The organism is Curtobacterium sp. VKM Ac-2852 (genome assembly GCF_013205045.1).
Taxonomy (GTDB): Bacteria; Actinomycetota; Actinomycetes; order Actinomycetales; family Microbacteriaceae; genus Curtobacterium; species Curtobacterium flaccumfaciens.
The window spans coordinates 57,672-102,684 of sequence record NZ_JABMLI010000005.1 but is presented as its reverse complement, the minus strand read 5'-3'; the positions used below and the strand labels follow the sequence as shown (position 1 = coordinate 102,684).

Genomic DNA, 45,013 nt, shown 5'->3' with positions numbered 1-45,013 from the left:
CGCCGGCGCTGCTGCAAGAGTCACGACGGCAGTGCTGGAGCTCGAGGCGACTGCTGAGCCGGACGGAGCGGTCCCATTCGCGGTCACGGTGTTGCTCACGCTGCCAGCGTTGATGTCTGCCTGGGTCAGGGTGTAAGTGGCGGTGCAGTCAGTGTTCGCTCCGACAGCGAGCGTGGTTGTTGGGCAGCTGATGTCGGACAGGGTGCCGGTGCCGGTGAAGTTGCTGGACGCGACAGCGAGATCCGTGATCGTGACATTGCCGGAGTTGGTGACCGTGAACGTGTAGTCAACCTTCTGCCCTGCTGACGCGGTGGGCTTCGACGCCGTGGCATCGATCGTCAACGCCGGCGCCGGCGCAGTTATCACTGTCGTCGCTCGAGACTGCGGGGTAGTGACGGTGCTGCCGTCTGACGCTGTTCCCGAAGCTGTTGCGGTGTTCACCACGCTGCCGGCGACTTCGTCCGCATTAGTAATTACATAAGGTTTGTCGCTCGTGCAGGTCGTGGTGGAGCCCGCACTCAGCGAACCCGCTGGGCAAGATACCGAGCTCAAGAGCTTGTCGTCAACGCTAATTTCCGACACCGGGACGGAACCAATATTGGTGACTGTGAAAGTGTAAGGTATTGTGTCACCTGCGTCGATCAGGCCATCGTCATTGACATCCGTTGCTGCACCAGCTTTTTTCACTAGGTCCAAGCCTACCGGCGAAGCGGATTGGGACGCCGTATTGTTGGTGGTGTCGGGGTCATCTTCATTGGCGAGAACAGTCGCGGAATTGGTCAACAAGGTTGTATCTGGGGAAGATGTAGTCGCGCTTATAGTGAACGTTTCCGAGTCTCCGGATGCCGTTTGGCCGCCCGTGCAAGTGACTATTTGCTCATTCACAGAGCATGCTGCGGAGGTGCTCTGAATATTGGTGAGTGAAGATGGTAAGTCATCCTTGACCGTGTAGCCACTCGAAGGGGAGGGGCCGTTGTTCAAAACGGATATGTTGTAGGTAATTCGATCGCCGGGTCGGAATTTTGAAGGTCCAGATTTCGAAATTGCCAGGTCGGTGAACTGACCGGGGGAGGCAGCGCCGTCGTTCCGTGCACTCGAGGGCCCCTTGCTCGTGGAGACCAATGTGAAAACGGGCTGGGCAGAAGCGGGGTTCTGCACTGCAACCTGGCTTACTTCGCCATTACTATTTCGCGAAAAGCCGAGGTTGCCGTTACCGTATGTCCATGCAGCACCTTCCAGGCCTGCATTGAGACTCACTGGGGAATCGAAAACCGAAACGTTGCCGGTGGCTGGATCGATGCGCTGTATCTGCGACTGACCTCCGGAAGCAGTCTGCCCCCAGAAGAACCCCTGCGCGAAGGCGAAGTCCCCTGCGCGCAACGCCTGGTTCAATGTGACTGTCTTGACGACAGAGCCCGTTGTAACGTCAATCGCTTCGAGGGTTGTATTATCGCTTGAACCGGTACTGCCGATATAGAAGTATCCGTCACCGCCGAAAGCGGCGGCATCCCAAGTGTCTGGCGTGGGGTATGTGTTATTTCCGACTCGTGTTAATGCTCCACCCTGGCCGATGCGGACCAAGGAATTTGCGGGGAGATCGCTTGTGCCGGAGGTTGTATATACAATAGCATAGAGATAGTTGTCTGCAGTATTGTAGGCGAGGGCATTGTATTCGACAGGCGCGGCCGGCCCCTCGGGTGTGAAATTGACGTTACCTGATGAATCTGTGATTGCTTTATATAGCCTGGTGGGGACGGCTTGAGCGACAAAAACTGTGGGATCGGATGCGGGAAAAGGATCGCCAGTGGCCGCATAGGCGGGGTCTGCGGATGTGGGCCAGAGCCCCGAGGAGAAAGTCGCTGCGACGAGCACGCCCGCGACCGCGAGTGCTCGATAAAATGCTTTTGATCGCAAGGAGTCTCCGTATGCTCTGCGTCGCCTCGCCTATTATGAGGTCTGGCTCAGTGGACTCAAGTCTCCCCGATCGAGGTGGGAAGCCGCAAGTGGCAGGGGCATGCACCACTCAGCTGCGCATCAGTGCAAGACCGATGCCGCGGCCCCGCGCGGCTCTCACGACCCCCACGGCCTGGATGAACACCGGATCCGATGCCGCGGTGCCGGTCGTCGACTCGCAAAACCCGACCTGTGTCGCGCCGATCATCGCGAAGAACACCAACTGTCCGGCGATCGTTTTGTCGTTTTCGGACTCTGATTGGGTGATGATCGGTTCGCATTCGACCTGCATGTACTGCAGCCGGCGAGCGTCCAACGAATCTGCTGTCGCGCGCCGGATCGTGAACTCCGCAGAGGGGAGGTCCTCAATCGATGTGCGCCACGCTGCGAGTTCAGGGTCGAAGGCTGGGTGTAACGGGTAACTGTCAGATTGGATCTCGTCCACGGGTTCACGCTACGGCTGACGTGCTTGAACGTGGTCGCTTCGGTTCTTGCAGGTTTTTCGATGATCCCAGGGGCGGCCACGCGGCGCTGCTCGGCCCTTGGCCGCCAGCTCGACGGGCTACTTCGGCTCTGCAGCGAAGCCCAAGGTGCGGTTGAGGATGCTGTCGTGCCTGATGACCTGGTCGACCATGCTCGCTGAGTCTCGCGTAGCGCTCCACAGCCGGGCACCTCACCGGGCGGGTCAGCTGCGACACCTGCGGCCGCGGACTTCCAAGGTCATGGACACTGGCGCCGGGCCGTGCGGCAGCCAAACGGCTACCGGACTCTCACCTGACCCCAGCGATCGAGCACGGGGCCGGTATCCGCGTAGAAGTTTCGTCGCGCGACCCTCTCGAACGGACTATTCTTCAATTTGTGGTCAATATAACCGAGGGGACGTAGGTCGATGCCCACGGGACCGGCACATCAGAAGGTCAACGAGGACGACGACACGTCTGAACAGTGTCGATGCATGATCGGCAACGATCATCTCGTTGGCGATGACACGCCTTTGTCCGAGGCGCTCAGTCCCTCGGATGCGGAGGACATCTGGCTCTCGAGCGGCATGGACGAGGACTACGACTTTCGCTGAACGCTCTGCAACTGCGTGAATTCGTGTGCCGCGCCTTGTCGGTTGCCGATTCTTCAACTGGCGGTGTCCCGCTACGCTGCAGCGGTGGGGGAGATGACACACGATACGTTCCGATCCGAATTCGCCACAGCCGCGGGCCGGCGACGTCTTGGGTGCCGGGAGGGCGACCCGTGGCAGGGCCGGGTAGACAGGCTGCTCGGCGACGACGCGGAGCTTCAGGGTGAGTACCTCCAGTGGCAGCACCGGCGGAAACGAAGGGTTGAGCGAGCCCAGAGGCAGTTGATGGACACTCGTCGGCGCAACGGAGCGATGACTGATGTGCTGCTCATCGTCGCCCGGCGTTGTCCTCGTACTCGTCGGAGTGAACACTGCCGCACACCACCAGCAGCAAGTCAGCGGCGGACCCTGCTACCAGCGGCCGCACCTGTACAGCCACGCGACAACCACCGTCTGCCCCGCGCACATGGAGCCGCTCCACGACGGCACTTGGCTGGCGGCGACCACGCTGGGTTGGTTGGGTGTCGCGGTACTTGTCACCGGCGGTGTGCTCATCGTCCGGCACCCCAACTTTTGAGCTTGACCCGTCTCGGTGGCCGATCGGCTATCGAGACGCCGGCGGGCGCCAAGTGTCCTTTGCAGCTCGTCTCGCTGGCGTTTCACATGTAGGTGTCGGTGGCGCGGGTTAGAGTCAACGCGACAAAGGAGGTGACATGAGTAGCAACAGGAACGTGGTGCCCAACCCGAATGGTGGTTGGGACGTGCGAGGCGGCGGAAGTCGAGCCTCGGCACACGCTGACACTCAGGCTGAGGCGATCGACCGTGCACGGACGATCATCAACCACCAGGGTGGTGGTGAACTCTCCATCCATAACCGAGAGGGTCAGGTGCGCGCGAAGGACACGATCGCGCCCGGCAACGACCCGAAGAACGTGAAGGGCTGACCCGAGCATCCCTTCGCAACGAGGCCCGGTCACCTAGCGGTGATCGGGCCTCTCTTATGCAGCAGCGCTGCGGCTACTTCGACTTCGGCGGCTTCGGTGGCTTGATCTGAGACGTCGACGGGCGGACCGCTGGTGGACGTTGCACGTTCGCCGGCTGAATCCCGAACTGTCCGTCCGGCTTCCGAGGCTTGTTGGTCACTGCCCTTGCCGCTTCGCTTGCACCGAGCTCGCCGGCGGCTTGATCTGAGAGTTGGCGGACCGTGGTGCTGGGCGGTACTGCACGTGTGCCGCCTGCATGCCACGCTCAGTCGTGCGGGACGAACCGCCACCCGACTTCGCGTACGTGCCGGTCACGAACTTGCCCGTGACCGAGTTTCGTGACTGACCACCCGCTGACTTCGCCATCGCTCTGCCTCCTCCTAGCATTATGACCGGGAAAGGGGTTCGATGCCTACGAGTGCGCTGGGGGTTGCCTTCTACGTCTTCGCCCTGTTCCCGGGAGTGGCGTTCATCTTCGCGCGGGAGGGCCACCAGCCTGCAGTCAAACGCACCGCCCTGCGAGAGACTGCTGCGCTGGTCTTCGTGAGCGCTGTTTGCGACGCCATCGTTGCCGCGATCGTCGCGGTCGCATCCATCTGGTGGACCGATCTTCGCACCCGGCTCAGCGAACTCGCCGCAGGCGACCTTCGATGGGTACACGACCACCTAGCAGTCTCGATCTTCGCCGCGATCGGTACGGCCGCCCTCGCCACTCTCCTCGGCTACCTTCTCGGTTCGGAGTGGGCCGACAGGCGCGGCCTCAACCGGATCTGGCGATCCGCAATCCCGCGAGACACGTCCGCCTGGACTCGTCTGTTCGGCGATGCCCCAGAAGACGAGGTGGTCCAGGTCGCCATGGTGCTCAAGTCAGGCGGATGGGTCAGCGGCGTCCTGTGGGAGTTCGACAATGACCCTGACCCCCACCCACACCGCGCCATCGTCCTGACGCAGCCTCAATACCGCCCAAGCGGAAGCGACGATGTCGAACCGCTCGAGGGGGTGGACTACGTCGTCATCGAAGCCGGCGAGATCGAACAGCTCCATGCTGCCTTCGTTCCCGTCGACGAACCGGAAGTCGGCGGCACGATCGAGGAGTAGATCGTCGCGGCCCCAGCAATGCTGATGGCCCGTCTCCTGCAGGAGACGGGCCATCAGTCGTGAGGTGCGTGTTACTTGAAGACGTCCTTGACGTCCTCGCCGACCTTCTTCGTCGACGCAGCAGCCTGATCCTTCTGCCCCTCGGCCTTCAGACTGTCATCGCCCTTGTGGTCGCCGAGGGCTTCCTTTGCCTTCCCCGCGATGTCCTGCGCGGCGTTCTTGATCTTGTCGTCCAGACCCATGTTCATCTCCTCTGTGATTGACGCACCGTTGCGTGTGTCTCGAAAGTACCGACGCTGTACGTGGCTACTTGCAGCGGCTTTCCAGCCATCGAAGCCTGCAGCTCGAGCGCTTTCAGTGGGTGTGGCGGTGGTGGCTGTCGGGGTAGTGCTCGTGGGTGTGGGTGATCGGCTCGTGGGTGTGGACGTGCCGGTGCCAGGTGCCGGCGGCGACTGGTTCTTCGTGTTCGTGCTGGTGGTGCTCGTCGTGGTGGTGCCAGTGGTCGTGGGTGACGGCCTCGTGGGTGTGTTCGTGTTCGTGGCGTTCGGTGAGGTGGAGCCAGATGCCGATGGCCATGAGGATGCCGGCGACGACGAGGGGCACGGTGACGGGTTCGCCGAGGATGATCGCGAGGACAGCGCCGAAGAAGGGGGCCACCGAGTAGTAGGCGCCGGCGCGGGCGGTGCCGACGTGGCGGAGCGCAACGATGAAGAGCACCAGGCTCACGCCGTATGCGAAGAAGCCGACCACCATCGCGGCGGCGACGTTGCCGACGGCGGGCAGCTGCGCGCCGAGGAGGAACGCGAGGACCAGGTTGACGGGGCCGGCGACGCCGCCCTTGATGGCGGCGAGCCAGGACGCGTCGTGGATGGCGACCTTTCGGGTGAGGTTGTTGTCGATGCCCCACGACAGACATGCACCGAGGATCGCGAGCGACGGCCAGGCGCTGCCGAACTCGATCCCTGCCGGGACGGTCAGCACGACGGCTCCGGCGACGATCGCGAGCATGCCGAGTGCGATGCGGCGGTCGAAGTTCTCCCGGAACACGAACCAGGCCAGCAGTGCTGTCGCGACACCCTCAGCGTTGAGGAGCAGTGACGCTCCCGACGCTGGCATGTTCACCAGGCCGATCAGCAGGAGGACCGGGCCGAGGATCCCGCCGAACAGGATCGCTCCGGCGAGGGGCAGCCGCTCGCCCCGAGTGAGGTGCACGCGGGGTGAGCGGCGGATGAGTCGGATGAGGCCGAGCCCGAGCCCTGACCCGGTGTAGAGCAGCCCGGCGAGCATGAACGGGCTGACCGCGTCGAGGAGCATCTTCGCGGCCGGTGTTCCCGCGCCGAAGAGCACCGCGGACAGCAGTGCTGCCCGGACGCCGCGGCTACGCAGAGCGCTCAGCACGCGCAGCTCCCTCGTGGTGGTGGGCGGGGGTGCCGTCGAGCTGGTGCTCGGCCTGGAAGATCGCATCCGACACGAGCTGTCGAGCGTGCTCGTTGGTCAGCCGGTAGAAGACGCGTGTGCCTTCCTGTCGGGTGGCGACCACGCGGGCCAGGCGCAGCTTGGCGAGGTGTTGCGAGACCGCGGCCGGTGACTTACCGACCTGCGCAGCGAGGTCGTTCACGGGGAGCTCGCCGTCGGAGAGCGCCAGCACGATCCGCACTCGTGTGGCGTCGGCGAGCATGCTGAACACCTCGACCGCCAGCTCCACGTAGTCGCTGTCGACGTGGCGGCCGCACCTGCTATCTGCATCCATACGCAGATTGTTGCATACACGTGTCCGGCTAGAGATCGTCTACGGACGGACAGAGCACTAGCGGGGACCCGGTTGCCCGGACCCCCGCTAGCGAGTCACCGCTGTGCGGCGCTTCTTACTTGCTCTTCTTGTGCGAGGTCTGCGTCGTGTTCGGGTGCGACTTCGCGTAGCTGCTCTTCACGAACTTGCCCGTGACCGAGCTCCGCGACTGGCCTTTGCCCGTGCTTCCCTTCGTCAAGATTCTGCGCTCCTTCCCGGCTCCGCTGGCGCATCTTGTCTGCGCGGTCGGCCACAACAAGCGTGACACAAACCGCTTATGTAGTGTCGCGACACGCCAGGGACCACTACATGTAGTGCTGCGCGGCAGGACGGGATAACGTTGGCTGGGTCGCAACGATGCGGCACGTACGGAGAGGATGAACATGCAACGCGGGCAGCAGTCTCCACCACCGAAACCGCCATCGAAGCCAGGACCGGGGCAACCGAACCCACTCATCAAGCCACATTGAAACGGGCGGGTGTCACCTCAGCTGAGGCGGCACCCGCTCGCTCGTGACGGGCCACTATCTCGCGAGCCTGCACAGCCGACGTGATATCCGGGATATGGTCCCGGCATGCCTGTACCGAAGTCTCCGACCAGCCAGGGTCCCCGCCGTCTTCTCCGTGACGTCGTCTACGAGCAGATGCTCGAGGCGATCGAGAACGGCACGCTCGAGGCGGGGGAGCGCCTGAACGATGACGAGCTCACGAGCTGGCTCGGTGTCTCTCGTACCCCGGTGCGGGAAGCGATCGCCCGGCTCGAGTCCGAAGGTCTCGTGGAGATGGCCGCGAACCGGTACACCCGGGTCGCAAGCCTCTCCGGCCCGGCGCACGACCAGGCGGCCATGCTCCTGGCCGCGCTGCACGTGTGGGCGATCGACCACGCCGCCGCCGCGACCGCGGATGCGCGGAAGACCGCGGCTGCTGCTGCGAGCAAGGTCACTGCCGGCGTCGACGCGCACGACGTCGACGCGTACCGGGGGCTGCAGGACGCTGTCGCGGCGCTGATCGGCGGGTTCGACAACCCGCTCTACACGGCGACCGAAGCGGCGGTGCGTGGACGAGTGAAGTTCCATGCCCCTGCGCCGGACGCGACCATCGACTGGGACGCGGCGGCCGCGACGGCTGGCGCACTCGCGAAGATCTGACGGCCGGCACTCGGCACGGGGTGCGACGTATCGCGGACTGTTGCCTGCGCCGTCGTGTTCCCAGGGCTACGGTCACGCGCAGGGGTCTCACCAGCTCCTGCGCGGACCGGAGTCGAGATCACCTCCTCCGGTCCGTGTACACAGCCAGCGGGCTCGTGGAGATCGTGCGGTGAACGATGGGCTATCGCACGCTCTAGAGATCGCCGCTGAGCTCGAGTCCACCCGTATCAACTTCGCTTCCAGACGTCGAATCCTGCCCGGGAACCGACGGTGGGGCGTAAACGGACCGCTTCAAGGACCCGATGTCGGGCGGTGGGTCCGGGCCACCCGAGCTGGCCTGCTCTGCCGAGAGGGGCGTGATGGTTCAGAGCCGGGCGTGATGGGTAGGGTCCGTTGCGTGCACATCTCGCAGAAGACCGTCGGCTATCTCATCTAACGCGTGGCTGCGAAGAACTCGCAAGCCACCCTCGGCAGCTTCCTGATGCAACACAGTCTGGGGGGATGCAGACCCGGGATCCGAGAATCGTAAATCCTTGTCGGTGAGCGTGGCCAAGCGCTCGAGCCTTGCTCTCGAGGCGGCTTTCGCGAACGGGAAGGAAGGTGAACTCGTCGACCTCGCTGCTACCGTCTTGCGCAATCACGAAGACGGGCCTAGCTCGCCTGAGTGGGTGCGACAACTACTGGAGTCGCTGCGTACCGATGGGTTCACCTGCACCCCAGAGTCGACGCTGGTTGCTGCCACGGGTTGGGGTACCCCAACCACCGAGGTTCGGTGGACAGTAACCCCTCTGGGCTACACCGCGCTGCCGGTCACCACGCTCTCGTCTGACCTCGCAGCCCAGCTCAACACGAAGGGCTTCACGACAGCTGCCGGACACTACGACCAGGCGTTGAACGCTTTCCGCGCGCGGAACTGGGCAGCATCCAACGGTCAGCTGCGCACAACATTCGAGTCTGTGTTGGTGGAGCTCGCCACAGCTCATACCGGAACCACCCCAACCCGCGGCGGTGGCGAAGCGATCGATGCGCTGGCAGGAAAGGGCTTGCTGCCTTTCGGGCCGAATGAGTACGTTCGCGGGCTCTGGAAGCTGAGCCACAAGGCAGGTTCGCACCCGGACTCAGTGACGAGGAAGATGCCCACCATCGGATGTACGCGGTCAGTGCGATCGTCGGCTGGCTGATTCGCTCCTACACATGAGCGTGTGCGCTTTGAACCGTGCCTGCCTGAAGGTGCTGGTGTCCGGCTAGCGATCGGTCAGCGGGCCGTGGTGTCAGTGTCCAGCGTGGTACGCGTCACGAACGACCTGGCTGATTCGGCCGCGAGAGGACACTTCGTAGCCGTTGGCGGCCGCCCACTCGCGGATCTTGCCAAGCTCCTCGGAGTTCCCGCGCTTCGGGGCGCCGCTGGAGGAGTTTCGACTGGTGCGAGCGCCCGTCTTGCGTGCGGCAGCGATGTAGTCCGAGAACGCGTCGCGGAGCTTGTCCACGTTGTCGTCGGTCAGATCGATCTCGTAGTTGGTGCTGTCGAAGCCGAACGTGATTGTGCGGCCCTTGCCGTCTTCGATGGTCTCACCGGTGAGGTCATCGACAAGGTGTGTGGTGACTTTCTGAGCCATGGCGGAGACTGCCTTTCGCTAGAGAACGCCTCCACCTTGGCACATCTGACGGCTCCTACGAGGATTTCCACTTCGGATAGCTGGTCGCTATCGGAAGGGATACCGTATTCCGGTCTGTAATCACACCCCCGCGGGCAGGCCACCTGCGTAAGTTGAGCGCGGAGATGGTGATGCGGTGTGCCGTCACCAAGCCGCATCACGCTCGCATCCCGCCGGCTTACGTCCGGCGCGACCGTGCCAGTGCGTCGAGCAGGTTGTCAGCGTCATTTGCCTGTGCGGGCCCCAAACCGAGAAGGTCACGTGCGTGGTTCAACACGTTGAAAGCCTCCTCGTCTCCCTGTGCTTGGGCTTCGAGGATCAGGTCAGAAAGAGCCGCGTGAGCCTCATCGCGGGCCTGCTGCCTGCCAGCCATGTTGTAGCCGCGAAGCGATCGGCTGGCGCGCGTGAGGGTCGCGCTATCGAGAGTCATGGTTACTTCACGAGGTCGGTACGGCGCACCCAAGCGGGAAATTCGCCGTTGAGCTCGACAGCGAGCCGTTCGAGCTGATCGCTCTCAGCATCGGGAGCGATCTCTGACAGAGCGTCTTCGGTTTCAACGCGATCGTACGAGCCCCAGTTGTAACCGTCCAGTCCGGTCGATTCGAGAAACAACCCGGCGTTGTTCGGGTCTACGAACGTTTCGCGAAACTCGGTCTTGATCTTGTCGTCCGTCATGGCTTCTCCCTGTGGTGAAGCAGAACCATTCTGCTTGCTGCTCCTATCTTGTCGGCTATTTACTGAGGGCGCTATCAAGTCGGTTCGGCGATGTGCGCGCTTACGACGGCGGCTCATCCGGATGCGCGCTGTAGGTCAACGCAAGCCCCGCGCCTACCAAGACGGGCCCCAGCTTGACTACCGGTCGCGGTCTGGACGGCGAGCCTCGCTGGCCGTGACCGTCTGTGTCAGGCGTCGACTGTGATGCCGAGGCTGATCCACCCGTCGGGGATCGACTGCCGGTCCGCCGCGAGGGCGGCGGCGTAGTTCGGTCTGGACGCTTCGTGCGGCTGGATCTCGGTCGACCTGGCGACGGCGCGGACGGTGATGTTCCCGGCCGCGGTTGAGCTCATCGTGTTCGTCTGCACGACGTCGTACCCGGTCAGGTTCAGGCCGTCGATGGCGCGGGCATGGGCGGTGCTCTGGTCGTCTGCGTGGCCGTCGGCGGTGATGGTGTTCGTGGAGCGGATGGTGCCGCGGACGGTGGTCATGGATCCATCGTCGCAGCGGGATCCGACACCGCTGGTGTCGGCGGGCGCGGTCATCATCGGTGGCATGCCCGGACACCGGTGGGCGCCGCCCATTCACCCCGATCCGCCCGAGGACCAGCCCCTCGGTGTCGACGCCCCGCTGGCGCCGGAGCGAGTGTCCGGGTACCCAGCGGTGTGGGCGCGGGTCGAGTTCACCCGGTCGGACCCGCAGACCTGCCCCGGGTTCGTTGAGCAGGCGGACGCCGACACCGTCTACGTGCAGCTGGTCCACATGTGCTTCGTGCACCACGTGTGGCTACCCCTCGAGCGGATCAAGAAGCGGGCTCTGAAGCCTCACGGGCGCCGCTGATGGGCGTGCGCCGGCGTGGCCGCTGGGTGCCCGAGGAAGCCGTGTCGCTGCCCGCAGACGCCCGCGGAGGCCCCGCGGGCGACGTCGTCCCGGCAGCGTCCGTGCACGCGTGGATCCGCACCTACCGCGGTGTCGATCGCCGCGTGGAAGCGAAGGCGATCGCCGCGACCGCGGCGTGGGTGTGGAGGGCCGCTGTGAAGCACCGCGTGGAGCTCTCAGCGACGTCATAGCCGCCGCGGTTGCCGACGTCGGGGCTCGTGCGTACCGTGATGGTCTGCGCCCGGACCATTCCCCCCAGTGGCTTCGGGCGCCGCGGCTCGAGCAGCCCCCCAACTTCGCTCGAGCTGCAGCCGGCCCCGGTCTGTTCCCCCTAACAGGCCGGGGCCGCTTAGCTTTCGCCAGGAGAGTCGAGAACACCGCCGGCAGCGAGCCGTGCGCCGTCGCGCGGGTTCATCACCAGCACGGTGCCTGGCTTCGGTTCGAACTTCGCCGAGCCGGGTTTGAAGCCATCGAAGGCCGACGGCTTCGCTTTGTCCCACTGCACACTGATTGGCACACGGATGTCGAGCGCGATTCGACGCTTCGCCCACTCCGCCTCGACGACTGCGCCTACACCCTGGACAAGGAAGCTCGTGGCCCGGATGCACTCTTCCATCGTCACGAGTGCGTCTTCCTCGAGGAGCATCGCTGCAGGCGAATCCGAGGATCGGACGGACTGCAGGTTGCTCATCTGCGGGTGACGGTGGAGTTTCCGGTGAATGGTCCAGCCAGTCCTCTTGTCTCCCTCGAAGAAGATGTAATTCGTCGACTGCTCGCGATGCACGGCGGTGTTCCGAGCGTCGAGCATCCAACGCAGCCAGCCGGAGGGCCCGGCTGCCATGTAGGAGCCGCTGATCCCGCGCAGAATCTGGTGCTGCAGCTCGGCCAAGTGTTCGGGTGCAGGCCGCATGGCCTTTTTCAGGCTGTCACTTCGACCTTCGGTCGGGAAGTTCGCGTCGTCGGACGTGGGTAGCAGCGCGGGCATGTCTGCACGCCGTACGTTCATCCTCAACCCACTGACGGCGACACAGACGGCAGCTGTGCAGTCGAGTGCGGCACCCAGCGCTGTGAAGAGGGCTTGTTGATGAGCGTTGAGGCGCGTGCTGAGCTCCTCGATGTGCTGCCCCGCCGGCATATAGTTCGTGCTTTGCGACGCGGAACCCTGACTGGAGATCCAGAGGATGAGCGCGTTGTCCGACTTGTAGCGCGCCTCGCGGTATGACTCGAGCTGCACGAGCGCACTATGCAAGTTCGAGCGGACGCTCCTGGCAGCTCCGAGAACGTAGTCGCGGAGATCCGCACCACCCGGATCGTGTGGGTCGTGACGCCAGATGATCGCGTGCAGATCGCCGGCAAGCATGGACTCCATCTGCTCTGACGCGTCGACGCCCGGTTGGATGAGCGCTGTCTCGAGCACGTGTGACTCCTCGTCGTTGGAAAGCTTCGCCCGGCCTGCGCCTGCGCACCCATCCCAGGACCGCCTTCGGCGGGCTGTTCTGACTGAGGGGAGCCGGCAAGCCGGCCAGTGCTTGTCGAACCCCCAGGGGGTTCGTTGTTTGCCCGGGAAGCCTTCGGCGATTGTACGGACGAGGTTCCGGGCCGCAAGCCGTCGCCACCGCCGCACGCGAGAACTTTCGACCGGCACCGTCGTGTGGAGCTCCTTCGTCGGTGGACGGCGCCGGTCGAAACTTCTCGGAGCGTCGCCGCTTTGGGCTTGCACCCCGGCTCCTCGTCCTATCGGCACTTCGTGCCTTCCCGGGCAAACAACGAAAGGGAGAGGAAGAGGAAATGAAGTTGATGGGTATTCGAGCGACCGCAGATGGTGCGGTTGAAGGCGTCGTTGTGAACGCGGCGCAGTCCACTCTGCAGGGCACGCGGGAGCAGATCGGGTGCCGCCTGGTGGACGTGGTCCGCCTTGAAGATCGGATCGATGCGTGGATCGATGACGAGGGCATGTACGCGGGGGAGCGCAACGACCTCGCCACCGTGGCGGCGGTTGCTCTCGGGCGTTCCCGGGCGGCGTCGCCGCTGTTCGGGACGGTCCTGTTCCTGACCTACGACGAGGCCGGGGACACCCGGTCGCTGTCGCCAGATCAGTACACGGCCGTCATGCGCGCCTTCCAGCACGCACGGACGGCGCTCACCCGGGCGGAAGCACTGTCCGCAGTGTTCCGCCAGCAGTAACACCCAGCAGTCCCACCCATAGAAAAGACCGGGTGCGGAGTTCCCGACAATCACTACTTGCCAGGACCCGCACCCGGTCACTACCGGAAAGCGTAGCAAACGAAATGACCATGACTGAGAACATCACCGTCACCCACCTGACGGACCAGCCCCAGACCGACGCACCGACCATTGAGGCTGCACCGGCCGCGGCCGGGGTGGCCCTGGTGGAGGTCACCGCAGCCGATGTGGTGATCGAGGACAACGTCCGCACCGCGGCCGACCTCGACCCCGCGTTCCTGGCCTCCGTGAAGCAGCACGGGGTGCTCCTGCCGACCATCGGCTACCGGAACGCCGACGGGGCCGTGGTGGTCCGCGACGGCCAGATGCGCGTCCTCGCCGCCCGCGAGGCCGGGACCACCGTCCCGGTGTTCGTCACGGCCCGTGGGGACAGCACCGCCAAGCGGATCGCGGAGCAGTTGGTCGCCAACGAGCGCCGCACCGCCCTGACGGACGGTGACCGGCTCGCCGCGTACCGCCAGTTGGAAATCGAGGGCCTGTCGGTCACCGCGATCGCCCGCGAGACTGGCACGAAGCGTGACGCTGTGAAGCGGACCCTCACCGTCGCGAAGTCGGACGCCGCGGCCACGGCCGTTGCGTCCGGGCAGGCGACGTTCACCCAGGCGCTGCTCCTGGCCGAATTCGACGGCGACGACGAAGCAGTCACCGAACTGACGGAGTGGATTGCGGAGGGCTACGACGACGACGAACTGGCCCACGTCGCTGCGCGCCTCCGCCGTGACCGGGAGCGTGCCGCCGCGGTGGACGCGCTCACCGCGGAACTGACCGCAGCGGGCAAGCGGGTGGTAACCGATGACGACGACTACGCGCCCCTGTCCCGGTTCACCAACGCCAGTGACGACGTGATCGCCTACGACGATCGAACCCCGATCACCGAGGACGAGCACGCCGAGTGCCCCGGCGCGGCGTACGAGGTGCGACAGTACGGCGAGGTCGTCGCCGTCCCCGTGTGCGCGACGCCGAACGTCCACACGCTCCGCGTCGGGCGCATCGGCGTCGGCGTCCCGGCGTCGGCCCCGGCCGAGCCGAAGTCCGACGCGGACGCCGAAACCGAGGCAGAGGAACGGAAGGCTGCACGTCGGCTCCTGGTCGCCAACAACAAGGCGTGGGACGCCGCCGACGACGTGCGCCGCGAGTTCGTTGCGACGCTCCTGCAGCGCAAGAACGCGCCGAAGGACGCCGCCCGGTTCCTGGCGATCGCGCTCACGCGCCACGCCAACACCCGGTACGCCTCCGGCATGGTGAGCGCCAGCGGTCTGCTCGGCATCGAGTCGAGCGGATGGGACGGCGACACGCTCTCCCAGTGGGTCGAGCAGCACCCCGCGAAGGGGCTGCACGTGTCCCTCGCCGTCGTGCTCGCCGGATTCGAGAACACGGCGAACCGCGAATGGTGGCGCACCCCGGACGCCGACTCCCGCGGCTACCTGGGCCAGTTGGCCGCGTGGGGCTACCCGCTCAGCCAGGTCGAGAAGATCGCCGCAGGCATCCAGCCCGACGCAGAGCCGGAGGACGGCGAGGCCACGCCCGCCGAGTAGGTGAACCAGCGTGGGGGTCGCAACGAGTGGCCCCCACGCCCACCCGGCACCGGTTCGTGTCCCATCCCGGCCCGCAGGTGTCCCATCGGGCCGTCCTGGTGTCCGTGGGCCGCGCGACGGCTCCGCCGCCGCGGCAAGGGGCTCCGCCCCCTCCCCGACCCCGGCGCTGCTCGACGGAGCTCGCAGCGCCACGGCACCGCAGAGCGGTGCCGCGATCAAGAGCGCTCAGGGGGAGACGAGATCCTCGGTCGTCGACGTCGTCGTCGACGTCGACGTCGACGTCGACTCACGCGGGCGTGTGATCCAGGCGAGCTGATGCTCGTCGCAGAACCGGCCCGGCAGCTCGGCCCCGGTGTCGAGGTCGACCGGCTCCCATGCCTCCGGTTCCGCCGGATCGGTGCACCCGTCGACGTCGCACGCCACCAGGTCCGCCGGCTGCACCCAGAACGAGTGCAGCACCTCGATCCTCAGACCAACGCCCGCGTCAACGTCGACGTCGGCCGGGGGAGCGGCGTCGTCCTGCGCGCGCAGGACGACGCTCGGGTTGCCCTGGTTCCTGGGCCGGCCCTTCCGGGCACCGCGGCGAGATCTCATGCCCCGGATGCTGCCAGCAGCGTCTGTCCAGCCCCGACCGACATGCCGAACAACGAGGGCCCTCCACGGCTCATCTCCGGCGGGCGTACTGACTTCGAATGGTGCGCGGCGGCCCACTGATTGAACGGATCAAGCTGCCTGAAACGAGCCGTCCCGGTAGGCGTACCCGTTTGGACCAGGCTCCCGCATCGAGTTGATCGCCTCATCGAGGTGGACGGAGAGGAGACTGAAAGCGCCGAGCTCTGAGAGATCGCGGTTCCGATTGAGTTCGAGCAGGCGCGCCCCCTGCGTCAACTCGGGCCACGCGTCCTGCAGCTCCGCTTCGGCTATGCGAACCGTGACCGTCCGCGGCCAGTCAGACCCCTGTTCCGTCATACGGTGCTTCGGCGCGACGGTGATCGTGCTGTCACTGTACTGGACGGCGACTACGTCGCTACGTGCTGCGAACCAGATGAACAGTTCGCGGTGGATGCTGCGGAAGGACGGCTCTGCCATGGTGAGGTGATCATCTCAGCAGTGCGGGTCGCTCGCACGTCCATTGAGGAAGTACGAGGTGATGATGTTGTCGTTTCCTTGCCCGACGGGAATGATCGTGTCGTAGGCGCGAACCACCTCACCATCGTTGTTCTGACGCACACAGAGATATCCGTGGTAGGTATCTTTGTTGTCAGCCGGAGTGATCTTGGTGGATGGTGAGATGAGGTTTTCAGCAGTGATGGTCTCCATGAAAGAGTCCCACGTTCCGGGCTGAGCGTACTTCGCCCGAACGTTCTCCCAATCCTGGCCATGACCCTTGTTGATGTGACGAAGACCGAACGTGGCCTGCGTGCCGCACCGGAGATGTGCCACAGAGCTGGTGCCAGGTTTCCGGTCCCAATTCTTCAGCGGAGTGTCTGCCTTGGCACCGGTGCCGCAGTTGGGCGACACAAGGAAGCTTGAACCGATGGTGCTCGTGTTCGCATCGACCCCGGGGACATAGACGGTGTAGCCGCCAGCGTTGGCATCGACGTCCGCGGCGTTTGCAGGAAGCGCGATGCCTGCCACCGCAACTGCGGCGGCAAGGGCACCGAGAAGAGCGAGACGGCGTGAACGACGGATCATGACCTCCCCTTTCAGTACTGATGAGTCGGGAACAGCGTGCACCCGTATTCGCCTTCCATGGGTAAACGATCGGTGATGATCACGTGATGTTCCACTCAGGTCCAGTCGTTCGAGTCGGTGCTGAACCACCACCGCTTCGCGGCGAGCCGGGATGACATGGCGCGGTAGATGCGCAGCCCTGCATTCACGTTGACTCCCCGCGCGTAGCAAAGCAGCCTCAATGCTCCCGGGGATTCCCAGCCCTTCCGCCGTTATCGATACCCCAGCCGCACGTTCGGCAATGCCATGCCTTGGTGCCAAACAATGCAGATGCATCTGTTGAAAACTGGTGTGCCGCCGGGCGGAAAAATGGTATAGAAATGTGCGACAAAAGGGTGCCGATTTGGCTCGAGAGTTGTAGAATAGAAGCATGCAACGGGGGAGGGGCCCCCAGTGCGTCACAATCTTTCGGAAGGTGATTTCGATGAGCATCACGGTTTACACCAAGTCTGGTTTCTGCGGCATGTGCCTGGCCACCGAGCGTGCCCTCGACTCTGCCGGTATCGAGTACACCGAGGCGATCCTCGACGACGTCGACCAGGCACAGATCGACGAGTGGAAGACCACCCTTGGAATGCACGCCCCGATCGTCGTCACCGACACGGAGACCGGCTCATGGAGCGGGTTCCGCCCCGACAAGATCGGCGAGCTCGCCACCGTCTGCACCTCGATCACGGCCGCGTGATGACGATGACACTCGAACGGGCTGATCAGCGCCGATTCACTTTTGCGCGCGACATCGCGGCCCCAACGACCAGCGCCGAGCCGGTAGCTGATGTGTTCGCGTCACCCGCAAACCTCGATGAACTCGCTGCACCACCGGCCGACCACCGCGAGGTCGAGATCCCGATGGGAGAGTTCACCGAGCGAGAGTGGGCGATCTTCCGGCAAGGGCAGCGGTGGGGGTACGAGTCCCGCCAAGCGGAGGTCGACGCGGCTTGGAATGCCTTCAATGCCGCTGACTTCGACGCCGACCGGTACTACCGTGCCGCCTACGACCACGACAACCACGACTGCGCCATCCACGCGAACAAGGGCCGATACCAAGGCGCCGCAACTAGGCTCCTGCACTGGGTCGACGACACCGATTGCGATCCCCACGAGCCTTGACCAGGGCTTCATGATCGGAACCGGACTATGCCACGACCGAGCTCGCCGCATCCGGCGCTCGGCAAGAACGAGCGTGAAGTTGAGCGCGGCCCGCAGCGTGCTCACGCAGCCCCGACACCAGGTGCCAAAACCGAGATACTGACATAATCTATATTATCGGCTAGCCCTAGCCGGGGCTCATATCCGGGCTAAGCCCGCGGCTAAGTTACGAGCCGTAGCCACGGCAGCCGCGCCCACCCGTTCGACGCGCTGCGACTCAGCGGGCTCTAACGCGCAGAGTCGGTTAACCACAGCGAGATCTCCGGGAGCGCGGTTACACCTCGTGCGTGATCATGGCATCAGAGACCGGATGCCTCGACTCTCTAGTAGCGCATTGCGCAGGTGGGATGTGCCGCCCGGCGGACGACATACCCCACCTGCGTGGCGTTCCGAGCGCGCTATCTCGCCGCCCGTGCGACGATGCGATCGTGCTGCTTGTCGGTGGGCACGCTCTCTGCAACCCAGCCGTCGATCTGGTCCTTGATCCACTGCGACAAGATCGCTGATTCCAGCTTCTTCACGCAGTGCACGTCGACCAAGTTCTCGCCCGGCTCCAGACCGTCTTGCGGGTCCGTCGGATGCGCCGGAATGTTCGGGCACAACCAGACGCCGGCGACGCGCAGCGCCATGATCGTTTGCGGGTTAGCGATCGCGGCGACTGCGGCGCTGGCGGCTGCACGAAGTGCCGAGCGAATTGCAGCGCGGACAACGGCGGGCACCTCATCGCCGAGCAGAGGGATCGCGGCTTCGAGGACGAGGTCCCCGATTCGGTCGCCGACGACTTCGGTCACTTTCTCCGTGCCGATGTCGTGGATCTGCAGCACACCCGCGATCAGTGCACAGAACACATGCTCCTCGGCGAACCAGTCCGACACGCGCCGCTTAGTGTCTTCCGGCCATTCGTCCTCGTCGTCGGCGCCGAGGTTCATTATGTGGTCCGCGATGGACTCTGCGAGCGAACTCGTTGAAGCGCTCACAACCGACCGCAGCACTTTGACCGCGCCGAGCGGGTCGTCGCCAGTCCACGCGTCAATGAGCCCTTCAGTGACACGTGCGCCGACGAAGTCGCTTATTGCGATTTGCCATGGCTCCTGGTTCGCGTCCGGCTCGCCCGCCGCCGGGGCGAGCCGGTTCGCCTTCTGGCGCGCCTTCACGGCGAGGCTCGAAGCGCGCCGGGCACGTTCTACAGGTTCCGTTTCGTTCAAAGCGGCGAGGCGGGTGGAGTGCGGCACGCCGTGGAGCTCCCGACGGCAGCCCACGGAATTCTTCATCCCGCACTGACACTTGTCCTTCGGGGTGAGTACCGAGCGTGCACAGTGCGCGTCGTGTGTCACGAGTTCACCGCCTCCGGCTGCGCCGCGCGTGCGAGCTCCGGGTGCAGGTCCCCCGGTGTCCCGTGCTCGGTCTCCTGCTCACCTGCGCCCTGCGAGCTGGTCAGCCGCGCATGTTCCGAATGGGTGTCGACGACCTCGCGGTTGGTGTCGAGGGGCTTCGCCCGCGGTACCTGACGTACGGCAACGCCGATCCGCGCCGCCACTTCATGACGGGTGACGCCGGTGGCGAGCATCCGTGCGATCACCGACGTAGCCTTCTCCCGTTCGCCTACGACGCGCTCAGCTGCGCGCGCACGAATCTTTGCGACTTCCTGCTCCGCGGCCACCTCGATGGCATCTACCGCGTCGCTGGCGACGAAGTACTCGACGGCGAGCTCTTCGAGCTGGTCCTGTCGCCGGCGGAACTCGGCCGCACGCTTGGCGGCACGCTCACGCGCGGCCTTCCGGGCCGCGGCCTGCGTCGTTGACTTCCGGTTCTCTGCCATATCGATCCCTCCCGATCGTGCTTGGCCGCTCACGCGACCTAACGGCTACTGCACCGGCCGCGAGCGGCCGGAAGCGGGCCGGCGTGCGCCGGGCCGTGTTCATCCGAGCCACAGCCGTACCCGGCTCTGGCTCGGATGCTGCCTTCGACGCACTCCCAACCAGATGTAACGACTTCCCTCGTTCCTCAGTCGTCGAAGCATCAGGTCTTCGTGGTCTCAACCAGCATCCGCGCTCACTATAGCTCGCGTGCTAGTTCCCCTCATCCTTCGGTCCACTAGCTGTCACACCATTGGCATTATGAATGACTTGGGTACCCTTGCCGTATGTTCGCCACCGCAGACCGTCCCGCTCTGGGGGTCCGCTGATGACGATGAGCCTGCACGTGCTGTCCACGGGGGACGGCTACACGTACTACACGTCCGAGGTTGCGACCGGCGACGTCCGCCGGGCGCAGGGCCGCGAGATCGGCGACTACTACACCGTCGAGGGGAATCCTCCGGGGCAGTGGATCGGCGGCGGCATTGGCCTCCTCGGCATGTCCGGTGAGGTCACCGAGGAGCAGATGAAGGCCCTCTTCGGCGAGGGCCTCCACCCCAACGCGGAGGCCATGATCGCCGCGTCGATGGAGGCCGGGAAGAGCTACGAGGACGCGGAGAAGGACGCCCGGCTCGGTCGGGCCCCGCACCGCATGTCGGCGTCGTCGACGAAGCTCGCCGCCGCGATCAAGGAGGCCGAGGACCGCTTCGAGCGCACCCGCCACCGTGAGCCGGACGCGTCGGAACGCTCGCAGCTGCGCACCGCTGTCGGTGCCCAGGCGTTCCGCGACGCGAACGGCCGGCCGCCTGCGGACGGTGAGGAACTGGGGAAGTTCATCACCGCCGCGACCCGGTCGGACCGGAACACCGTCTCCGGGATCGACCTGACGTTCTCCCCGCCGAAGTCCGTATCGATCGCGTGGGCCGCGGCGATCGCCCAGGACGACCACGTGACCGCGCGGCTGATTGAGCAGGCGCAGGAGCGCGCCATTGCGGACTCGATCGCGTGGCTGGAGGAGAACGCGATCGCCACCCGCGCCGGCGTGAACGGTGTCCGCCAGCTCGACGTCGACGGCGGCCTGATCGCGACGAAGTTCCGCCACCACGACTCCCGCTCCGGGGACCCGCAACTCCACGACCACGTGGTCGTCGCGAACCGGGTCCTTGGCTCGGACGGGAAGTGGCGGACGCTGGATTCGAAGCTGCTGCACCGGCAGGCGATGGCCGCCGCAGCGATCCACAACCGTGCCGTCATGGACTACGTCTGCGAGCTCACCGGCGCCACCACCCGCGCCCGTGTCCTCCGCGCCGGCGACCCGCCCGTGGTCGAGCTTGCCGGTGTCAGCGACGACCTCATCGCCGAATCGTCCACCCGTTCCCGTGACTCACGGAAGGTCGCCGCGGACCTCGAGCGGGACTACCGACGCGACCACGGACGCTCCCCGGACCGCGCCACCCGACGGAAGATCGCCCAACAGGCGGTCCTCGCGACCCGGCCGAAGAAGGAGCACATCCGCCCCGTCGCTGAGGTGGCAAAGACCTGGTTCACCGCCGCCCGCAAGAGCACCCGACGTCAAGAGCTCGAGGTCGGCGCGCTCCTCGGACGAGGGCTCAGCTCCGATCCGGACACTCCGTTCGACCCGGAGGACGCCGCACGGACGATCCTCGCGAAGGTGTCCGAGGATCGATCCACGTGGGGCGTCAACAACGTCCAGATCGCCGCCGAGCAGTGGGTGAACGAGCATCGCGGGATGCCGGGCTTGGACAGTAAGACCGGCGCCGCGGTCATCACGAAGACCGTCATCGACGGCCACTCCATCCGCCTCACCCCGCCGCCGGCGCACGGCACGTTCCAGCCGGTCGCGATGCGCGACGGATCCTCCCCGTACGTGTCCAAGGGCGCCGTGGTGTTCTCATCGCAGGCCGTGTTCGACGCCGAGCGGATCATCCTCGACGCCGCGAAGGACCACACCCTCGGCCCCGTCCGCGCCGACACGTTCGCCGCTGCGAAGGCGGAGCACGGTGCCCACCTCGACGCCGGACAGGCCGCTCTCGCCGCCGCGTTCGCGTGCGACCCGGTGCGGGTCATGGTCGGTGTCGGCCCCGCCGGCACCGGGAAGACGACCGCACTGAAGGTCGCCGCCCGTGCGATCGAAGCCGAGGGCGGCCGCATTATCGGGCTGACTCCATCCGCCGCGGCAGCCGCGGTCATGTCCGACGCCGTCGGCATCAAGGCCGTCACCCTCGACAAGTTCCTCGTCGGCACCACCCTTGAGCAGCTGCTCGAGGCGAAGTCGATCACCGGCGACATCGACCTCCGCCGCGGCGACGTGATCGTGGTCGACGAAGCCGGCATGGCCGGCACCGTGAACCTCGCCAAGGTGGTGCGCATCGCGGAACTCACCGGCGCGCACGTGCGGTTCATCGGCGACGACAAGCAGCTCGACGCCGTCGCCTCAGGCGGGATGCTCCGCCTCCTCGAGCACGAAGTCGGCGCAACCTACCTCGACGAGCTCCACCGGTTCAGCAACCCCGATGAAGCGGCCGCGACCCTCCTCCTGCGTGACCCGACGGTCAAGGACCCGTGGGCGTGGCACCTCGCCAACCAACGGGTCGTCGGTGGCGACGCGGACAAGATGGCCGACCACGTCTTCAACGGCTGGCAGCAGGACATCGACCAGGGGCTCGACGCACTCATGGCCGCCCCCACCCGTGCGCAGATCGCCGAGCTCAACGCCCGCGCGCAGGCGTACCGGTTCACCACCGGCGAGGTCCACGGTCGCCGCAGCGCAGCCCTCATGGACGGCTTCGACGCGCACGTCGGCGACCGGATCGTGACTCGGAAGAACGACTACAAGCAGCGCATGCACCGCGGCCGGGAGTTCGTGAAGAACGGCGACCGGTGGACCGTGAAGCGTGTCCACGACGACGGCTCCCTCGACGTCGTGCACGCCGGCCACGGCGGCAAGCTCCGCCTGCCCGCCGACTACGTCAATCAGCACACCCAGCTCGGCTACGCCCGCACCACCCACGGTGAGCAGGGCAACACCGGCGACACCATGTGGCAGATGGTCGACGCCTCCACGTCCCGGAACGCCGCCTACGTCGGCGGCACCCGCGGCCGCCACCGCAACACCTTTGCCGTCATCACCGAACCCGGCCAGGACATGCGCGACGTCCTGACGAAGATCGCCGGGAACGTCGACCCGAACCTCACCGCCCACGAAAGCTTGCGCATCGCCCAGCGCGACGCGGACCGCATCGTCACGCTCGCCGACCAGTACGCGGACCTCACCCAGCAGGCCGACCGGATCCGGTTCACCGCGGCCGCGGAACAGGCCCTCGGCGTCGACGTCACCAACAGGCTCGGCGGTGAGGACACCTGGGGTGTCACCGTCGCCGCGATGCGCCGCGCCGAGCGGGCAGGCCTCGACCCCGCCGACGTGTTCTACCGGGCATGGGCCGAACGTCCCGTCGACGACGTCGACAACGTCCCAGCCGCACTCGGCGCGCGCATCACCGCGCTCACGAAGCAGTGGGAGCACGAACACCCACAGCCTGATGTCGAACCCACCGTCCCGACATGGATCGCCGACACGGCACCCATCCGCTCGCCCCACCTCCCGCAGGCATGGCGGGACGAGCTCCAGGAACGCCACGACCACCTCCGCGCCCGTCTCACGGAGCGCGGTGAAGCGATCGCCGCCGAGCAGCCCGCATGGGCAGCGCAGCTCGGCTCCGTGCCCGCCGAGCCCGATCGGCGAGCGGCGTGGGTGCGGCTCGCCGCGGAAGTCGACACCTTCCGCGACCGCCACAACGTCCTTCTCGAGGAGCACAACGCAATCCCCGCCGTCCGCCGCGGCGAGGGCGTCGGGAAGGACCTGCAGGAGCGAATCGTGGCAGCCCACAAGTCGCAGGTCCTCCGCGAACAAGCCGCGGACCGGAAGGATCGCCTCGCCGCGATCCGTGGCCGCGACTCCGACGCTGCCCGCCGCCGTCGCGAGGCGTGGGAGCAGGCCCACGGCCGCCAGGTGTCGACCGGACGTCCGAAGGACGCCGGCAGCGGACGAGACCTGCCGTCGGTGCCGACGCGCGACAACGAGCGCGAACGCTGAGTCGACATACCTGGACCCAGCACTTGAGGCAGACTGCTCAGATGAACGCGTCGCGCTCGAAGCCGAAGGGGACTGGGCTCCACGGGCGGGGTCGGTGGCGTCGAGCCTTTCCAGGAACGCCGGCTCACGTGCACGCGAACCTTCGGGATTTTGAGAAGCGCCTTGCGGCATACCGAGGCGCAAGCGAGCCGGCCCGGGCCGAAGCCCGGGCCGTCCTGCGGAGACGCGCTGCGGAGTACGGCAGCTCCTTGCCGGGGGCGGTCCTCGGCGCGGGGCTCGCAGCGCTTGTGGCCCTCATCAGTCTCATCGGCACGTACACGATCTTCCTCATGCAATCCGGCGTTGGTGCTGCGCGCGATGCCCAAGTGCGAGCCGACGCCCTGAACGACGCTGGCAAGCTCGACGAAGCAAAAACATCGCTCAGTGCAACACTGCGAGGCATGGAGGGCCTGCTGAACACCGGCGGTGAACTTCTTGTTCAGATCGGCGTAGCCGTCCTCGCTGGGGTCTTCACCGCCTGGATCATCGCTCGCGATCACGCCGCGTCCCAAGCCATCGCGACTGCTTGGCTCGAGGCGTACCTAGAAGTCGAGAAGGCCCCTACTGAACCCCCTTCTCAGCGGCGATGGCTGCGCGGATAATCGCCGTTATGTCAGAGTCCACATACGCGCACCCCAAGCGGCTTGGATCGGCCTACTTTCCCTCGGCGGGGTCCGTCGAACCGCATCCGCAGTGCCGGTAGCTCGCGTGAAGACGAATGGCTGCAGCACGTACGTCGGCCGACGGATGGGTTGATTGGAAGAACAGCGCCGACGGTGACAGCTCGGTGCTCGGGTCCAGCCCCTCCAGCGCCAACCAGGCATCACCAGCGCGATGCGCAGCCTCGATGTCGCAGCGAAGCTCCAAACGTTGAAGAAGTTGACGGTGCACCAGCCCAGAAGTCGGAAGGAACGCGCCCGCCCCAAACGACGCGCACACCACGTGCACGAGCAGGACGTTCGTCTGTGGGGCGGCTGCGATCGCCAGGAAAAGACTGCCCAGCAGCAAACCGCCCGCCGCCCCCAGCGCTGCAGCAAGAACCCCGAACGCACCGACGTACCGCTGCCACCGCGGCACACCGAGCCGGATATGCGCAAGCTCGTGAGCAAGGGTGCCCCGAAGCACGCGCGGATCGGGGTACTCGACCGTGCTGATCGCAACCTCGATCAGGCGGACCTCTGGCGCCGTGTGCGCCGATCCCGGGGGATCATCCGAAGCCGACACGACCACTTGGAAACCTTCCACACCCATCTCCCCCGCGACGAGCAAGGCCACTTCCTCCGCGCGGCGCTGTGCACGTCCGAGCCTCGTTGACCGATCGGTCGCTCTGCCCGACTTCATCACGTCATCCACACCCACGGCCGGCACTGTAGCCGGGCAACAGACGACGCCACCTCGGTCTTTCGGCCTTGCCGGCGGCAGCGCCGAGAAACCCGAGATGCGCTTAACCTGCATGTTGACTCGGAGGCGGCGCGCCCTACGATGCTGAGATCACTTCAGCAAAGGACCAGCATGCGTCTCGCTCAGGCTCAGCTCACGAACTATCGATCGATCCGCGACAGCACGCTGTTCCAGATCGAGCGTGACAAGACGATCCTCGTCGGCGTCAACGAAGCGGGAAAGACGGCAGTCCTGCGTGCGCTGCAGTCGATCAACCCATCGCCAGATACCCCGAAGCTCGACTACTTGCGTGACTACCCGCGCGCTGAGCTGAACGAGATTCAGACCGGCAGACTTGCGCCCAGCGCGCTGCCTGTGGCGGAAGTACGCTTCGACCTCGAGGATGCAGACCGGCGTGCGGCGGCCGAGTTCGCACCGGTAGCCGACGACGCGTTCATCACTGTTTACCGGTATCTCGATGGCTCCCGCACTTGGACGGTCCACGGCCTCGGGCAAAAGCTTTCGATGAAGGCGGTCGCGAAGGACCTCGTTCGTATGCGCGCGTACTTGGCTACGCAAAGCGCCCCGCAGACGCTTCTGGACGAGATCGACGTACTCACTGCAGTGGACTCCGGTGCGGATCTGAACGCGCACGCCGCCGCGGTGACGGCCATGCTGAACACCGCGCTACCGCTCATCCCCGAAGGCTCGCCAGAGAGCGAGCGCTGGGACCGCCTCGAAGCTGCCGCGGAGGAGGCGAGAGGGTGGCAAAAGGCCACCGGTGCGATCTGGTCGCGGCTGCCACTGCTGGTCTACTACTCCACCTACTTCACTGTGCGTCCGCGAATCGATCTGGAGTCCCTTGCCGCCCGGCAGGAAAGAGGCGACATCGATTCCGAGTACGACTTCGGGAACCTGAGCCTGTTGAAGTTCCTTGGGTTCACAGCGCGCGAGCTCTCGGAGCTCGGCTCGGGTGCCCCGGTAAAGCCTTCCAGTTACGAAACCAACGCCGATGTTCGGAAGCAGCACGACGAGGCACTGACCGAGCACCAGCGCGAGCTCGATGACCGGCAGTACCGACTCAACGCGGCCGGTGTGAAGCTCACGCAGGACATTCGCCGCGTGTGGGGCGACGACAACGTGCAGCTGCGCATCGTTGCTGACGGCCAGTACCTCAAGGTCATGGTCGTCGACGACCTTGGCGTCGAGGTTGAACTCGACCAGCGCAGTGAGGGCTTCCGGTGGATTGTCTCCTTCTTCGTCGTCTTCAGAGCCCAGGCCGCCGACGATCTCGCGGGAGCGATTTTGCTCCTCGATGAGCCAGGGCTGAGCCTGCACGCCCTGAAGCAACAGGAGTTTCGGAAGACCGTCTCCCTCCTTGGCGTCGATAACCAGATCATCTACACGACCCACTCCCCCTTCATGGTCGGTTCAGACGAACTCGATCTGGTTCGGATCGTTGAGATGTCCAGCCGCGAAGCCGGTACGAAGGTCCACACGCGCCTCCAGGTCGATGACCCCCGGTCGATCTACCCGCTACAAGCAGCGCTCGGCTACGAGCTCGCGCAGCACATGTTCGCGCAGAAGAAGAATCTTGTATGCGAGGGCGTTACGGACATGTTCTACCTCAACGCCCTCAACGAGGCTGCCGGAGAAGCAGGAAAGCCGACTTTCCGCAACAGTCCCGCCATCATCCCCGCGGGCACGGCGAGCAAGGTGGCGTATTTCTGCACCATCTACGCCGGCCAGAACCTCAGCGTCGCTGCACTGCTCGACTCCGACACTGCTGGCGATCAGGCCGCCACCCAGGACGCCCTCGTTGCACTGCTACCCAAGAGAGCCGTGCTCCGCGCAGGTGACTTCATCGATGGTGTCAGTCACGGCGCAGAAACTGAGGACCTCCTCCGCGAGACCCTCCTCTCCCTGGCGAAGGAGCTTGGCTGGGACAGCATCAGCACGGCAGCTGCACAGCCACATCGGCCCGTCATGGACATCCTCACCTCCGAGCACAAGAACGTGTCGAAATGGAAGCTCGCCAAAGCGCTCACACTCCACCTCCGCGACGACGGCTTTGACGCGCTCACGGCCGCCGAGCAAGGTGCGTGGGAGAAGCTCGTCGCCGCCGTCAACAAGGCGCTGTGAGATCGAAGCCCACGGCCCTGCACACTGAATTCGGACGCGCGGTCCCGCACAGCTACCGGAACCTAGCGATCTGTCTTCCCGCGCGGGACAATAGAACTCTCGGAAGGAGGAACCGATGGAATCACGCGTCCTGTACCAGGACATCAAGCCCTACGACGTCCCCGCATCCCTCGGTGCCCTTCAGGGACCCTCCACAGGCGTGCTGACGCTCCCGCTGGACGTGTACTGGGGTCCCGACCCGGATGCCGACCTCGACACGCTCTCGGGCGTGACGAAGGCGTACCAGGCGATCCTTCGCGAGGGGGCTTCGGCCGTGCAGGAGACGCTGCTGAACCGCGACGTGTTGCTGCGCACGTGGGATGAGCTGCTCCTGCCCGTTCGCGTTCGGTCCCTCTGGGAGTCCCGGTTCCCGGAGCTCACCGCGTGAGCGACGACCGCGATCTCCAGTTCGAAGTAGCGCAGACGATCCTCCGCGGCGCCGATCAGCACGGGTTCGTGCTCGCCGGGTCGGGAGCGATCCGTGAGCACGGCATCGTGGACCGGCTCACCCGCGACGTCGATCTGTTCACCAACCGCTACGACGCAGCCGAGTTCGACCGTGCCGTCACCGAGGCCAGCACCGTCCTCGCGGACGCCGGCTACGTCGTGGAAGAGCGTCGACGGGCGGAGTACTTCGCACATCTGAACGTCACCGCGACGGATGGCCGCCAGGTCGACGTCGACTTCGCCTACGACTGGCGCGGCGCCGAACCCGCCCGGCTGCAGGTGGGCCCGGTGCTATCGGTGGACGACGCCGTGGCGTCCAAGACCAACGCTGTGTACACGCGCCTCGAGGCGCGTGACTTCATCGACCTCGACGCGATCCGGTCCTCCGGTCGGTACACCGACGAGGAGCTGCTGCGACTCGTCGCGGACCGTGACGACGGATTCGACCGGGCGATGTTCGCCCAGCAGCTGCAGCAGGTCGACCGGATCCGTGATGACCGGTTTGCCGCATACGGGCTCGACAGCGACGCCGCGGCGGCCATGCGGGCACGCACCACGCGGTGGGCGGCGGAGCTTGCCGCGGGTGGCGAGTCGTCAGCGCCGACGTCGCTGCCGGCCGCAACGCGGACAACGACGCTCGCTGCGATCCGTGGCCACCGTGAGCCCGAGGTGCAGGCACGCCGGGACTCGTGGGAGCAGGCCCACGGACGACCGATGCGATCCGGCACCGGATCGTCGACGCCGCCGCGTGATGTGCCCCCGTCGCCACCCCCAAGTCGTGAGGTCGATCGAGACCGCTGACTCAGGGTGGCGCTACTGTGCTGGCGGCCTTGCCGGCGTGATCGCGTTGATGCGGTCGCGGTCCTCGTCGTAGAGGTGGCCGCGCTGCATGCTGCAGTCCCGGAACGGTCCGGTCGCTGCGTCGAACAGCACTGCGCGGTGCGGGTCCCAGTGCCGGATCCACCAATCGGACAGCGCGGCCATGTTGCCGTTCTCGTCTTCCTGTTCTGCCTCCGCGGCGATGTGCGCGGTCCAGAGCGCCTGCAGCCGGTCGACGACCTCGGGGTGTTTCCACCATTCCGGGCACCAGGTCGCCCGCTGCGCGGATCCGGTGACCTCCACCCGTGCGAACCGTTCCTGCACCCAGTCGTAGAACATCGACTGGAACGGGCTCCCGCTTTCCGTCGGCGCCTCGGTATCGACCTCGTCCGCCTGGTCGACGTCGGTGTGCGCGGTCTCGATGTCAGACATTCAGGGCCTTCTTCCCGGCGTTGATGCGTCGGCGGAGGCGGAGGTTTCGGAACCACGGTTTCGTGCGGATCAGGATCGGGTCGACGCCGCTGGCGAAGACGACTGCTCGCCACTTCCGGAGGGATCCCAGTGCCCCGGCGGTGAGGATGGGCCGGAACCGGGTGGCACCGGTGGTGCTGTCGGTGACCTCTTCGTACTCACCGATGAGTGCGGAGAGCTCCTGCAGGCGCGGCTGGTCGACCACTCCCCCGCCGAAGACGCGGATCGGGGCGGCGGACCAGATCGCTTCCCACCCCTCCTTCCCGTATGCGGCGATCGCCTGTGCCGGGGACTGGAAGTACGTGTTCATCACGATCCCGAGGGAGCCGTAGTACGAGTAGACCTCCGGCAGCTCGGGCCACTTCACGACGTTTGCGCACTCGTCGAGCTCGTTCACGAGCGGCACTCGCAGCCGTCCGCCGTTGGCGTGCGCCTGCTGCTCGGCGGCCTTGCAGACCGCACGGACGAGTGCGGTCACGAACGCGGCCGCGGATCCGCCTTTCTTCGACAGCAGCACCAGGGTGTCCTTGCCTTGCGCCAGGGTGGCCGGGTCGAACTGTCGGATGCCTGGCGTTGGCACCGTCCACGCCATCATCGCTTCGTTCGACAGGGCACCTGCCATGCGCTGCGCGGTGGCGTACATGCCGGAACGGGTCTTCTCCGTCCACTCGGCGAACCCGTCGAGTGTCGCTGCGAGCCCGACGACGTCGTGCTTGCGGAGGATGTCGGCGACCGTGGTCACCTTCTCCCGGGTCAACCACTCGTACACGTCCCGCAGCTGCCGCCGCTCCAGGGCCGCAGCGAGGAAGCAGCCGGCGAGCATCTTCCGGCCCGACTCGTCGAACTGCGCGTCCCCGCCCCGGTCGGATGCTCTCCGCGTCGATGCCTCGAAGATCTCGGCGAGCTCGTACGCGTCATCGTCGGTGTGGATGTCAGCGAGCAGGTCGAAGGTGAAGTCCGGGGTCGACGAGCGGCGCACGACCTGGTTCGGGTCGAGGACGTAGCACTCGCCGGCGCCGTGGCGGGCGGCGAGGATCTCGCGGATACCGTCCGGCTTGTTCGAGGTCACCATGACGCCGCCGGGGGCGACGGCGCAGTGCGGGACGACCTCGGAGGTGGTCTTCCCGCGTCGGGTGCCGTGCAGGTGCACGCCGGCGTCCTCCCACGACTGGAACACCTTGTGCCGGCCGCGCGTCGCGACCGAACCGATCGGCAGGCCGGGGCCGATGTCTGGTTCGTCCTCGTGCAGGTCGTTGCGGGCCTGCTCGAGGCGGGCCTTCTCCAGCAGGGCCTTGTACTCGGACGGCGGCGCCATCCGCTGGACGGTCTGCCGCTCCTCGCGGCGGATTCGGCCGACCCGTCCCACGACGATCGCCGCCGTTACGACGGCGGCGACGACGACAATCAGGATCGGGACCGCGGCTCCGGGCACGCGCGCACCGTCGAAGAGCTGCCCGACGAGCTGCACGGAGTTCCAGGAGTAGTCCGTCCCTGTCGGGGTGATCACGGCGCCGACGTGGATGCTGAGGTACGCCGCGACCAGCACGACGATGAATAGCAGCGCCGTTTCGAACGTCGACCGAATCTCGCTCATCGACCGAGCCCTCGTTCTGGCGTCGGCGCCGACACCACATCCGCAGTCGCCGCGGCCGACGGCGTCCCCGCCACACGCATGCTGCGACCGTTCCCGCGCTCCCACGCCTCTCGGCGCCGCTGTGCGTCATCGCCGGTGCGCTCGCCTTCCTCGCGGCGGGCGTCCCGCCACCCCTGGATCCGTTCGCGCACGCCGCCGCGTTCCGCTCCCGACTCTGCCGCGATGGCGCTCTGCGCCCGTGCGGCGCGGACTGTGTTGTCCCGTTCGATCTGTGGCAGCGCCTGCTTCGCGCGCTGCAGGTCCGGGTCGAGATACCGCATCTCCGCCTCGGCGGGGTCGCCAGCGTGCACGGAGGGTGCACGAGTCACTTCCTTGGCCCGGCTGTCGATGACCTCGAGCTGCTGGTCGACCGCGGGATCGAGCTCGGACCACCGACCCGCGATCCCCGCTGCTTCCACCAGTGCCCGCTCCATGTTCTGCGACAGCGGTTCGTTCAGGAGTTCCTCGTAGAAGAACGTCACGTCCGGCAGCTCCCGCAGCACGGTCGTCGTGATCCTGTCGAGGTCGTCGTAGGTCGAGACCTTGTCCGCGAGGACACTCACGCCGATTTCGGCGCGTGTGGCGTCGTCCGCGGCGGCGTAGGCGAGGCCGGTCTGGAGTCGGTCGCCGTATCCCTTGAGGTACGCCTGCTCCATCCGCTCCATCCGCTCCTGCAGCGCCAGCTGGTCAGCGGTGGCCTCCGCCTGCAGGGCGTCAGGATCGAGCGAGCCCATCTCAGCGAGGGCCGAGCGGATGCGCGTCGCTTCCGCGGCCGACTGGCCGATCTCCTCGGCGGTCGGTTCGGTGGATTCCCACCGGGCGCCGTCTTCGTCGTTGACGTACTCGGTCCCGTACCCGAGGCCCATCTGCTGCTGCAGCGTGGCCGCGAACATCGGGTCGCCGAGCACTGCGTTGAGATCTCCGCCGTGCTGCAGCACGAGCGTCGTCCCGAACGGTGCGGGAACGTCCGGTTCCGCGCCGGCCGCCCCACGGTAGGCGGCGTCGACGCGGCGCGACTGCTCCGCGAGGACAGCTCGTGCAGCTTCCGCGCGACGTGCGAGCGACTCGGCATCGATGCCGCGCACCCCGAGGGTGAGGGCATCTGCGTAGGAGGCGCGAAGCGCCTGGTCCAGGTTCATCGGTTCTTCGGCCACGATCTGTGTCCTTCGTCGTCGGTTCAGTGGGTGGCGGCCGCGGTGGCGCCGTCGTCGGTGTCGGTCCAGCTCCGGTAGTCGGGGTAGCCGTCCGCTTCGGGGCCGTACCAGTGGTGCTCGAGGTCCCCGGTCCGGGTGTCTGGGTGCCGGTAGAGGGTGGCCACGCACTGCACAGTGCTGGTTGTGCCGGCGCCATCGAGGGGGGTGGCGAGTGTCGCTGTGCAGGGCACGTCGACGTTGTCCTCATCCGTCCAGGTCAGCGGGCCGTCCGGACCTGTCGCCGTGTGGTGTGGGTCGGATCGGGGTGGGGTGTGCACGTCGCAGCGGTACAGCGCCCCGTCGTGCTCGTACCGGGACTGGCAGCGTGCGCCGCCGGCACCGTGCAGGGCGGGCCGTTCCGGGCCGAGGACGATGTCCTCTTCGACCATGACGAGGCCGCTGGTGGCGTCTTCGTACGCGTCGACGAGACGGTCCAGGGTCGGGGTGAGGTCCGCGGTACTGCCGTCATGCCGTTCGGCCATGAGTTCGGGGGCGTACTGCGTGATCCGATATGCCCACTCCCCCATCCGGGACGTCCGGAAGTCCAGGTACGCGTCCCGCGCGCGATCCCAGAAGGGGTGACCGGCGACGGCCCGGTGGACGGCTTCCACCCCGCTCGAGCCGCTGTCGGCTTTGGCCTGAAGGCGGTCGAAGAAGTCACTGTGGAGCCGGCGGTAGATCTGTTCGAGCGTGCCGGTACCGGTGATGCGCTGGGTGAGGCGTTCGGCAGTGATCTTCGGGAGGCCGTCGACGCGGTCGGCGTCGTAGCCGGCGGCGCGGAGCAGCGTCGGGGTTGCGGTGTGGATGAGCCAGTTCGCGGCTGCAGCGCGGTCGCTCTGCCACCACCACAGCTTCACCGGCAGGCCGGTGGTCGTGCTGATCCATCCGCGGCCGCGGCAGGTGTCGCAGCCAGCCTGGTGGGAAGAGTCACCTTCGATGACCGTGCAGTACTCGCACGGAATGATCCACGGGTCCGCGTCGAACATGTCGAGGATGAACACCCACCGGACGGTGTCGCTGGGCTCCTCCTTCCCGGTGGCGATCGGGAGCGTCACATCGGGCGTCGACGCGGTGAAGATGCTCATGCGACGTTCTCCGTCGATGCGCCGGCGTCCATGGTGCCGGGGTCAGCGAGGAGTTCGGGGAGGTCAGCAGCGTCGGCGTCCTTGTTGTCGATCCACCAGCGGGCACGGTCGATCGGCCGGGCGGGGACGAGGACCTGATCCTCGAAGTCGGCGTCGCTGAGTTCGCCCTCTTGGACGAGCGCTTCGTAGGCGCCGCGGATCAGCTCCGCGCGGATCCGGAGCGCCCACGGCACCTGCTTCTCCGTGCCGACCAGGTCGATCGGCAGGCCGTCGCGTTCGGCGTCCTCGCGGATCTGCTCGGCTTCCTTCGCGTGCCGGGCGTCGCGCTCAGCGTCGGACTCGTCGGACCCGTTCTGCTTCTTGAAGCAGCGACTGCACATCAGGTGCTCGCCGAACCACTTCGCGGACGAGGCGCGCTTGCCGGCGGGCTTGTCGGACAGGTCACGGTTCTCGGTGTGCCCGCACGTGTACTGCACGGGCCAGATCGTCTTGACAGCCATGATGGGTTCTCCTTCGGTTCAGCGGATGGACGTCGACGTCGTCTGACGCCGGGTCCGGTTTCGGTCTGCGACGAGCTGCTGGATGCGGGATAGGGACAGGCCGGACGCTTCGGCGGCGGCTTCTCGGCCGACCGCGATCGCGGCGGCCGCGATGGCGTCGTCGCGGGCTTGCCGGGCCTGCTGGTACGCCTCGACCGCGCGGCGCACCTGGTCGATCGGGTCGGTGGTCCGGTCGGTGGTGGAGGTCATCGGGTTACTTCTTCCCGGCCGGGAGGGTCAACGCCTCCGTGGTGGCGCCGAGGTCGACGTGCTGGTGCGAGCACGGGTCCTCGAACTGGCGCAGGTTCGACAGCGGCGTGTTCGGCCGGCACTGCACCTGCCCGACTTGGGAGCCCTTCGGCATGACCGTGTTGAGCCAGGTGAGGAACTCGATGTCCTGCGGGCCTGAGCCGAGGAGCGGTTTCCCGCCGACGGCGTTGAAGTCGACCGCGACGGCCGGGTTCTTGCAGTGCAGCGACCCGGACTCACAGTGCGTCGTGATGCCGACGCAGGGGCGGTTCATGTCGCTGATCTGCACGGAGCCGTACTTGTTGAGCGCGGCGACGAGGATCTGCAGGATGCGGGTGTCGACCTGGCAGCCGGGCTTGGTGGTGCCGTCGACGATCGGGAGGATCTCCTGCTCCACCATCCGCGGGTGGTACGTGTCGGTGAAGGTGCCCTTCTTCCACGCCGCGGCGAGGACCGAGGCGAGCTCCTTCTGGTCCCCGGACACGTCACAGCCGGACGTGATGGTCGTGCCGGTGAGGGCCTTGATGACCTCCTGCGCCTGCGTGAAGAACTTCGCGTAGTGGTACGGGTCGGCGTTGCCCTGCACGGCGTGCGCGGCAAGGGTCGGCTCCATCGACTCCCACCCGTCGACCTGCAGCAGCTTCGTGAGGAACGCCTTCGCAGCGGTGGGGATGTCGAGGCGCTGGTCGCGGGTGCCGTAGGCGGCGTTCTGCTGCAGCACCCCGATCGTGGTGTTGTCGACCGCGTCACCGTGGTTCGGGTTCGACAGCGACGACTCACCCATCGCGGTCATCACGACGATCGTCGTGGCCTGCTGATTGACCTTCATCTCCTTGGCTGCGGCGATCAGCTTGGCGGCGACCTGCAGCTGGTCCCGGTCCCACTGGCCGACCTTCGCCGGCAGCTTCGTGCTGACCGACCCGGTTGACCCCGACGCGGTCCCACACGCGGCCGCGGCAGCGGCAGGCGGGTTCGAGGAGGCGGCGATCGCGAAGTAGATCCCGCCGAGCAGCAGGAGAATCGGGGCGAGGATGACTGCGATCACCGCCAGGATGCCGCCCTTCACTGCCCGCTCCCGGGCAGCTGCGCGGAGACCACCAGCCACCGACCGTCCTGCTGCTGCAGGTTCACGGTGTACCGGCCTGCGTCGGTGGGAACGGCGACGATAGCGGGCACCGGGTCGGTGTCGCCGTCGTCGTCCGCACTGCCGGGCACGGGCGCAGCGGAGGCGCCCGCGGTGACGATCGCCTTCCCGGTGACCCGGGTTCCGGGAACCTGCCCGCGGTCGGTGCCGGCGTAGGCGGTCTTCGCCTGCTCCGTGAGGTACCCGCTGTAGGTCTTCTGCCACACGTCGACGGGGACCTGATGGTTCGTGAACGCCGCGACGAACCCAGCAGCAGCGCTCTCCGGCGTGTCCGACGGCGTCGGAGCCGACCCCGACGATCCCGACGCGGTCGGCACCACTGCGGCGCGTTCCTGTGCCGCTGGCGAGGTCTGCCGCGCCAGCCCGAGGGCGAGCCCTGCGCCGAGGATGACCACGACGGCGCCGGCCGTGGCCGCGAAGACCGCCCACGGAGGGAGGCCCCGGTCCTGTCGGGCGCTCATGCCGCCACCAGCCCGGGCTGCTGGGTGTCTTCGTGCTCGAGCATGCCCATCGCGTAGTTCGTCTCGGTGATCTTCTTCTCCAAGCTCGAGCGGATGTGCGCGACGCGGGTCTCGGCGTCGATGCCGACCTTCTTGAAGTGGTGCCCCTGCGGCAGCGTCATCAGGTAGTCCGACGCCCCCGTCCGCAGGCCCGCGATCGCGGCCGCCTGCTGGGCGTCGTCCTGCCGGGCCTGCCGGAACAGGTGCAGCGTGCCGGCTTCCTTGATGAAGGAGATCGCCGGGTCGTCGGTGGGGATGTCGGCGACGTGGTGGATGTTGACCACGTTCGACAGGCCCAGCGCGCGGGACAGCTTCGAGTTCGACCGGATCACGGCGCCCATCGGCCCGCCGACGAGGAACCAGCCCTCGTCGACGCAGAAGTTCGTCTGCTGCTGCTCCTTCGAGGTGCGGATCGCGCCGATCGTCCACGCGTTGGCGAGCATCATCCCGATCGACCGGGCGGGCCCGTCCTCGGGCAGCTGGCTGAAGTCGAAGAACGTCGCCTTCTTATCCAGCTCCACGGACGAGGAGGTGTCGCCGTCGAACAGGCCGGGCATCTCTTCCGGGATCCGCTCGAGCAGGATCCGGGCGCCGTAGCCGGCGAGCTCCTGGTGGTCCTTCACGAACGAACTCAGGCCGGCGTACTCGGGGACGTCCATGTCCCCGAGGTGTTCGAGCACGTCGAGGATGTTCGCCGCGCGGCCCTTGTCCTCCGCCCGGCGGAGCGCGTGCAGGACCGCGACGCGGACCGCCTTCTTCTCGAACCGGTTCAGCTCGACGTTGTCGTTCAGGACCGCGGCAGCCTGCTGCACCATCTGCACCATCCCGGTGGGGCCGGGCACGAGCTGCGTCTGCAGCAGCCGCGGGTCGAGGAGGTTCAGCGTCACGCCCTCACGCACGGCCGTGGTGGACGTGTCGGCGATGATGAACCGGATGGGCTCGACCCCGATCGCGGCAGCGACGGGGGTGTACTCGCCGAACTTCGAGTCGCCGGTGAACGGCTTGATGTCGATGACCACGACACGGCGGCCCTTCAACACCAGCGGGCGGAGCACGTAGTCGCACTTCATCAGCGTCGACTTCCCCACCCCGACGTCGCCGATGGTGCACACGTTCGCACTGGTGACCTTCCCCGCACGGAACGCAGCGAACTGATCGTTCGTCGCCGGCGTCGACGACAGCGTCTCGATGCCCGACAGCAGCCCCTGGAACTCCATCGGGGACGCGATCGGTGCAGGGTTCAGGATCTCCACCTGCCGCGTCGTCGACGGGGCACCCGTGACCAGCGGACCGTAGTAGCCGATCCGGGTCAACAGCTTCCGCCGCTTCGGCTGGTAACCGCCCTCCGCCGGCACGGGGAAGCCGTTCGCGTCTCGGCCGGGTGCGAGCTCGTCAGTGACGTCGTCGGCGATCTCCGGCGATGACCGGATGGTGCGCTTGATGCGCTGCTTCGCCGACAGGGCGCCCGCCCGGCGAGCCCGACGGGTCGGCTCGTACGCCTCGTCCGTGGTGTCGGGGTCGGTGTTCGTGGTGGTGCTCATCGGGTGGGTCCTGTTCGTTCGAGAGTGTTCTGCGCATTGAGCTGCTGGAGTCGGCGGCGAACCAGGTAGATCGCGACCAGAGCGGCGCCGATCAGCACCAGCCCCGCGGCCGGCGCGATGACGGCGCTGAGGGCGACGCTGGCGATCGCGACGACGGCGAAGACACACCCCCGCCTGAACCGGCTGCGGTTTCTGGTGGCGAAGCCGGCGACGACGGTCCCCAGGCCGACAAGGAGCAGTCCTTGCGCGGCGATGAAGGCGGTCCAGTCGAGGCCGGTCACAGCGCTTCCTTCGCTTCCTTGCCCGCGGCGAGCTTCTCGACGCGGGTCCCGATCGAGCCGTTCGACGGGGCGATCCCACGCCCAACAGGCCACGTGTACGCGGCGGCGGTCTGCTGGTGGGGGTCGAGCCAGGTCAGTTTGCTGATCCCGGCGTTCGAGGCTGCGGCGGTGATCTCCTCGACGGCGTCGGAGAGCTCTTGACGGCTTCCGGCGGTGACGGTGATGTAGCCGACCCAGTTCGCGCCGGTGTACCCGGTCCCGGGGGTGAGGTCAGCGATGCGCCGTTTCGCGGCTTCCTGCTCGACGGTGAGGGTGGCATCCTCGATGCCGCCGCCGCGGGCTCGCCGGTTCGCGTCGGCGATGTCGGACACGCGGTCCTTCTCCGCCAGGAACAGGGCCTGGTCCTGCGGGGTCAGCTCGAGGTGGAAGCTGATCGTTCGCACGACCTGGTGTTCCATCTCGCCGAGCATCGGCGCCATCCACAGCGACGTCCGGTGCGAAATCTTCACGTCCTTCGCCGTCACCCGGCAGGTGCGCGACAGCGACTGCGACAGCCGACCCTCGGGGGCACCGACGTAGGTCATGTAGGACCAGTCCTCTTGCGAGGGCAGCCACGCCCGGTCCGGGGTGATGTCTCCGGCCTGGTCCATCGGGAACCCGGGATGCTGCAGGTGCCGCAGCACAGCGGCGGTCTGCCGCGCCGTCATCGCGTGCACGTTCCGGAACCTGGCCGCGGTGAACGCTGCGGTGACGGAGCGGATCTCACGGTCCATGACCGCGAGCCACCCGTCGATGCCCTCCCCTGCCCGTTCGGCGCGGGCGACGAACCGGTCAGTGACGGGCCAGCAGACGACGAACATGGGCCGGTTCACCAGCTGCGCGGCGGAGATGTCGTCGACGACTTCCCGGTAGGACTCGTGGATCTCATCCGGGATCGAGTTGTCGCCGTGCTCCGCCAGCCACGCCTCGTGCGGTGCCGGGTCGGACGGCAGGATCCGGGAGATCGTCTGCACCCGGTTCGGGAGCGTCAGTGCGGCACCGAACTGGGCGAGCACCTGCTCGTACCCGGCCGCGGAGGCGTCGAAGACGGCGTCGGATTCGATGCCCTCGACCTGCCCGGTGGTGCTGAACACCACGGCGAGGTACTCCTCCCCGAACGACGGACGGTGCCACTGGATGCCGGGGGTGCGGTTGCGTTCGCGCAGCCACAGCATCCCCTCGACCCCGTCTGGTGTGAGGCGCATCGCGTGCATCTGCCGCTCCGCTTCCTTCCGGGCGGCTCGGCCGTCAGCGTTCGCCCACGCATCGGTGAGCGCGTCCCAGCCGTCCTTGTCGAACGGGACGAACGTCGTCAGGCCGCGCTTGTCGCGGTCCCGGTAGGAGCGCTTGTCGATGCCCCGCTGCAGGACGGTGTTGTTGACGGTGTCGATCGTCACGAACCACGCCACCAGGGGCAGCACGGCGAGGAGAACCAACCCGGTGATCTGCCAGAGCGCCGCGGCGATGAGGCCCGCAATCAGGGCGATCGACAGCGTCCAGATGCGGACCTTCGAGATCCGACCACCGAACAAGCCGCGGTGAGTGACATCCCCACCGATCAATGACGTACGCATGCTGAGTCCCCTTCGGACAGACGGTTCAGTCGTGGGAGCCGGCGTCGCCGGCCTGCTCGGCGGCCTGATGGCCGGCACGGACCGCGGACGCCGCGGCCTTCAACGCGGCGTTCGCTAGGAATGCACCAACGGCGATCGGGGCGACCCCGGACGCGGCGGTCGCGGCCTTCCCCGCAGCGGACGAGGTGCCCTTCTGCGCGGCTACCTGCGCGGTCTTCCGGCTCCCGGCCTGCGCCGCCTGGTTCGCAGCGCTGCCTCCACCGCCGGTGCTGGAGGCGTTGATCGTGGCGCTGCCACCACCGGCGGCCTGGACGGGCTGCGTCGACGGCGTCCACCCGGATCCGCCTCCGGACCCGGACGTGGTGCCAGCGGCCTCGTTGGGGTTCTGCGGCCCCGAACGGCCCCCGCCTCCTCCACCGGCCGGGACCTGCGGGACGGAGCCAGGATTGGGGCTGTTGAGACCGCCCTCCCGGGATTGCCCGCCGCCACCGAGTGGCGCGGTCCCTGGAGAGGCGATCTTCATCAGCGCCATCGGCGCGAACACGATCATGCAGATCAGCACCGCGGGCAGGGCGAGGTTGACGAACGTGGCGAAGTCGCCGTCGTCGCCCTCCACCGCCTTCATCTGCAGTCCACCGACTGCGCGGAAGACGATCCCGACGAGGAGGATCAGCAGCGCTTGCGCGAAGTTCAACGCGATCCACACCGTCGGCCCGATCTTCGCCAGGTGCCGGGTCCTCGGGTTGACCGCCCAGGCCAGGAACAGGGCCATCAGGGCGCCGGTGAGGTACATCGTGGCGAGCTGGATCAGCAGCAAGAAGACCACGACGATCATCCCGAGCAGCAGCCCCTCGAGGGTGATCTGCGAGATCAGCGCAGTGCCCCACAACGCCTGCGCGTTCTTCGACGCGGCGGCTTCGCCGAGGTGCGTGAAGTAGTCCTTCGTCGACGCCCCCACCGACCACAACGCGATCGAGTCCTCGAGCTGGACGAACACCTTCCCGATGAGCTGTCCCACGAGCGGCCCGAACGACGCGGAAACGACGAACCCCGGCAGAGCGACGAACAGGGACTCGGCGAGTTCCTTGCCGGAGTTCTTCCCCTTCTGCGTCTGGATGGTCGCGACAATGAGCAGCACCGCGGCCAGGAGGAACGCCATCGCGAACGACACCCGGTACGAGTCGATCCACCACTTCGCCGAGTAGTCGGGGTGCAGCGCGTCGATCATCGGCGGGGTTAGCTTCGTGGCCACCACATACACGCCCTGCTGCAGCAGCGACGTGATGTACCCGGCGGGATCTTTCGCGAAATCAACCGCCTTCACAACGTCGGTTGCCGCCTTCGCCGTCGATCCGACGATCCCGGAGACGATTCCGTCCAGCCCCGACGCGACGGTCGCGCCAGCGTCCTGCCACCACGACATCAGCAGCCCCCCGTGAACGTGGTGCCGGACTGGGTGGCGTTCACACGCCAGTCGCCGTCCCCGGAGGCGCCGGAGACCACCCACCCGCCGTCGGTGGCGGTGAGGGTGAACTCACCGCCCGTGTAGTTGACCTTCCCCGCCCGGACGTCGGTCTTGCCGTCCGTGGTCGACGGGGCGGCGATATCGATCGTCACCGTGTGCTTGGTGAGGTCAATGACCTTGAACGCACCCTTCGCCAGGTTCACGGTGTGCTTCTGCGCATCGGCGTACGGAGTGCCCTCAGCGACCTGCGTCTTCAGCAGGTCATGCGCCGTGCCCGTGGTCGCGATGTTCACCACCTGGTCGACGCCCGGACGCCACTCCGGATCCGCGGCGGACGTGACCTGCAGGAAACCGCCCAGGAACTGCGCCGCCCCTTCGACCGTGAAGTCCTTCGTTCGGCGCAGCTGCAGCAGATCCGTCCCGGTGATCCCGACCCCCGCGACGCACCCCGACACGGTGCGGCGCTTCGAGTCGCCCAGGCTGTCGATCGTTGGAGCCGAGCCCGGCGTTGCCGACGCCGCGGGCGACGCCGCCGAGCTGGTCGGCGACGTGGACGCACGCGGCAGGAACGCCACGACGATCAGCACCACCAGAGATGCCGCGACCACGGCGCCGAAGACGATCGCGATCGTCTTCCCGACACTGATCCGCTTCCGCGGTCGTGGGGTGCCTTTCCGCTCCTCGGTGCCGGTCATGATGCGCCGTTCTGTGCAGCGGTGGTGATCGCGACGAACAGTGTCGGTGCGAGGATCACACCGGCGATCGCGATGCCGGTGCCGAGCATGGTGTTGCGGGCGTGCTCGGCGTCGTTGGGCTTCTTCGCGTCCATCGCCTTGCGGAGGCCCATGAGTGCCTTGATGAAGAAGAACGCCAGGACGATCAATGCGATCGCGAGGAATCCGCCGAGGGCCGGAACCCAGACGTTGCGGAAGCCGTCGCCGAGCCAGTCGAAGTTCGGCGTCACACCCTTGAATGGGTTGTCGCCCTTCGCGACGACCGACGTGGCGGTGGTTGCTAGGGCAGTGGGGATGGGCAGCAGAGACATGGATGAACCTTTCGTGGGTTACGCCGACGCCCGACCGGTGTCGGGTTCGTCGTCATCGGCGGGAACGGGAGGGAGCGCGCGAAGCTGCTCCGGGAGGTCTTCTGCGGGCTCTGCGTAGCCGGAGGCACGGCGGGCGCGGCCGTAGAAGCGCTGCAGGTTGACCGTGTCGGTCAGCTGGTGTTTGCAGAACGAGCAGTACGTGTAGGGCGGGGTCTGCTTGCGGCAGTTCGGGCACGTCACCCAGTCCTCGCGCGGATCGGACGTAACGTCCGGCACCACCGGTGCCTGCGGCGCGGCAGCGGCGGGAACGGGCGCCGGGGTGACCGGGTCGCCGTCCTGAGCGGAGTCGGCCCCGTCGGGGTCCTCATCGTCCTGCGCTACAGCGGCGCGTTGCTGTGGGCTTGTCGTGCTGGGCTGTTCGCCGCGGACGACGCGGACGATCTCCGCGGCCGCGAACGTGAACGCGTCCTGGGTTGCCTTCGAGACCTTCGCCCAGGTGATGTCGCGACGCTCCGCGATGTGTGCGTCGAACGGGATGTCGAACTGGCGAGCTCCGCCGCGCTCCTCGAGGTAGCGGACGACGTCGTCGCGGTCGACGCTGTTCTCCGGACGCCCGTCCGTCATGCGGAGGATCACGGCGTTCCGAGCAAGCTCGGCAGCGTGCCCGCCGGCCGCGATCAGGCCGTCGAGCATCTCGATCGCCTTCAACCCGGAGTCGCGGGCCATCATCACCGGCACGACCAGGACGTCCGCCACGTCGATCGCGCCGAGAAACGGCCCTGTGGTGACGACGTTGCCGGAGTCCATGAACCGGAACCGGTAGTACTCGTCGATCACCCGAGAGACAGCCACAACGTCATCCGCCGTGAGGGCCGGGCGGGACTCCCCCGGCCGTGAACCGAACACGTCGACGAACGACGACTGCTGCACGGCGTAGCCGGCCAGCTGCCCGGATGATCGGATCGACGTGATGTCGCGCACCAGGTCACCGAGATCCAGCTGCGGCACACCCTCCGCGCGCAGCGCAAGCGTGCCGGCGTCATCCGCGACCTCGACCGCGCAGATCCCGTTGCCCTTCACCGCTGCGAACGCGGATGCAAGGCCCAAGGTCGCGGGCGTCTTCCCGGACGTGCCCTTTGGATTCGCGATCAAGACGCCGACGGGTCGAGTGAACGCACTATGCAGGATCACCGCCCGCGCGCTCTCGAGGGCCGCGACGCGCTCCCGCGCCTGCCGCTCCGCGGGACCTGGCTGCAGCTTGAAGCCAAGCCGGTTCAGGCCGCCTCTGAGCCCGGTCTTTGCGAGCCCGGCGGCGTCCCCTCCCACCTCCGCTGAGCGGAACAGCGTGTGTGCCGGATCGGGGGCGTGGTGCCCGCTGGTCTGGTGCTGAGTCTCCAAGAGAGCCCTCCAACTTAATAAGTTGCGGGATTCTCGGCAGGGTCGAGTGCTGCTCCGGCTGCCGCTGATCCCAGTACTGAAACCATTATGCTCTATTTAGAGCAGCACCTGTTGCAGCGTGCTCTAAATGAGGCTCACAGAGTTCTTTCAGTACGCCAATAGAGTCATCGGGTGGGTAGACAGGGCAGCGGTGAGCCGAACGAGTTCTCGAGGGCGTTCGTCGACGCGGTCGACGACATCCGCATTCGGAGGGGCATCACAACGCCAGCACTCATCGCGCAGGCTGGATTCAGCCGCGGCTACTACTACAAGCGCACCCGCGGCGAGACGTCCTTCAACACGAACGACGTACAGACGATCGCGGAAGCGCTCGGTGTCTCAGTCGGCGAACTTCTTGCACCGGCCATCACCGAGATGGAACGGCTGCACGCTCCCCGGGATGAACGCCTCGAACCCGCGCTCCTCGGCTACCGCCTCCGGAAGCTCGTCGCCCTGCACGTGGCTCGCACGCCCGCTCCCCCGGTCGACAGCGCGGTGCGCGCCGCGCTGGCGAAGCGCGGACGGCTCCTTGCCGGCGCGGACTGGGAACGGCTCCTCGCCGGCGAGCCGACAGATGTCACCAGTGACGACCTCCGTGCGATCGCGGACTTCTTCGACGTACCGTCCGAGTACCTGCTGCGCATCGCACTGCCCGGCGTCGTCGACCTGGTCGACGCACGGTTGGAAGTGGAAATCGCCCTGGCAGAGACTGGTGTGGGGATCGCCGCTCGCTCGGTGAACGCAGCATCCCCGGCCGAGCTCCTGGCGATTGCCGAAGCGATCCGTGCCGCGGCGCCGACCGAGCGGAGAGGTACTGAATGAAAAAGATCCGAACGCAACGACTCACCACCCAGCTCGCTGAGGGCGCCATCGACCGGCTGTCTCTGCCCTCCGGCCCGCTCACCTTTGAGACGCTGCGAACGGCCGTGTCGACCTGGCTCGGTAAGCCGCTCATCATCGACCCGCTGACCTCGCTCCCCCCGCGCGATCACCCCGCGAGCGTGACGGGCCTGTACCTCGACACCGCGGACGCCGGACGGGTGTACTTCCACCCTGACGACCCCCGCCTCTACCAGCTGTTCGTGATCCTCCACGAGTTCATGCACATTGCCGCAGGCCACGGAGGGTGCCACGTGCCCGTCGAGGTCATGGAGCGGGGCTATGCCGGCGTGACCGCAGAGATCACCGCGGCACGTGCCCGCGTGCCGGTGCGGACCTCCCTCGAGGATGCTGGCGCTGTCGACGTCGAAGAGCTCGTAGCGGAGCGCGGAGCGATGCTCCTGCTCGAGCGCCTCCAGAAGTCCACGCTGTCTGCAAGCGAGGAAGCCTTCGCGTGATCCCAGCTGCGTTCTGGGCTGCCGTTGGTCTCCTGCTCCTCCGAGTCAATGCGATGGGTAACGCAGCGCGACGTCCGGCGTTCCTTGCTGCAGCGCTTGCCGTCGTCGGCATCGCCACGGTGGGCGTCGTCTGGCCCGTCGATCCCCTCGATGCGCTCCTAGGTGACGTCAATGCCATCGATCTGATCCAGGTACTCGCAGCCACTGCAGCCTTCTGGTTCCTGCGGGACGCGACACGCGCTCACGCTGGCTCGGAGGCCCGGTCACGCCTGCCAATTCTGATTGCCGTACTCCTCGCCGAGACGGTCACCTTCATGGCGATTCCCGATCACAACGGGGAACCGACGACCTACATCCACGAACACCTGCAGTACCCAGCCACGTGGGTGCACATCGTCATCTACATGGTCGCGATGGGCTGGTTCGCCGCCGATTCCATCGGGGTGCTCCTGCCCCAGCCCCGTGGTGTAAACATCCTCTTCATCGTCGGCTTTGCGCTCGTGGTGCTCGCGATTATCGCCGAGCTCGTCGACGTCACCAGAGTGTTCATCGACGGACAGCAGACCCCGTTCTCCCGGGCGATGCTCGTCGTGTTCAACAGCCTTTTCTACCCCGGCATCGTTGCCATCGGTGTTGCGCACGGATGGCGGACCTTGCGGCGGCTCGTCACTGTGCTGGGGTGGCGCCTGGT

Annotated in this window: 47 protein-coding genes and 1 pseudogene (1 of these 48 running past the window's edge); 17 read left to right on the top strand and 31 right to left on the bottom strand. The window is 66.7% G+C overall.

Going from position 1 to position 45,013, the window contains the following annotated elements; genetic code table 11:
- Both HQQ79_RS18170 and HQQ79_RS18165 read right to left on the bottom strand, forming a co-directional pair.
- Positions 1-1,914: pseudogene (locus HQQ79_RS18170) on the bottom strand (DUF11 domain-containing protein); the annotation flags it as partial.
- A 109-nt stretch (positions 1,915-2,023) separates the two neighbouring features.
- Positions 2,024-2,398: a GNAT family N-acetyltransferase gene (locus HQQ79_RS18165; RefSeq protein WP_173036209.1), complete on the bottom strand. Its 375-nt coding sequence runs from the start codon at positions 2,396-2,398 to the stop codon at positions 2,024-2,026.
- A gap of 1,340 nt (positions 2,399-3,738) precedes the next feature.
- On the opposite strand from HQQ79_RS18165, the gene HQQ79_RS18160 reads away from it, so the two are divergent.
- Entirely contained in the window at positions 3,739-3,969 is a 231-nt protein-coding gene (locus HQQ79_RS18160; RefSeq protein ID WP_173036207.1) for a DUF2188 domain-containing protein, read from the top strand.
- Between the two features lie 447 nt (positions 3,970-4,416).
- Positions 4,417-5,106 carry a DUF6338 family protein gene (locus HQQ79_RS18155; RefSeq protein WP_173036205.1) on the top strand — a complete coding sequence of 230 codons (690 nt, stop codon included), beginning with the start codon at positions 4,417-4,419 and terminating at the stop codon, positions 5,104-5,106.
- A 71-nt stretch (positions 5,107-5,177) separates the two neighbouring features.
- On the opposite strand, the gene HQQ79_RS18150 is transcribed toward HQQ79_RS18155, so the two are convergent.
- The 4 genes from HQQ79_RS18150 to HQQ79_RS19015 all read right to left on the bottom strand — a co-directional run bounded on the left by HQQ79_RS18150 (position 5,178) and on the right by HQQ79_RS19015 (position 7,094).
- Positions 5,178-5,348, bottom strand: coding sequence for a CsbD family protein (locus tag HQQ79_RS18150; RefSeq protein ID WP_173036203.1), 171 nt, complete (start codon positions 5,346-5,348; stop codon positions 5,178-5,180).
- A 112-nt stretch (positions 5,349-5,460) separates the two neighbouring features.
- Positions 5,461-6,504 (bottom strand): DMT family transporter, encoded by a 1,044-nt coding sequence (locus HQQ79_RS18145; protein ID WP_367948131.1) that lies wholly within the window; start codon positions 6,502-6,504, stop codon positions 5,461-5,463.
- Entirely contained in the window at positions 6,485-6,856 is a 372-nt protein-coding gene (locus HQQ79_RS18140; protein WP_173036199.1) for a metalloregulator ArsR/SmtB family transcription factor, read from the bottom strand. The genes HQQ79_RS18145 and HQQ79_RS18140 overlap by 20 nt, the downstream gene beginning before the upstream one ends.
- A 115-nt stretch (positions 6,857-6,971) precedes the next feature.
- On the bottom strand, positions 6,972-7,094 hold the full coding sequence (locus HQQ79_RS19015) for a hypothetical protein (RefSeq protein ID WP_301952600.1): 123 nt from the start codon (positions 7,092-7,094) through the stop codon (positions 6,972-6,974).
- Positions 7,095-7,470: 376 nt separating this feature from the next.
- Between HQQ79_RS19015 and HQQ79_RS18440 the strand changes: the two genes are divergently transcribed.
- Positions 7,471-8,043: a GntR family transcriptional regulator gene (locus HQQ79_RS18440; protein WP_216852718.1), complete on the top strand. Its 573-nt coding sequence runs from the start codon at positions 7,471-7,473 to the stop codon at positions 8,041-8,043.
- A gap of 539 nt (positions 8,044-8,582) precedes the next feature.
- Entirely contained in the window at positions 8,583-9,224 is a 642-nt protein-coding gene (locus HQQ79_RS18130; protein WP_173036197.1) for a hypothetical protein, read from the top strand.
- A 90-nt stretch (positions 9,225-9,314) separates the two neighbouring features.
- Here the strand turns inward: HQQ79_RS18130 and HQQ79_RS18125 are convergent, their stop codons facing one another.
- From HQQ79_RS18125 to HQQ79_RS18115, 3 genes are all read right to left on the bottom strand, one after another.
- Complete coding sequence (locus HQQ79_RS18125) at positions 9,315-9,659, bottom strand: Lsr2 family protein (protein WP_173036195.1); 345 nt, start codon at positions 9,657-9,659, stop codon at positions 9,315-9,317.
- A 471-nt stretch (positions 9,660-10,130) separates the two neighbouring features.
- Positions 10,131-10,373, bottom strand: coding sequence for a hypothetical protein (locus tag HQQ79_RS18120; protein WP_173036193.1), 243 nt, complete (start codon positions 10,371-10,373; stop codon positions 10,131-10,133).
- Between the two features lie 227 nt (positions 10,374-10,600).
- A complete protein-coding gene (locus HQQ79_RS18115) occupies positions 10,601-10,903 on the bottom strand; it encodes a hypothetical protein (protein WP_173036191.1) in 303 nt (100 codons plus the stop codon).
- On the opposite strand from HQQ79_RS18115, the gene HQQ79_RS18110 reads away from it, so the two are divergent.
- On the top strand, positions 10,902-11,252 hold the full coding sequence (locus tag HQQ79_RS18110) for a hypothetical protein (protein ID WP_173036189.1): 351 nt from the start codon (positions 10,902-10,904) through the stop codon (positions 11,250-11,252). The genes HQQ79_RS18115 and HQQ79_RS18110 overlap by 2 nt on opposite strands.
- A 388-nt stretch (positions 11,253-11,640) precedes the next feature.
- On the opposite strand, the gene HQQ79_RS18105 is transcribed toward HQQ79_RS18110, so the two are convergent.
- Positions 11,641-12,708: a hypothetical protein gene (locus HQQ79_RS18105; protein ID WP_173036187.1), complete on the bottom strand. Its 1,068-nt coding sequence runs from the start codon at positions 12,706-12,708 to the stop codon at positions 11,641-11,643.
- A 251-nt stretch (positions 12,709-12,959) separates the two neighbouring features.
- Between HQQ79_RS18105 and HQQ79_RS18100 the strand changes: the two genes are divergently transcribed.
- Positions 12,960-13,475, top strand: coding sequence for a DUF3846 domain-containing protein (locus HQQ79_RS18100; RefSeq protein WP_216852717.1), 516 nt, complete (start codon positions 12,960-12,962; stop codon positions 13,473-13,475).
- Between the two features lie 110 nt (positions 13,476-13,585).
- Complete coding sequence (locus HQQ79_RS18095; protein ID WP_173036183.1) at positions 13,586-15,070, top strand: ParB N-terminal domain-containing protein; 1,485 nt, start codon at positions 13,586-13,588, stop codon at positions 15,068-15,070.
- 225 nt (positions 15,071-15,295) lie between these two features.
- On the opposite strand, the gene HQQ79_RS18090 is transcribed toward HQQ79_RS18095, so the two are convergent.
- The 3 genes from HQQ79_RS18090 to HQQ79_RS18080 all read right to left on the bottom strand — a co-directional run bounded on the left by HQQ79_RS18090 (position 15,296) and on the right by HQQ79_RS18080 (position 16,765).
- Positions 15,296-15,664 (bottom strand): hypothetical protein, encoded by a 369-nt coding sequence (locus HQQ79_RS18090; RefSeq protein ID WP_173036182.1) that lies wholly within the window; start codon positions 15,662-15,664, stop codon positions 15,296-15,298.
- 129 nt (positions 15,665-15,793) lie between these two features.
- On the bottom strand, positions 15,794-16,159 hold the full coding sequence (locus HQQ79_RS18085; RefSeq protein ID WP_173036179.1) for a hypothetical protein: 366 nt from the start codon (positions 16,157-16,159) through the stop codon (positions 15,794-15,796).
- 15 nt (positions 16,160-16,174) lie between these two features.
- Positions 16,175-16,765 carry a hypothetical protein gene (locus HQQ79_RS18080; RefSeq protein ID WP_173036177.1) on the bottom strand — a complete coding sequence of 197 codons (591 nt, stop codon included), beginning with the start codon at positions 16,763-16,765 and terminating at the stop codon, positions 16,175-16,177.
- Positions 16,766-17,228: 463 nt separating this feature from the next.
- Here HQQ79_RS18080 and HQQ79_RS18075 point away from each other — a divergent pair, with 463 nt between their 5' ends.
- Complete coding sequence (locus tag HQQ79_RS18075; protein WP_173036175.1) at positions 17,229-17,489, top strand: glutaredoxin domain-containing protein; 261 nt, start codon at positions 17,229-17,231, stop codon at positions 17,487-17,489.
- The gene (locus HQQ79_RS18070) at positions 17,489-17,914 is read left to right on the top strand and encodes a hypothetical protein (RefSeq protein WP_173036173.1); all 426 of its coding nucleotides are present in this window, start codon (positions 17,489-17,491) and stop codon (positions 17,912-17,914) included. Before HQQ79_RS18075 ends, HQQ79_RS18070 begins: the two co-directional genes overlap by 1 nt.
- Positions 17,915-18,351: 437 nt before the next feature.
- Here the strand turns inward: HQQ79_RS18070 and HQQ79_RS18065 are convergent, their stop codons facing one another.
- Both HQQ79_RS18065 and HQQ79_RS18060 read right to left on the bottom strand, forming a co-directional pair.
- Complete coding sequence (locus tag HQQ79_RS18065) at positions 18,352-19,224, bottom strand: hypothetical protein (RefSeq protein WP_173036171.1); 873 nt, start codon at positions 19,222-19,224, stop codon at positions 18,352-18,354.
- A gap of 59 nt (positions 19,225-19,283) precedes the next feature.
- A complete protein-coding gene (locus tag HQQ79_RS18060) occupies positions 19,284-19,772 on the bottom strand; it encodes a hypothetical protein (protein WP_173036169.1) in 489 nt (162 codons plus the stop codon).
- 365 nt (positions 19,773-20,137) lie between these two features.
- Here HQQ79_RS18060 and mobF point away from each other — a divergent pair, with 365 nt between their 5' ends.
- Entirely contained in the window at positions 20,138-23,923 is a 3,786-nt protein-coding gene (gene mobF / locus HQQ79_RS18055) for a MobF family relaxase (protein WP_173036167.1), read from the top strand.
- A gap of 128 nt (positions 23,924-24,051) precedes the next feature.
- A complete protein-coding gene (locus HQQ79_RS18050; RefSeq protein ID WP_173036165.1) occupies positions 24,052-24,564 on the top strand; it encodes a hypothetical protein in 513 nt (170 codons plus the stop codon).
- 52 nt (positions 24,565-24,616) lie between these two features.
- On the opposite strand, the gene HQQ79_RS18045 is transcribed toward HQQ79_RS18050, so the two are convergent.
- Entirely contained in the window at positions 24,617-25,321 is a 705-nt protein-coding gene (locus tag HQQ79_RS18045) for a hypothetical protein (protein WP_173036163.1), read from the bottom strand.
- A gap of 153 nt (positions 25,322-25,474) precedes the next feature.
- Between HQQ79_RS18045 and HQQ79_RS18040 the strand changes: the two genes are divergently transcribed.
- The 3 genes from HQQ79_RS18040 to HQQ79_RS18030 all read left to right on the top strand — a co-directional run bounded on the left by HQQ79_RS18040 (position 25,475) and on the right by HQQ79_RS18030 (position 28,771).
- Positions 25,475-27,484 carry an AAA family ATPase gene (locus HQQ79_RS18040; protein ID WP_173036161.1) on the top strand — a complete coding sequence of 670 codons (2,010 nt, stop codon included), beginning with the start codon at positions 25,475-25,477 and terminating at the stop codon, positions 27,482-27,484.
- A gap of 115 nt (positions 27,485-27,599) precedes the next feature.
- Entirely contained in the window at positions 27,600-27,911 is a 312-nt protein-coding gene (locus tag HQQ79_RS18035; protein ID WP_173036159.1) for a transcriptional regulator, read from the top strand.
- Entirely contained in the window at positions 27,908-28,771 is an 864-nt protein-coding gene (locus tag HQQ79_RS18030) for a nucleotidyl transferase AbiEii/AbiGii toxin family protein (protein ID WP_173036158.1), read from the top strand. Before HQQ79_RS18035 ends, HQQ79_RS18030 begins: the two co-directional genes overlap by 4 nt.
- Positions 28,772-28,783: 12 nt before the next feature.
- On the opposite strand, the gene HQQ79_RS18025 is transcribed toward HQQ79_RS18030, so the two are convergent.
- The 15 genes from HQQ79_RS18025 to HQQ79_RS17955 form a co-directional block, all read right to left on the bottom strand.
- On the bottom strand, positions 28,784-29,221 hold the full coding sequence (locus HQQ79_RS18025; protein ID WP_173036155.1) for a DUF4913 domain-containing protein: 438 nt from the start codon (positions 29,219-29,221) through the stop codon (positions 28,784-28,786).
- Positions 29,214-30,854, bottom strand: coding sequence for a type IV secretory system conjugative DNA transfer family protein (locus tag HQQ79_RS18020; RefSeq protein WP_173036153.1), 1,641 nt, complete (start codon positions 30,852-30,854; stop codon positions 29,214-29,216). The genes HQQ79_RS18025 and HQQ79_RS18020 overlap by 8 nt, the downstream gene beginning before the upstream one ends.
- Positions 30,851-32,047, bottom strand: coding sequence for a hypothetical protein (locus tag HQQ79_RS18015; RefSeq protein WP_173036151.1), 1,197 nt, complete (start codon positions 32,045-32,047; stop codon positions 30,851-30,853). The genes HQQ79_RS18020 and HQQ79_RS18015 overlap by 4 nt, the downstream gene beginning before the upstream one ends.
- A gap of 23 nt (positions 32,048-32,070) precedes the next feature.
- A complete protein-coding gene (locus HQQ79_RS18010) occupies positions 32,071-33,171 on the bottom strand; it encodes a hypothetical protein (RefSeq protein ID WP_173036149.1) in 1,101 nt (366 codons plus the stop codon).
- Entirely contained in the window at positions 33,168-33,671 is a 504-nt protein-coding gene (locus HQQ79_RS18005) for a hypothetical protein (RefSeq protein ID WP_173036148.1), read from the bottom strand. The genes HQQ79_RS18010 and HQQ79_RS18005 overlap by 4 nt, the downstream gene beginning before the upstream one ends.
- Before the next feature lie 18 nt (positions 33,672-33,689).
- Complete coding sequence (locus HQQ79_RS18000; protein ID WP_173036146.1) at positions 33,690-33,920, bottom strand: hypothetical protein; 231 nt, start codon at positions 33,918-33,920, stop codon at positions 33,690-33,692.
- A 4-nt stretch (positions 33,921-33,924) separates the two neighbouring features.
- Positions 33,925-35,064, bottom strand: coding sequence for a hypothetical protein (locus HQQ79_RS17995; protein ID WP_216852716.1), 1,140 nt, complete (start codon positions 35,062-35,064; stop codon positions 33,925-33,927).
- On the bottom strand, positions 35,022-35,564 hold the full coding sequence (locus HQQ79_RS17990; RefSeq protein WP_173036142.1) for a hypothetical protein: 543 nt from the start codon (positions 35,562-35,564) through the stop codon (positions 35,022-35,024). The genes HQQ79_RS17995 and HQQ79_RS17990 overlap by 43 nt, the downstream gene beginning before the upstream one ends.
- Positions 35,561-37,144 (bottom strand): hypothetical protein, encoded by a 1,584-nt coding sequence (locus HQQ79_RS17985; protein WP_173036140.1) that lies wholly within the window; start codon positions 37,142-37,144, stop codon positions 35,561-35,563. Before HQQ79_RS17985 ends, HQQ79_RS17990 begins: the two co-directional genes overlap by 4 nt.
- Entirely contained in the window at positions 37,141-37,425 is a 285-nt protein-coding gene (locus tag HQQ79_RS17980; protein WP_071252101.1) for a hypothetical protein, read from the bottom strand. The genes HQQ79_RS17985 and HQQ79_RS17980 overlap by 4 nt, the downstream gene beginning before the upstream one ends.
- On the bottom strand, positions 37,422-39,038 hold the full coding sequence (locus tag HQQ79_RS17975) for a hypothetical protein (protein WP_173036138.1): 1,617 nt from the start codon (positions 39,036-39,038) through the stop codon (positions 37,422-37,424). The genes HQQ79_RS17980 and HQQ79_RS17975 overlap by 4 nt, the downstream gene beginning before the upstream one ends.
- A 25-nt stretch (positions 39,039-39,063) precedes the next feature.
- Complete coding sequence (locus tag HQQ79_RS17970; protein ID WP_173036136.1) at positions 39,064-40,290, bottom strand: hypothetical protein; 1,227 nt, start codon at positions 40,288-40,290, stop codon at positions 39,064-39,066.
- Between the two features lie 170 nt (positions 40,291-40,460).
- Positions 40,461-41,198 carry a hypothetical protein gene (locus HQQ79_RS17965; RefSeq protein WP_173036134.1) on the bottom strand — a complete coding sequence of 246 codons (738 nt, stop codon included), beginning with the start codon at positions 41,196-41,198 and terminating at the stop codon, positions 40,461-40,463.
- Entirely contained in the window at positions 41,195-41,548 is a 354-nt protein-coding gene (locus tag HQQ79_RS17960; protein WP_173036132.1) for a hypothetical protein, read from the bottom strand. Before HQQ79_RS17960 ends, HQQ79_RS17965 begins: the two co-directional genes overlap by 4 nt.
- A gap of 18 nt (positions 41,549-41,566) precedes the next feature.
- On the bottom strand, positions 41,567-42,946 hold the full coding sequence (locus HQQ79_RS17955; RefSeq protein WP_216852715.1) for a hypothetical protein: 1,380 nt from the start codon (positions 42,944-42,946) through the stop codon (positions 41,567-41,569).
- 171 nt (positions 42,947-43,117) lie between these two features.
- On the opposite strand from HQQ79_RS17955, the gene HQQ79_RS17950 reads away from it, so the two are divergent.
- The 3 genes in view from HQQ79_RS17950 to HQQ79_RS17940 are tightly spaced (each overlapping or abutting the next) and all read left to right on the top strand, a layout consistent with a single transcriptional unit that may run on beyond the window.
- Positions 43,118-43,807, top strand: coding sequence for a helix-turn-helix domain-containing protein (locus HQQ79_RS17950; protein ID WP_173036129.1), 690 nt, complete (start codon positions 43,118-43,120; stop codon positions 43,805-43,807).
- Positions 43,804-44,322, top strand: a complete 519-nt coding sequence (locus HQQ79_RS17945) for a hypothetical protein (RefSeq protein WP_173036127.1) — start codon at positions 43,804-43,806, stop codon at positions 44,320-44,322. The genes HQQ79_RS17950 and HQQ79_RS17945 overlap by 4 nt, the downstream gene beginning before the upstream one ends.
- Positions 44,319-45,013: the 5' portion of a hypothetical protein gene (locus tag HQQ79_RS17940; protein WP_173036125.1), read on the top strand. 223 nt of this gene lie beyond the right edge of the window; only the first 695 of its 918 coding nucleotides appear in the window; the start codon lies at positions 44,319-44,321; its stop codon lies off the right edge, out of view. The genes HQQ79_RS17945 and HQQ79_RS17940 overlap by 4 nt, the downstream gene beginning before the upstream one ends.

What these genes read in the sequence shown, in the direction of transcription:
- HQQ79_RS18155 (WP_173036205.1), top strand. Translation starts at nt 4,417, where the DNA reads ATGCCTACGAGTGCGCTGGGGGTTGCCTTCTACGTCTTCGCCCTGTTC.
- mobF (WP_173036167.1), top strand. Translation starts at nt 20,138, where the DNA reads ATGACGATGAGCCTGCACGTGCTGTCCACGGGGGACGGCTACACGTAC.
- HQQ79_RS18085 (WP_173036179.1), bottom strand. Translation starts at nt 16,159, where the DNA reads ATGGCAGAGCCGTCCTTCCGCAGCATCCACCGCGAACTGTTCATCTGG.
- HQQ79_RS18440 (WP_216852718.1), top strand. Translation starts at nt 7,471, where the DNA reads ATGCCTGTACCGAAGTCTCCGACCAGCCAGGGTCCCCGCCGTCTTCTC.
- HQQ79_RS18065 (WP_173036171.1), bottom strand. Translation starts at nt 19,224, where the DNA reads ATGAAGAATTCCGTGGGCTGCCGTCGGGAGCTCCACGGCGTGCCGCAC.
- HQQ79_RS18095 (WP_173036183.1), top strand. Translation starts at nt 13,586, where the DNA reads ATGACTGAGAACATCACCGTCACCCACCTGACGGACCAGCCCCAGACC.
- HQQ79_RS18060 (WP_173036169.1), bottom strand. Translation starts at nt 19,772, where the DNA reads ATGGCAGAGAACCGGAAGTCAACGACGCAGGCCGCGGCCCGGAAGGCC.
- HQQ79_RS18035 (WP_173036159.1), top strand. Translation starts at nt 27,600, where the DNA reads ATGGAATCACGCGTCCTGTACCAGGACATCAAGCCCTACGACGTCCCC.
- HQQ79_RS18115 (WP_173036191.1), bottom strand. Translation starts at nt 10,903, where the DNA reads ATGACCACCGTCCGCGGCACCATCCGCTCCACGAACACCATCACCGCC.
- HQQ79_RS18070 (WP_173036173.1), top strand. Translation starts at nt 17,489, where the DNA reads ATGACGATGACACTCGAACGGGCTGATCAGCGCCGATTCACTTTTGCG.
- HQQ79_RS18005 (WP_173036148.1), bottom strand. Translation starts at nt 33,671, where the DNA reads ATGGCTGTCAAGACGATCTGGCCCGTGCAGTACACGTGCGGGCACACC.
- HQQ79_RS18010 (WP_173036149.1), bottom strand. Translation starts at nt 33,171, where the DNA reads ATGAGCATCTTCACCGCGTCGACGCCCGATGTGACGCTCCCGATCGCC.
- HQQ79_RS18110 (WP_173036189.1), top strand. Translation starts at nt 10,902, where the DNA reads ATGGATCCATCGTCGCAGCGGGATCCGACACCGCTGGTGTCGGCGGGC.
- HQQ79_RS17975 (WP_173036138.1), bottom strand. Translation starts at nt 39,038, where the DNA reads ATGCGTACGTCATTGATCGGTGGGGATGTCACTCACCGCGGCTTGTTC.
- HQQ79_RS17990 (WP_173036142.1), bottom strand. Translation starts at nt 35,564, where the DNA reads ATGAGCGCCCGACAGGACCGGGGCCTCCCTCCGTGGGCGGTCTTCGCG.
- HQQ79_RS17960 (WP_173036132.1), bottom strand. Translation starts at nt 41,548, where the DNA reads ATGTCTCTGCTGCCCATCCCCACTGCCCTAGCAACCACCGCCACGTCG.
- HQQ79_RS17945 (WP_173036127.1), top strand. Translation starts at nt 43,804, where the DNA reads ATGAAAAAGATCCGAACGCAACGACTCACCACCCAGCTCGCTGAGGGC.
- HQQ79_RS18150 (WP_173036203.1), bottom strand. Translation starts at nt 5,348, where the DNA reads ATGGGTCTGGACGACAAGATCAAGAACGCCGCGCAGGACATCGCGGGG.
- HQQ79_RS17985 (WP_173036140.1), bottom strand. Translation starts at nt 37,144, where the DNA reads ATGAGCACCACCACGAACACCGACCCCGACACCACGGACGAGGCGTAC.
- HQQ79_RS17965 (WP_173036134.1), bottom strand. Translation starts at nt 41,198, where the DNA reads ATGACCGGCACCGAGGAGCGGAAAGGCACCCCACGACCGCGGAAGCGG.
- HQQ79_RS18160 (WP_173036207.1), top strand. Translation starts at nt 3,739, where the DNA reads ATGAGTAGCAACAGGAACGTGGTGCCCAACCCGAATGGTGGTTGGGAC.
- HQQ79_RS18000 (WP_173036146.1), bottom strand. Translation starts at nt 33,920, where the DNA reads ATGACCTCCACCACCGACCGGACCACCGACCCGATCGACCAGGTGCGC.
- HQQ79_RS18040 (WP_173036161.1), top strand. Translation starts at nt 25,475, where the DNA reads ATGCGTCTCGCTCAGGCTCAGCTCACGAACTATCGATCGATCCGCGAC.
- HQQ79_RS18140 (WP_173036199.1), bottom strand. Translation starts at nt 6,856, where the DNA reads ATGGATGCAGATAGCAGGTGCGGCCGCCACGTCGACAGCGACTACGTG.
- HQQ79_RS18080 (WP_173036177.1), bottom strand. Translation starts at nt 16,765, where the DNA reads ATGATCCGTCGTTCACGCCGTCTCGCTCTTCTCGGTGCCCTTGCCGCC.
- HQQ79_RS18020 (WP_173036153.1), bottom strand. Translation starts at nt 30,854, where the DNA reads ATGAGCGAGATTCGGTCGACGTTCGAAACGGCGCTGCTATTCATCGTC.
- HQQ79_RS18120 (WP_173036193.1), bottom strand. Translation starts at nt 10,373, where the DNA reads ATGACGGACGACAAGATCAAGACCGAGTTTCGCGAAACGTTCGTAGAC.
- HQQ79_RS18025 (WP_173036155.1), bottom strand. Translation starts at nt 29,221, where the DNA reads ATGTCTGACATCGAGACCGCGCACACCGACGTCGACCAGGCGGACGAG.
- HQQ79_RS18125 (WP_173036195.1), bottom strand. Translation starts at nt 9,659, where the DNA reads ATGGCTCAGAAAGTCACCACACACCTTGTCGATGACCTCACCGGTGAG.
- HQQ79_RS18090 (WP_173036182.1), bottom strand. Translation starts at nt 15,664, where the DNA reads ATGAGATCTCGCCGCGGTGCCCGGAAGGGCCGGCCCAGGAACCAGGGC.
- HQQ79_RS18075 (WP_173036175.1), top strand. Translation starts at nt 17,229, where the DNA reads ATGAGCATCACGGTTTACACCAAGTCTGGTTTCTGCGGCATGTGCCTG.